Origin of the sequence: Rahnella sp. RcJ3, assembly GCF_009498575.1 — a bacterium.
Taxonomy (GTDB): Bacteria; Pseudomonadota; Gammaproteobacteria; order Enterobacterales; family Enterobacteriaceae; genus Rahnella; species Rahnella aceris.
In genome coordinates this window covers 48,660-106,330 of sequence record NZ_QSNX01000004.1, presented here as the reverse complement: position 1 = coordinate 106,330, position 57,671 = coordinate 48,660, and the positions used below count along the sequence as shown (strand labels likewise).

The following is a 57,671-nucleotide window of genomic DNA, read 5'->3' as shown; positions in this document are numbered from 1 at the left end:
GGCGGCGGGTATGGCGGTGATGTTATCGCCGGGCGCCAACGCGCTCGATACCGCCACGCTGGTGAAAAACACCATCAGCGAATACCAGCGCAGCATGCCGAAAGGTTATGACGTCGCCTATCCGAAAGACAGCACCGAATTTATTAAAGTGTCGGTGGAAGACGTCATTAAAACGCTGATCGAAGCCATCGTGCTGGTCATCGTGGTGATGTATCTGTTTATGCAGAATCTGCGCGCCACGCTGATCCCCGCGCTGGCGGTGCCGGTGGTACTGCTCGGCACGTTTGGCGTACTGGCGCTGTTCGGCTATTCCATTAACACCCTGACGCTGTTCGCGATGGTGCTGGCCATCGGCCTGCTGGTGGATGACGCTATCGTGGTGGTGGAAAACGTTGAGCGCATCATGCGTGATGAAGGGCTTCCCGCCCGCGAGGCCACCGAGAAGTCGATGGGAGAAATCTCCGGCGCGCTGGTGGCGATTGCGCTGGTGCTCTCTGCCGTGTTCCTGCCGATGGCGTTTTTCGGCGGCTCAACCGGCGTGATTTACCGCCAGTTCTCCGTCACCATTATTTCCGCCATGATACTTTCCGTGGTGGTGGCGCTGACCCTGACACCGGCGCTGTGCGGCGCTTTTCTGCGCCATAAACCACAGGCTACCCGTGGTTTCTTCGGTGGCTTCAACCGTTTGTATTCGCGTACTGAGCAACGCTACGAAAATGGCGTGACGCATGTGCAGCGCCGTCCGGTGGCGATGGCGCTGATTTACGGCGCCATGGCCGCACTGATGGGTGTGCTGATGTGGCAACTGCCGACCAGCTTCCTGCCGTCTGAAGATCAGGGCGAAGTCATGGTGCAATACACCCTGCCCGCCGGGGCGACAGCGAACCGTACCGAAGCCGTCAATTCCCGTGTTACAGAGTGGTTCCTCGGCAAAGAGAAAGCCAATACCAACGTCATATTCACCATCACCGGCTTTAACTTCAGCGGCAGCGGTCAGAATGCCGGGATGGCGTTTGTGTCACTGAAGAACTGGGATGAACGTCCGGGTGCCGTAAACACCGCGCAGGCGGTAGCCGGTCGCGCGATGCGGGATCTGGCGGTGATCCGCGACGCAAAAGTCATCGCCATGACGCCGCCTTCCGTGGACGGGCTCGGGCAAAGCAACGGTTTCACCTTTGAGCTGATGGCTACCGGCGGCACCAGCCGCGCGGACTTACTCAAACTGCGCACCGAACTGCTGGCCCTGGCCGCCAAAAGCCCGGAACTGCAATCGGTTCGCGCCAATGATTTGCCACAAATGCCACAGTTGCAGGTGGATATCGACAACAACAAAGCCGTGGCGCTCGGGCTGACACTCAGCGATGTCACTGCCACCCTGAGCAGCGCGTGGGGCGGCACTTACGTCAATGATTTCATTGACCGTGGCCGCGTCAAGGAAGTGTATATCCAGGGCGACAGTGAGTTTCGTTCCAAACCGGCGGATCTGAATAAATGGTTTGTGCGCAGCAGCGACGGTACCAGCATGACGCCGTTCTCCGCGTTCGCCACCACCCACTGGACCTATGGCCCGGAAAGTCTGGCGCGCTATAACGGATCAACTTCCTATGAGATCCAGGGCGAGAACACCGACGGCTACAGTTCCGGCGCGGCGATGGCAAAAATGGAAGCGCTGGCGGATAAATTACCCGCCGGTTCAACCTGGGCATGGAGCGGACTCTCTCTGCAGGAAAAGCTCGCCAGCGGTCAGGCGCTCAGTCTGTATGCCATCTCGATTCTGGTGGTATTCCTGTGTCTCGCCGCACTGTACGAAAGCTGGTCCGTGCCGTTCTCCGTGATCCTGGTGATCCCGCTCGGTCTGCTTGGCGCATCCCTTGCCGCCGAACTGCGTGTCCTGAATAACGACGTTTACTTCCAGGTGGCGCTGCTGACTACCATCGGCCTGTCGTCGAAAAACGCCATCCTGATAGTTGAGTTTGCCGAAGCAGCACTCAAACAAGGCAACACCCTGACCGCTGCCGCGCTCTCCGCTGCCCGCACCCGTTTACGCCCGATCCTGATGACGTCGCTGGCCTTTATCGCCGGGGTGATGCCGCTGGCAGTCGCGACCGGCGCAGGGGCTAACAGCCGCATCGCCATCGGTACCGGCATTATTGGCGGCACCGTGACCGCCACCTTACTGGCTATTTTCTTTGTTCCGCTGTTCTTCGTGCTGGTGAAAAAAGTCTTCACCGGTCACAAAGACGCGCAGGAGTCAGCATGATTTTTCGTCTGAGTATTATTTCGCTGGCCATGTTGCTGGCAGGCTGTATCTCGCTGGATCCCGATTATCAGCGCCCTGCCGCGCCGGTGCCTGCAGTCTGGCCTGCGCAGGGCGCACAGCCAGCGGCTACCACGGTGCTGAGCGACTGGCAGGGCATCATGGCCGATGCGCGCCTGAATGCCGTGGTGGCCAAAGCGCTGACCAGCAACCGCGATTTGCAGGAAGCGATTGCTGATATTGAAGCCGCCAAAGCGCTGTATGGCGAGCAACGCGCCAGCCTGTTCCCGACGCTGGATGCTGAGCTTTCACAAACCCGCAGCCGGACGCAGGATGCAGGCGTCAGCAGCAGCGCCACCGCCGACGGTGCGGTCAGCAGTTTTGAAATCGACCTGTTTGGCCGTAACCGCAGCCTGAGCACAGCGGCAAAAGAAACCTGGCTGGCGAGTGAATCGACCGCGCAGAACACCCGTCTGACGCTGATTTCAGAAACCAGCACCGCGTGGATCACACTGGCGGCGGACAACAGCAATCTGAAACTGGCGCAGGATACCCTGAAAAGCGCGGCGGATTCGCTGAGCATTACGCAACGGCGGCAACAGGAAGGCGTCGCCTCGGGGCCGGACGTCAGCTCTTCGATGGCGATTTATCAGCAGGCACGCGCCAGTGTCGCCAGCTACCAGACGCTGGTCGCGCAGGACATCAACGCCCTGAATCTGCTGGCAGGCGACACCGTGGCGCAAAATCTGTTGCCGGGTACGCTGGAAAGCCTGGCACCGCAGGCCATCAAACTGGTGCCCGCCGGGATTTCGTCGTCGGTATTACTGCGCCGCCCGGACGTGCTGGAAGCGGAACATAATCTGAAAAGTGCCAATGCGGATATCGGCGCAGCGCGGGCGAATTTCTTCCCGACGCTCTCGCTGACTGCCAGCGCAGGCGTCGGCAGCAGTTCGCTGTCGAACCTGTTCAGCCACGGCAGCAATGTGTGGTCGTTCGCGCCCAGCCTGAGCCTGCCTCTGTTTACCGGCGGCAGTAATACCGCGCAGTTGCGCTACGCTGAAGCGGAGAAAAAGGGGCTGATTGCCGCGTATGAAAAAGCCATCCAGAGCGCCTTTAAAGATGTGGCGGACGCCCTCGCCCGCCGTGCCACGCTCAGTGAACAGATGGATGCCCAGCAGCAATATGTTGCGGCCGCACAGCGCAGTTACGATTTGGCGCGCCGCAGTTATGAAACCGGTGCGGGCGATTATCTGACGGTGCTTACCGATCAGCGTTCACTGTGGTCGGCGCAGACCGACCTGATTGCCCTGCAACAGACTGATTTTGAAAACCGTATCACCCTGTGGCAGACGCTGGGCGGCGGCGTGAAATAGCACACTATGGCAGGAGGGCACTTGCAGCTTGATATGTCGCCCCAATATAGCGCTACACTATAAGGCTGCAATGTCACCTGCCAGGAGCAATGATAATGAACAGAGAACTGAATGATTTTGAACGTTTTGTCATCGAAAACAAAGGGACAGAGCGCCCGAATACCGGTGAGTATAACGACCACTTTTCACCGGGCCGTTACGTCTGTAAAAGATGTTCTGCGCCGCTGTATTCCTCAGAACACAAATTCGAATCCCATTGCGGCTGGCCCGCTTTTGACGATGAAATTCCGGGTGCGGTAGAACGTGTGCCGGATGCCGATGGCCGCAGAACAGAAATTGTGTGTGCCAACTGCAAGGCACATCTGGGGCATGTCTTTGAGGGGGAATATTTAACCGAGAAGAATCTGCGCCATTGTGTCAATTCCGTTTCAATGATTTTTGAAAGTGCCGATGCGCAAGGGAATTACCACAAAGCAGAATAATCGCTTATTTCTGCTGTGATAAACGAATAAAAAGAAGGGCCGCACAGGGGCAGCCCTTAAAAGGAAGAACTCCAACAATATTATAATGGCATGATGTTTTACCCTAAGGGTTGCTCAATAAACATCATGCCGGCATTATAATTGAATCAGATTTATTTTCTATTCTCATTGCGTCTGTAAAAAGTAATAACTTTGTAAGACAGCGTTATTATTACCACGTCTTACCGATATTAAACTGGAATTGCTCCGCACTGTCCCCTTCATATTTCACCAGCGGCTGCGCATAAGAGAACACCAGCGGGCCGAGCGGGGATTGCCATTGCAACGCAATACCACTGGAAACACGAATATGTGTCGGGTCACTGTAATCCGGAATACCCGCGGCTTCGGTCGCTGAGGTATTTTTCCATCTCGTATCCCACACCGTACCGGAGTCGACAAATAATGAGGTACGCACTGAACTGGCGTATTTCTCGCTGATGAACGGCGTCGGCACATACAGTTCCGCGCTGGCAATCGCCATCGCATTACCGCCCACCGCATCAGTCGATTTGGTCACCGGACAGGTGGAATACGAGCTGTCAGCGCTGCTGCATTTGTAATATGCCGCTTTCGGCCCGATGGTGTTGGAGGAGAAACCGCGAACCGAGCTGGAGCCACCTGCGTAGAAGTTGTCGTAGAACGGGACTTCGTTGCTGCCAATGCCTGCCGCGTAACCGGCTTTGGCGCGGCCCATTAATACCCAGTCCGATTTGTCGCTCAGCGGAATGTAATGGTTGGCATCAAAGGTGATTTTGTAATAGCTATCGTCCGAGCCAGGCGTGGTCACTTTTGCCGCCAGGCTGGCGCGCGTGCCGGATGACGGGAAGAAGCCACGGTTAAGATCGTTATACGCCCAGCCAACACTGGCGAAGAAGTCATTGGTGCTCAGTTGTGCATCGCTGTTGGTGGACGTCGTTACCAGCCCCGGATGTACGCCGCTGGCATTGAGATAGCGCCAGACCGCGACCTGCGGTTCCATATCACTCAGCGTACTGTGAACATAATCCAGCCCCAGATTCAGCGTATTGTTTTCGCTGACCGGCAGGCCAAGATTCACGCCTGTGCCGTAACTTTGCAGATTATACGCCGCCAGATCGTTATCTTCCGCGTCGTAATGGTTGTAGAACACTTTGCCGCCAAGGCTGATGCCATCAACGGTGTAATACGGGTTGGTGGCCGAGACTTCGACATAGGTCTGATAGGAGTTGCGCGTGCCGCTGAAACTGACCGTATTACCGCTGCCCAGCCAGTTGTCCTGCGTTACGCCCAACTGATAACTGATGCCGCTGTCGGTGCCATAACCCAGGCCCACGTTGAATGTGCCGGTGTTACGCTCTTTAACTTTATACACCACATCAACCTGATCCGCTGAACCGGGCACCGGCTGGGTATCCACATCAACCGACTCGAAATAGCCGGTACGGTTGAGGCGATCTTTGCCCTTCTGCACCAGATCATTGCCCAGCCACGCGCCCTCCATCTGGCGCATTTCGCGCCGCAGCACTTCATCTTTCGAGGTGTCATTGCCTTCAAAACGAATGCGGCGCACCGAATAACGGTTGCCGGTATCCACGCTGATATGCAGTTTCACGGTTTTATCCGTTTCATTAATGTCGCTTTGCGTCGTGACATGCGGATAGGCATAGCCGTAGCGGCCCAGCAGATTTTTGATGTCACCTTCCACTTTGGTGACTTTCGCGCCGTTATACAATTCACCGGCAGGAATGGTGGCGAGCGATTCAATTTCGGAAGAATGTCCGGCCATGTCGCCGGTCACCACTACGCCGGACACGGTATATTGCGCACCCTCAGTAATATTGACGGTAATATAAATCCCTTTCTTATCCGGCGTTAAACTGACCTGGGTGGAATCAATATTAAAACGGGCATAACCGCGGTCGAGATAAAAACTGCGAAGTGTTTCTAAATCACCTGACAGTTTTTGTTTTTCATATTTTTTATCGCCAATCACATTCCACCACGGCACCTCATCGCGTAGCTGGAAATGGGCGATTAAATCGTCACTGGTAAAAGCTTTATTGCCCACAATATTGATTTGTTGAATTTTTGCCGACACACCTTCGGTAAAGACCAGTTTCACGTCCACGCGGTTACGCGGCAACGGCGTCACCACCGCTTTTACACTCGCGCTGTATTTGCCGACGCTGTAATAAAAATCTTCCAGTCCCTTTTCAATCGACGAAATGGTGGTGCGATCCAGCGCGTCCCCGACGCGGATCCCTGAGGCTTCCAGGTTCTGCTGCAACATCTCGTCCTTTATGGCTTTGTTGCCCGAGAACGTAATGCTGGCAATCGTTGGCCGCTCTTTCACCTGAACAATCAGCGTGTTGCCATCTTCAAGCACCTTCACATCGTCAAAATTGCCGGTCGCAAACAAGGCACGGATCGTCTGGCTGATATCGTCATCGGATACCGTATCGCCCACGCGCACGGGGATGCTCAGCAAGGCTGCGCCGACGGTGACCCGCTGCAATCCTTCGACGTGAATGTCTTTTACGACAAACCCGCCGGCAGCAAAAACCGGGGCACTGCTGAACAGCAGCGACGCTAAGAGTAATTTTTTCATTGTCATGTGATCCGTGCTCGCCGTTTTTCAACTAACAAAAATTCCTGTTAACAAAATATTTTGCTATCAGAAGAAATAACCTCGCTAACAGACTGTGGGATATATAGGAGGTTCAGCGGCAAACATTTGATTTTCGTAAAACATGACGTTGGATTACAGATTACTTACATTATTTTCGTCGGGTGAACAGTTGCGGTCCGGGCAACATCGTCGGGCGCGGTTACCGCTGAGAGGAGAACGCTTTTAAGGTAACGCTGTCGGGTAATGCGGTCATTGCGCCTCTGGCGGTGGTGGCAAGAGCACCGCATGCCAGTGCCTGATGAATGATCTGTTGCCAGACACTCTCCGAGGTCAGCGGCCAGTGTTGCGCCAGCCCGGCCAGTAATCCGGCGACAAAAGCATCTCCGGCGCCGGTGGTATCCACCGCTTTCACTTCGGGGGCCGGATAGTGCTTCAGACTGGCATTATTTTTCCGGTAAACCGAAACCCCCAGTTTTCCCTGCGTGACCAGCAGCAGTTCGGGATTATAGCGGTCACACAGACGCAGCATCCCCTCCGACAGCAACGCTTCGCCCGTCAGAAATTCCAGCTCATCCTCTGAGACTTTAATCACATCAGCCAGCGACAAGGCGCGGGCAAGATTTTCACGCAGTTGTCCCTCATCAGACCACAAGTCATGCCTGATATTGGGATCAAAACAGACATAACCGCCTGCCGCTTTCATCTTCGCCATTGCCAGAAAGGCGGAGGAACGTGAAGGTTCCGCAGATAACGCGATTGAGCATAAATGTAAAAAATCCCCGGGATGGAAAGCCGGAATGTCGGTGGCCTGGAGGAATAAATCCGCGCCCGGACGCACCATAAACGTGAAAGAGCGTTCGCCGTCAGCATCGTTTTCCACCACCACGGTGGAGGTACGGTGATGAGGGTCAAGGTACATACAGTCAATATTCACCCCCTCATCCGCGAGGGTTTTCATCAGGAACTTCCCGAAAGGGTCATCGCCCACGCGTCCGATAAATGCGCTGTCTCCCCCGAGGCGGCGGATCCCGACGGCAACATTCGCCGGTGCCCCGCCCGGGCATTTTAATAAGCGGTCATCCTCTTCAGCGATCAGATCCACCACGGCGTCACCCAAAACCCAAATCCGGTTATTCATCTTCATTCCTTTTTTAAATCCTGATAAATCGTCTGTCGATAAAATAGAAGAACCGGTTTAGCTAATCAAGAGCAAATGAATTTTCAGGACGAGAGATGGAATTGCCAGCAAGATCACAAATCCAGCACAAGGCTGCCGAACTTCGTTGCGTAAATACATAACGGGTGTTTATTGTGCTCAGGAAAACCAGTTTAGCAATTTAGCAAAATGGTTTTCCCATAATAATTAAACTTCCTCTGAAGGGATAAAAATGATGATGAAACCTCGCTATCTTGCTGTTGCTATTGGACTTATTCTTTCTTCTGCGGCCCAGGGTGCCGATATCTCCGCCAGTGCGATTGAAGCGCGCTTTGCGGCGATGGAAAAACGACTACAACTCGCCGAAAGCCGCGCCGCTAAGGCCGAAGCCCGTGCTACGCAGGCAGAACAGCAGGTTAAGCAACTCGAAACTCGCACCGCCAGCAACGAACAGCAAACCCGTCAGGTGGCGAAGACGGCTGAAATCACCCAGCAGCAAACTGCCGATGTGGCTAAACGCACTGAAACGTTAGCCGCTGATAACAATAAAAACAGCAGTGATAACAGCGGGTTTAAATTCACGGGATATGCCCGTTCCGGCGTGATCATGAATGACTCGGCGACCTCCACGGAAAGCGGCCCGTACGTGACGCCTGCCGGACAAACAGGCGGTGCAGTCGGGCGTCTTGGCAATGAAAACAACACCTACGTCGAGCTGAATCTGGAGCATAACCAGACAATGGCCAGCGGTGCGACTTCCCGCTACAAAGTTATGCTGGCTGACGGTCAGCGCAGCTACAACGACTGGACCGGCGCGACCAGCGATTTAAACATCCGTCAGGCCTTTGTTGAACTCGGCTCGCTGCCGACGTTCACCGGTCCGTGGAAAGATTCCACGCTGTGGGCGGGTAAACGCTTTGACCGCGATAATTTCGACATTCACTGGCTCGATTCCGACATCATCTTCCTGGCGGGGACCGGCGGCGGGATCTATGACGTCAAATGGGGAGATAACCTGAAAAGTAACTTCTCGCTTTACGGAAGAAACTTTGACGATCTTGAAGACGATAACAACGATGATACCCGCATCGAAAATTACATTGTCACAGCCAACAACTATGCCGGGCCTTTCCAGTGGATGCTGAGCGGGTTGCGTGCCAAAAACAATCAGGATCGCGAAAATAGCGGCACAAATGGGATCACTAATGCGGCGGATACCGGCTTTCATACCATGCTGGCGTACCACGGCGACAGTTTCTATGGTCTGCGTGAAGGGTCATCCAAAACCGCGCTGCTTTACGGTCACGGACTGGGGGCGGAGGTGAAAGCACTGGGCTCTGACGGACATCTGACTGACGATGCCAGTACACTGCGTCTGGCAACCTACGGCATCACACCGATCAGCAAAAACTGGAGTATTGCTCCGGCTGTTCTGGCTCAGCAGAGCAAAGACCGTTATGTCTCCGGCGATGACTATAAATGGCTGACCTTCAACACCCGGCTGATTCAGCAAATTACCGAGAACTTCGAGCTGGCGTATGAAGGCAGCTATCAGTATATGGATCTCAATCCGCAGGGTTACAGCGATTACAACAAAGTGAAAGGCGGTTTCTACAAACTGACCTTCGCACCAACCTTCAAAGTGGGCGATATCAGCAACATGCTGAGCCGCCCTGAAATCCGCTTCTTTGCCACCTACATGGACTGGAGCAAAGAACTCGACAGTTATTCCTCCAGTGATTCATTTGGTACTGATGGCTTTACAGCGGGCGGACAGTGGAATTTCGGCATCCAGATGGAAACCTGGTTCTAAACGGCAGGGTTTGATTTAAAAAAAAAAGCACCCGGTCTGACCGGGTGTTAACGGTAATGACAAATTAAGGGATTCTATGAACATCAATGCAATCGCGACTGAGCTGCTTCCGCTGTTGGGTGGGAAGGACAATATTGCCAGCGCGGCACACTGCGCCACACGTCTGCGCCTGGTGCTGGCAGACGACAGTCTGATCAACAAAAGTGCTATCGAAAAAGTGGAAGGCGTAAAAGGCTGTTTCAGCAACGCCGGACAGATTCAGATCATTTTTGGTACGGGACTGGTGAACAAGGTGTACGCCGAGTTTATTAAAGTGGCCGGTATCAGCGAATCGAGCAAATCCGAAGCCGCCGATATTGCGGCGCGAAAACTCAATCCCTTCCAGCGACTCGCGCGCGTGCTGTCGAATATCTTTGTGCCGATTATTCCGGCGATTGTCGCATCCGGCCTGCTGATGGGGCTGCTCGGCATGGTGAAAACCTACGGCTGGGCCAACCCTGAGAGCGCGATTTTTATCATGCTCGATATGTTCAGCTCGGCGGCATTTATCATTCTGCCGATCCTGATTGGTTTCACTGCCGCGCGCGAATTTGGCGGTAATCCGTTCCTGGGTGCAACACTGGGCGGCATTCTGACTCACCCGGCACTGACTAACGCCTGGGGCGTTGCCAGTGGTTTCCATACCATGAATTTCTTTGGTATCGAAATTGCGATGATCGGTTATCAGGGCACGGTATTCCCGGTTTTGCTGGCGGTCTGGTTTATGAGCTTCATCGAAAAACGCCTGCGCAAAGTGATCCCTGATGCACTGGATCTGATCCTGACGCCTTTCCTGACGGTCATCATTTCCGGTTTTATCGCTTTCCTGATCATCGGCCCTGCGGGTCGTGCGCTCGGGGACGGTATCTCCTTTATTCTCAGCACGTTAATTACCCATGCCGGTTGGGTGGCAGGTCTGGTGTTTGGCGGATTGTATTCGGTTATCGTGATCACCGGTATTCACCACAGCTTCCATGCGATTGAGGCCGGTTTGCTGGGGAACCCGAATATCGGGGTGAATTTCCTGCTGCCTATCTGGTCGATGGCGAATGTTGCACAGGGAGGAGCCTGTCTTGCGGTCTATTTCAAAACGCGTGATGCGAAAATTAAAGCCATTGCCGTGCCTTCAGCATTCTCCGCGATGTTGGGCATAACGGAAGCGGCAATTTTTGGTATCAACCTGCGCTTCATGAAACCGTTTCTCGCTGCTCTGGTCGGCGGTGCGCTCGGCGGCGCCTGGGTGGTTGCGATGCACGTCAATATGACGGCGGTTGGCCTGACCGGTATTCCGGGGCTGGCCATCGTGCAGTCCAGTTCGATTCTCAGCTACCTGATTGGTCTGGTGATTGCCTTCGGCAGCGCATTCCTGTTGTCATTGCTGCTGAAATACAACACGGAGAGTGAAAAATGACAGAAGTCAGTTTGCTGAAAAAAGCGCTGCGCAGTGTGGTGGCCGGTCAGGTCAGAGCAGCGGCAGATCCGTACCGTCCCGGCTGGCATCTCGCGCCGCCGGTCGGGCTGCTCAATGACCCTAATGGCTTTATCCAGCATAACGGTCGATTCCATTTGTTCTATCAATGGAACCCGCTGGCCTGCGCGCACGGTGCCAAGTTCTGGGGGCACTGGAGTTCAGCAGATTTACTTCACTGGCAGCATGAACCACTGGCGCTGGCGCCGTCAGAAGAATACGAAACCCACGGCTGTTATTCCGGCTCAGCCGTAACAGACAACGGCCAACTGACGCTGATTTACACCGGCAACGTGAAATATCCCGATGGCAGCCGCACGGCGTTTCAGTGTCTGGCGCGCGAAAATGCTGAGGGTGAGTTTGATAAAACCGGGCCGGTATTCAACCTGCCGCAAGGCTATACCGGACATGTGCGTGATCCGAAAGTCTGGTGGCATGACAAACACTGGTACATGGTGCTGGGCGCTCAGGATCTCAGCCTTCAGGGCAAAGTGTTATTGCTGCGATCTGACGATTTATCCGCGTGGGATCTGCTCGGCGAAATTGCCGGTTCAGGTTTACACGGGCTGGGTGAGTTCGGTTACATGTGGGAGTGCCCGGACTTATTCCGGCTGGCCGAAAACGACATTCTGATTTGCTGCCCGCAAGGTTTAGCGGCGGAATCTGACCGTTATCTGAATACCTTCCAGTCGGGTTATTTTGTCGGACAACTGGATTACGCCAATGCCACGTTTACGCACGGCGATTTCGCTGAGCTGGATCTGGGGTTCGAATTTTATGCACCGCAAACCACGCAAACGGATGACGGGCGACGCCTGCTGATTGGGTGGATGGGGATCCCGGACGGCGATGAATTTTTCCAGCCAACGATACAAAACGGCTGGCTGCATACCCTGACCTGCCCGCGCGAACTGACACTGGTCGCGGGAAAAATCATCCAGAAACCGGCCCGTGAACTGCAACAACTTCGTCGTGACGAGCAGACATGGCAAGGGATTGCGGACTATTGCCTGCCTCTGGACATCACCCACGCCGAGACAGAGATTGTCACTGAGCACCCCTTCATCGCCGATTTTGGTGGTGATATGACCCTCAGCTTCGACGGAGAATGGCTGCGTTTAAGCCGTAAAAACCGACGTACGGGTGTGCCTGAATACCGTGTCTGGCAGGGGCAGTTACGTAAGCTGACGGTGTTAAGCGATGCATCGAGCCTTGAAATTTTCATTAATGACGGAGAAGCGGTGATGTCCGCACGCTATTTCCCTGTTTTACCAGCACAATTGAACTTGCAGGGTTCTCATCAGATTACGCTGCGCCACTGGTCGTTGGCGGAATGCGTGATAGAATAAATGTCTTTCCGGACAACAGAATATGGCGCAGTGAAAAAGACCAAACGCATCACTATCAGTGGCATAGCCGAACTGGCTGGCGTATCGAAATCGACTGCCAGCCAGGTACTCAACGGGCACAGCAAGAAGTTTCGTATCTCCGATCCTACCCGGGATCGGGTGCTCGCCGTGGCGGCTGAACATCATTATCAGCCGAGCATTCACGCCCGCTCGCTGAATGTCAGCCGCAGTTTCACCCTGGGACTGGTGGTGCCGGAAATGACCAACTACGGTTTTGCTGCCTGTTCTAACGAACTTGAAACACTGTGTCGTGAGAACGGCATGCAGCTGCTGATTGCCTGTACGGATGAAAATACCAGCCAGGAAACCATGGTGGTCAATAATCTCATCCAGCGTCAGGTCGATGGCCTGATTGTGGCGTCCAGCATGCTCAGCGATGCGGAATACGTAAAAATCAGCCAGCAAGTCCCCGTCGTTTTGTTTGACCGTCATATGCAGGACACGCAGCTCCCTATTGTTGTCTGTGAAGCCATCGAATCTTCAGCAGAACTGGTTTCGCGGATAGCGAAAATTCAGCGGGACGAGTTTTATTTTATCGGCGGCCAGCCGCGAATTTCTCCGACCCGCGATCGCCTCGCAGGCTATCAGCTTGGCCTGCAGCGGGCAGGTGTCAGTCTCGACCCCGACTGGATTGTGTACGGCAACTACCACCCGAGCTCCGGCTACGAAATGTTTGCGCAGCTGTGTGCCCGGCTTGGGCGTCCACCCAAAGCGCTTTTCGTGGCCTCCTGCGGTTTGATGGAAGGGGTTCTGCGCTATATGAGTCAGCATCAATTGCTTGAGAGTGATATCCATCTTTGCAGTTTTGACGATCACTATCTTTACGACTCGCTGTCCGTGAAAATTGATACCGTCGCTCAGGACTGCGGGGAGCTGGCCATGCACTGCTTCAGCATGATCAGTGATCTGATGAATGAACACCCCATCGCACAGCCACAATGCTTTTTAACCCCTAAATTGCACTGGCGTTCCCCGCACTTCTCGCAGATCAAATAGATATTCAATGTCGTCACATGAGGATGATGAGAGATGTTAATTCATCTCGCGTCATCTGATTGTTCCTGCCAGCTTTGCTTCATCATGTCCCGGCTACGACAGCGGCGAACTCATCATTTCGCTGCCTGAAAGGGTGCTGCACACAGTTGCACCGGCAAATAGCACAGAGAAAATTACAAAACCTTTTGCATTAAATTGACACATTTTGTTATGTTATCACATATCAAAACAGTCGCAGCGATGAACAGGTTTAGGGAATGACATACAACAGGACGCAAAATACTGAACCGGTTCTCGCGGTGGAAGGGCTGACAGTGCGGCTCGCAGGTGAAGAACGCGTCAGCGGAGTGAGTTTCAGCGTCAGTGCGGGCGAACGGGTTTGTCTGCTTGGTGCTTCCGGCTCCGGTAAATCACTGACTGCCAAAGCCATCACCGGCACATTGCCTGCGGGCGCGATACACGGCGGCAGCATTCGGGTGAATAGCGTCGAAGTGCGCGGCATACATCCGGTTTCACGTTGTGCTGCCAGCCGCGTCGCCACGGTTTTTCAGGATTCTTCCACCGCACTGAACCCGCTGATGACGCTCGGAAAACAGCTACGTCTCGCCCTGCCTGCCGCCCGCGAAGACGAACTCCGCACAATGCTGGATGCCGTCGGGCTGGGCGATATTGCGCAATTTTCCACCCGTTATCCGGCGGAACTTTCCGGCGGCCAGCGCCAGCGTTTGTGCCTGGCGCTGGCGATGCAATCCTCTTCTTCGCTGCTGGTGGCGGATGAACCGACCACCGCGCTCGACGTGCTGACCCAGCAACAGGTTTTACAGGTCATGCATAAGGCCTGCACCCGTCCGCAATCACCCCGGGCGCTGCTGTTTATCACCCATGATATTGCCGTCGCCGCGCAGCTATGCGAGCGCGCACTGGTGATGGAAAACGGCGTGCTGGTGGAATCTGCCGGTATGGCGCAGTTACTCCGTCATCCGCAACATCCTTATTCCAGAAAACTGGTTCACGCTGCAAGACAGGCCGCCGCGCTGCATCAGAATGCCGCGTCGCTGCGCGGGGTTGCCGTCTGATGGAATCTTCACTGCATCTGGCCACCGAACCGTTTCTGCATCTGCATAACGTCAGCCACCATCTCGCCCTGCCGCGGTCCGGCTGGCGCAGGCAGCACGCTGTGCTTTTTGAGCATCTGTCGCTGCGTATCGGCCCCCACGAAACGCTCGGGCTGGTCGGCGCGTCCGGCTGTGGAAAATCCTCCCTGCTGAAAATCTTGCTGGCGCTTGAATCTCCCGACAGCGGTGAAGTATATTGCGCCGGTGTTAAAATTCGCCCCGGCTCTGCGCGGTCTCTGCGCGCATACCGGCAGCGCGTGCAGTACATTCCGCAGGATCCGGCCGGTTCGCTGCCACCGGCTCAGACCGTTTATCAGATTATTGCCGAACCGCTGAAACGCCTCGGGTTTAGCGGCAATATCCGTCTGCGCGTGACTGACGTGATGGCGCAGGTCTGCCTGAACGAAACGTTGACAGGGCGGACGGCAGCCGGACTCTCCGGCGGGCAGGCGCAGCGGCTGGCGATTGCCCGTGCGCTGGCGATCCGCCCGCAATTTCTGGTGGCCGACGAGCCGGTGAGCGGGCTGGATCTTCCCCTGCGCGGGCAGATCAAACAACTGCTGCAACAGGTGACGCAGCAAAATGGCATGGGCCTGCTGATGGTCACGCACGATATCTCGATGGTGGCCGGGCTATGCGACCGGTTGCTGGTAATGCACGGCGGCAAAATTGTGGAAGACCGCGCCACACAGGATATTTTGCGCGCCCCGGACCATACGCATACCCGACAACTGCTGCAGGCCATTCCTCATTTACCTTTGACCGTTAACGGATAACCGGATGCTGACCCGTTCCATTGCCCGCGCTTCTGCGCCAAAACCACCGCTGCTGCTCGCCAGCAATCTGGTATTTAACATTGGCTTTTATGCCGTCGTGCCGTTCCTGGCGATTTTTCTGCGCGACGATTTATTGCTTTCCGGCTGGGCGATCGGGCTGGTGCTGGGTTTGCGAACATTCTCGCAACAGGGCATGTTTTTGCTCGGCGGGGCACTGTCTGACCGCTACGGCGCACGGGTCATCATTCTGCTGGGCTGCGTGGTGCGTATCACCGGTTTTCTGCTGCTCGGGCTTTCCGACACACTGGCACCGGTGATTCTCGGCGCCTGTCTGACCGGCATCGGCGGCGCATTGTTTTCCCCTTCGATCGAAGCGCTGCTGGCACAGGCAGGAACGCACAGCGAGAAAGCCGGAAAACGCAGCCGGGCAGAATGGTTCGCGCTCTCGGCGGTCTGCGCGGAACTGGGTGCGGTGCTGGGGCCATTGCTCGGATCGCTGCTGTCCGGTTACGGTTTTCAGCCGGTGGCGCTGGCCGGCTCCGGTCTGTTTCTGATTGCGCTGGTGGTGTTGTTTTTCACGCTGCCCGCCACGCCGGAACGTGCCGCTGAACTGAAAATTGTGCCGTGGTGGCAGACTTTCCGTCAGCCGCGTTTTGTGGCCTTTATTATTGCCTACAGCGCTTATCTGTTCAGCTACAACCAGTTGTATCTGGCGCTGCCGGTGGAGCTGCGCCGTTCGGGCGGCAGCGAGCAGGACCTCGGGCCGCTGTTCGTGCTGGCCTCGGTTCTGGTGATCGTTCTGCAAATGCCGCTGGCGCGTTTTTCCCGCCGGATAGGCGCGGCGCGGATTTTACCTGCGGGCTTCGGATTGCTGTCTTCCGCGTTTATCGCCGTGGCGCTTTTCGCCTGGACAATACCGCCGGAAGGCTGGCTGCGGCTGCTGCCTTCCGTATTACTGATTACCCTGCTGACTGTCGGCCAGATGCTGATTGTGCCGGTCGGGATGGATCTCATTCCGCGCTTTGCCGGGCAACATAATCTCGGTGCGCATTATGGTGCGCTGTCGTCGATGGGCGGCGCTGCGGTGCTCGCGGGCAATTTCCTGCTCGGCGGCCTGCTCGATAACGCCCTGACACCCTCTCCGGGCGCAGTGATTCCGTGGCTGGCGCTGGCCGCCGTTCCCTTTTTAAGCGCGCTGGCGATGTGGCGAATCTGCCGCCAGTTGCCCCCTCCTGCAATCTGACAAGGAACTTCTGATGTCTCTGTTACGTGTAAGCCCGCTGGCCGGGCTGCTTTCTGCTGCCCTTTTACTGACCGGTTGCTTCAGTGAAGCCGATAAAACCCCCGAAAAAAGCGCGGATCAACGCCTGCGGCTGGCGATGTTACAGCCGCCGCGTTCCGGCCTGACGCCGCTCAGCGACGATGCATTTAAACTCTCACGCTGGAGTACAGCAGAGACGCTGGTGACGCTCGATAAGCTCGGCGAAGCGCAACCGGCGCTGGCCATCCGCTGGCAGCAAATCGGTAATAACAGCTGGCGTTTCGCGCTGCGTGCCGGTGTGAAATTCCACGACGGCAGCCCGCTTGATGCCGCCACAGTGGTGAATGCACTGACCGTCGCCGCACATGCCGCGCCGAAACCGCGCATTCTGGATGGCGTGCAACTGACCGCCGTGGCTGACGGCGCACTGGCGGTGATTGTGACCACCGCACTGCCGGATCCGTTGCTGCCGCAGCGTCTGTCCAGCCCGCAACTGGCGATTCTTTCACAAAAAGCCTACAGCGCCAGCGGCGTGGTCGATCCACGCCATACCGGTTCCGGCCCGTTTGAACTGGTGCAGGTGAATGGCACCAGCAGCGCCCGGCTTGAACGTTTCGCCGGTTACTGGGGCGAAAAGGCCAAAGCCAGCGGCATTGATGTCAGTTTCGTGCCGGACGGCACCGCACGCGGCGCGGCATTACGCAGCGGCACGGCGGATATTGTCGAAGCCATTCCCGTGTCTCAGGCCCCGCTGCTCGATCAGAACTTAATCCACGAGGTGCCGATGCCGCGCACCAACACGCTGTATCTCAATACGCGCCTCGGCGTCATGCAGGATCCGGCGCTGCGTGCCGCCGTTCGCGAGGCGATTAACCGTCAGCAACTGGTGGATAATGTCTACGAAAAACGCGCAGATGTGGCGCAGGGTCTGCTCGGCCCGGCACTCCCCTGGGCAGCACAACTGCGCCAGCCGGTGAGCCATCCGGTAGCTGCCCGTAAACCGGCCGGTGAAACCATCACGTTAGCGACATTCAGTGACCGCGCTGAACTGCCGGAGGTGGCGGTGTATCTTGCGCAACAACTGAAGGCCGCCGGTTTTACCGTGAAACAGGTAGTGCGCGAATACTCACAAATCGAATCTGACGCGCTGGCAGGCAAGTTCGATGCCTTTATTTTATCCCGTGCGACGGTGCTGGATTCCGGCGACCCGGTGGCCTATATGTACAGCGATTTTGCCTGCAAAGGGTCGTTTAACATTGCGCAGCTTTGCCGCCCTGACATCGATCAGGCGCTGCAAAAGGCTGCCGTTATTCCGGCTGGCGCTGCACGCCGCCAGGCGATCATGCAGGCTGAAAACCTGATCCTCGCCACGGATGCCGCCATTCCAATGTTGCATGAACGGGTGATTCAGGGCGAAGCAGCGGATATTCGTGATGCAGTGCGCGACCCGCGTGAACGCACATTAATCAATGCCGCGACACAACGTGCGGTTCAGGCCGACTGATGAGTGAATCTCTGTATTGCCGCACCTGCATGGCCGTCAGCCGTGTTCGCATGAGCCAGACCGGCGGCGCGTGGATACCGCTGATTTCGCGCCTGCTGACGCTGGCCGCCATCGTGGTATTGATCGGCCTGTTGCCGTGGCTGTCGGGCAGTGATCCGGCACTGACCTTGCTGCGCGCAAAATCCGGTGAGCAGGAAGCCACGGCAGAAACGCTCAATGCGATCCGCCTTACTCTGGGGTTAGATCAGGGGCCGTGGCATGCACTGACCCACTGGCTGGCCGGTTTGTTGCGGGGTGACGCGGGAATTTCCTGGGTATCCGGCATGCCGGTTTTACCCGGCATGTTGCGGGCCACCGGCGTTTCACTGACGCTGATGGCGGTTTCCGCTGGTGTGGCATTTCTGATTGCACTGCTGTTATGCGCGGGCACGATGATTCGTGGCTTGCAGGGCGGCACGGCGCGCCCGGCCGGTTTTCTGGCCGCACTGCTGACCGCGCTGCCCGAGTTTTTACTGGCGTCGGTGCTGCTGATTACCGGCGCTGTCTGGCTGAAATTTTTCCCGCCTTATGGCTGGTCCGGCTGGTATTACGCTGTGCTGCCTGCACTGGCGCTGGGCATTCCGGCGGGTGGCTATCTCGGGCGGCTGTATTCCGATGCCCTCAGCGGTGTCTTTAATGAAAGCTGGCTGACCACCTGGAGCGTGCTGGGCATTTCGCGCCGCCATACCGCACTGGCCATTATCCGGCGCGCATTGCCCGGGGTAATGCCGTTAACCGGACTGGTGCTGGTGTCGCTGACCGGCGGTGCAATCGCGGTGGAAAAGGTCTTCGCCATCCCCGGCCTGGGGCGCGCTACGCTGGGCGCGGCGGCAGCGGGAGATTTACCGGCGTTACAAACCGGCGTGCTGATCCTGCTGCTGCTGGCCTCCGCCATCGGCATGCTGACGGGCGGCATGCGGCGGATATTACTGGGACGTGCGTTGTCATTGGGTGCGGTGCCGGTTCCGCAACCCGATGCCACGCCCGAGAAACAGCGGGCATGGCTGCCGTGGCTTTGTCTGAGCGTTCTGGTCGTTATGGTTCTCGCCGGTTTGCCGCGCGACCCGCTGACATCAGAGTATTTGCGCCTGCAATCCCCCTCTTTCGCTTTGCCGTTTGGCGCTGACGCGATGGGTCGTGACCTTCTCGCCCGCGTGGCGCGTGGCACATTCAGCACCTGTTTGCAGGCGCTGAGTGTTTCACTGATTTGCCTGCTCGCAGGCGTGATTACCGGTGCTTTTCCCCGTGCTATGACCGGCCCGATTGAAGTCACTAACGCACTGCCGCCGGTCATTGCCGGGCTGGTGATCGCTGCCATCAATGGCCCAACCGCCACCGGCGCGGCGATTGCCGTCACCGCCGTAAGCTGGGCGCCGCTGGCAGCACATACCGCCGCGCTGGTGGCCGAAATCCGCGCAAGGCCATACATGCAGATGCTTGCGGTCATTGGCGTGGGTGCATTGCGCCGTAATGTATTTTATGTGTTTCCTGCGCTGGCAGGTCCGCTGTTGCGCCACGCCCTGCTGCGTTTACCGGGCATCGCGCTGGCGCTGGCATCATTAGGTTTTCTCGGGCTTGGCGCATCCCCGCCCGCCCCGGAATGGGGACGCGTGCTGGCGGAAGGGATGCCGTATATTGAACGCGCCCCGTGGAGTGTGCTCGCGCCTGCCGGTGCGCTGGCGCTGCTGTCCGTGATGGCGGTGACGATGAGCAGTTTGCGCTGGAAAAAAACCGTCAGGGCTGGCTGAACTGTTACCTGAATCATTATTTTCGCGCCAATCTGACGGTACTGCCGCCCTGATGACCGGCCGGACTCAATTTCGCCTCATGACAATCTCCGGTCAGGCGTGTATTTTTTCGCTGTTCTGTTACGTGCTCAAAATCTTCTTTTTTCAGATGCATCGGGGTGATGGGCATGCCGTAGAAATCACGGGTGGGCCCGGTGATTTTTCCACCCAGCTCGCTGATGATCCTGACCGTGGAATCCCGCGCCTCCATTATCACGTTATCTGTTTCTTCAAGCATCTCCGTCAGGGAAACCCGCGCCAGTTGCCTGCCGATGCCCATCCCGCGATAACAAGGATTAACGGCAAACCTTCCCCAGTGCCATTCGTTATTTTCCTGCCAGCAGGCGACAGTGCCCAGAACATATTCTCCCGAGCGAACTATCCAGCATTTAGTTTTAAGCTCTGCGGGTAACAGAATAAGCGCCTGCGGAATATTCTGTTCCTGCGAAAAAGTCTCCATTAAGAGTTTTGTCACTTCGGGAAGGTAATTACTGCGCATAATTTCAATTTGTATTCTTTGCGGATGACGTGCGGCATTCCGCCGGAAAGTATTTATTCTCAACGCACGTAACCCATTAATTATTTCCTGCGCTTGCTGTAATTCCATTGCATTTTGAACAAATGAAAATTCATTATCCGCCGAAGCATCAGCCGCGGCTAAACACTGCGCACCTGCCGTCGTCAGCTGAAAACTTTTTTGCCGCTTGTCTCTCTCTCCGGTGACCGGTTCAACATAATTTTTTCCGGCCAGCACGTTCAGCGTACGGCTTAGCGAGGCCTTATCCATGCTCAGTTGCAGGCATAACTCAGCAAAAGACGTCACGCCGTTCTTTGAAAGATAGGTCAGCAGATGCGCCTGCGTAAGAGATAAACCCGAGCGAAAACAGTTTTTATCCAGCAACCCGAGCTCCCTGACAAGGTAACGCAGCTCGGTGCGAATCGAATGAATGGCCGTCATTTTTAACTCTGTTAGTTGATAGTATCAACGAAATTAAACAGCTTCCGCCATTCTGTCAACCCTGAACTACATCCCTCAATCCACTCATACACTACCGTTCAATTCTGAGCCGCTGCGCCTGCACTTATCTGGCATTACGTTAACGAGATGAATAACCTGAATTAATAAGAAGAAAATGATTATAAAAACCCGGCAATACAAATCATAGCCTTCAGGCATACTTGCCAGAGCCATTATTTTTAATTATTGAACATACATCACTTCTGTTTTTGGGATTTTTAAGTAGACTTGCGCGATCTTTAAATTTAACTTAAGTCAAATTATATTTTCATTCATGCCGCTAATGATTTAACACAATGGATTCATTTCATAACCAGTAAACAGGGTGTCGATTAACCAGCCACATGCTGCGTTGTGTCAAAGGGAATTAAAAAATGAGCATTCAGGAATATATTATTGCAGGCAGTAAATTACCGGTCCACAACCATTATCAGTTGCGTCTTAAAAGACTGGAATCCCAACAGCCCGGCGTCGATATTTCGGTGCTCAAATTCGGCGGCAGCGAGGCCATCAGCGATATTCTGCGCTATGAGATAGCGTTTACCAGCACGGTGAAAGATATTCCCGCCCGGCACATCATCAATTATTCCGCGCTGTTCCTGATGTACCCCGACGGCAAGCCGTGGGAATCGGTTAAGCCGCGCATCATCCCCGGTGTGATCACCCAGTTTCGCCAGTGCAGCACTTCTGCTGATGAAACCCGTTACGTCGCCACGCTGGAGCACCGCGTCACCCGCTTAAATCAGGGCAGCAATAACGCGATTTACCAGAACGACAGCATCATCAGCATGACCGAAAACACCTTCCTGCGTTACAACATGGACCGGCTGGATTTTCGGTTTGCGCTCAATGACCAGTACCCGCTGAAAAAATTCATGATGCAGTTCGGTGAAAGCGAATACGCCCATATTGCGCGACGCCTGGCAGACAGCGGCATCTCGTACTTCTTCGAATATGACGAAGAGAACAACTGCGACGTCATGGTCCTGGCCGACCATTCTTACGCCTGGCCGGAACCGGTTGAGATCCCGTTTCGCAACCCGGCGGGACTTTTTGACGGCGGCCTGGAATCAGTCTGGGAGATGTCGGTCAGCCGCAAGGCCATTCCGAAGTCAGTCACGGTTAACGACGACTATTACCCCGCTGCGCAAAGCGATATGACCGGCACGACGCAGACCAATCCCGATTATCCGGCGCTGGTCGCCGAAGATTACCGCTGGGGTGAGTACTATCCTGAGCCGGGCAAGGAATTCAGCAACGAGCCCGGACAGGGCATGTGGTACGCCAGACGCCGTCAGGAACGTTACCTCAGTGAGCAAATCACCTTTGAGGGCAAATCTAACTGCATGACGCTGCGTCCGGGGATGGTCATCACCACACCCGGCAAAGACTGGCCGGAAGCGCCGGACGGTCTCCTGATAGTTTCCACCAACTCTAAAAACGTCGCCCGCGATACGGCGTACTTCGTCACCTTCACCGCGGTTCCGCGTAATACTCAGCATCCGTACCGCCCTGCGTTGTTGCCGTGGCCGACCGTCACCGGCACGCTGCCTGCCCGCATCTCCAGCGCGCATCCGGACGAACCTTACGCCCACATCAACGCCGACGGTTTGTACCGCGCCCAGTTTGGTTTCGACCGTACCGAATGGCAGAAAGGCTTTGAGAGCTGCTGGCTGCGTCTGGCCAAACCGTATTCCGGTGATACCTGCGGCTTCCATATGCCGCTGCTGGATTCCACCGGCGTGGCGATTGCCTTCGAAAATGGCGACGTTGACCGGCCTTATATCGCCTGTGCGCTGCATGATTCAACGCACCCGGATCATGTGGCGTTACCGAATTATAAGCGGAACGTCATACGCACTCCTTCTGGAAATAAGTTAAGACTTGATGATTCACGAGGCAAAGAACACATCAAGCTTTCCACACCGGCCAGCGGCAAAAGCCAGCTGAACCTGGGGGCGCTGGTCGATGACAAGCGCAAAGACCGCGGTCACGGCGCCGAACTGCGCACCGACGACTGGGTGGCCGTTCGTGGCGGCAAAGGGGTGTTTATTACCGCCGACGTGCAGGCGTCAGCCGGAGGTCAGCAACTGGACATGCAACAGGCCAAAGCACTTCTTTCCAGTGCGATGGTAGAAATGCAGAGCCTGTCGGCCAGTGCTCAACAGGCCCAGGCATTAGCGGCGGATATCGACCGGCAACAGACGCTGTTACAGCAGAAACTCGACAAACTTCAGCAAGCCGTTTTGCTTTTAAGCGCACCAAAAGGCGTCGGTATTGTCAGCGGGGACAGTATGCAATTGTACGCGGAAGACAGCCTGACGCTGACCGCCGGTAAGCAGGTGGATATCGGCGCGACGAAGAAATTCACCGTCGCCGCCGGTGATCAGATCAGCCTCTACAGCCGTCAGGGAACCAAAATATTTGCCGCCAAAGGCGACATTGACGTTCAGGCGCAGGGCGGGAAATTCACCACCTGGTCAACGGACGATACGCATATTGCCAGTGGCAAAAAAATGACGGTGACAGCACAGGACGAGCTGGTTCTGATCTGCGGCGGTGCCTACATCAAACTGAAAGGCGGTAACGTTGAAATTGGCGGGCCGGGGAAACTGCTGGTTAAAAATGGCGGCATCGTCAAGCAAGGCTCGGCCAGCATGCAGAGTGCGATGAAATCGTTCGAGCCCGAACAGTTCAATGAAGGATTTGTCGTTACTCATCCGCTCAACGGCAAGCCACTGGCTTCCCAGAAATATAAAATCACACTGGATGATGGACAGATCATTGAAGGGCTGACTGATGAAAAAGGCATGACCTCTCTCACTAAATCACAAGCCGCGCAGGATATGGTCATTTCGTTACTGGATGGCGAATAAGGATTTCAAGGAAAGAATATGAAAAAAATAACTAAATTAATCATCAGCGCGCTCAGTCTTTCTGTTGTGATAAGTGTGACAGGTTGTGCTGTTGGCCCCTGGGGAGGCCTCATTATAGGTAACCCTTTTTCCGGAATAGCGGAAGCTCGTCAGGCTAGAGAATATAATGAAAGGCAAGCAGAATTAAAGAAAGAAGCACTACAGAAAGAGCTATTGGCCGAAAAAACTTATGGGCCGCCACAGGTGATATATCGTATTGATAAAAAACGCTATATCACGCTTGAAAAGTATACCCATTGCGACAATGGTCAGATATTTTTTCATAATGATGAAAAAAATATAAAATTACCACTAGCGGTCTCATCGCGAAGCGTAATGAATTACAAAGGAAAATTCATCTGGGCAGCGAAGAGCGACAACATGCTGGCTTTTCCTTTAGTGAGAGGCGGCAACGATCATTGTAGTGACACTCTCAAAAACTGTGCTTATAGCATTCTATCAGCCAGTAACGATGGGGGGGAGAAATTTAGTGATATTATATTCGGTGCAAGTAATAGCTCAAACTCTAAAGAGTACACGGTTGTCCTTACAGATGATGCTATCTTCACCAAAAGAGACAAATATCCTACTGATAAATTTTCTGTCGATACAGATGGTAAATTTTATAATGTAAGGCAAGTCTGGGTCCAGGATGAACTTTATAAAGGCTTGTTGAAGTTCGGGGTGCCAAAAGATGTTTTAGCAAATAACCGAGTAGGTTATATACCTTCTTGGCTAAAAGCATTACACGATTACTCTGATATTCAAATTCATGAAGTTGATGTAAAGGCTCATACGTTGTTAAACCGACTCAATAACTCACCGACTTTAGAGAAATTACCTGATGAAAAGATCGGTAAATCAATAAGTAGTGAATTTACTTGCAATGATGCTCTGATACCGACTCAGCCTAAAAATCAAGGATGACCATGAAGAATCTAACTTTACTCGCAGGTGCATTAATATTTTCACTGACCAGCCTGAATGGCTGCGCCGTGACACCGCCTCCGGTGCAGACATCAACGCAGCCAAAAAAGCTGGCAGTACAACCCATCCATAACCCACCACAGGTGATTTATCGTATCGATAAAAATCGCTATCTCACGCTGGAGGATTATTCGAACTGCGATGATGGTTCGATTTATTATCGCAATGACAGCAAGAAGATAAAAACTAAACTCTGGTTCCTCTCTAAGGGAACGATGAACTATAAGGGCAAGTTTATCTGGGCAGCGAAAAACGACGACATGCTGGCGATTCCATTGGTGAGCGGTGATAACGCACCTTGTGGTGACCCATTAAGAGGCTGTGCTTACAGCATACTATCAGCCAGTAATGATGGTGGAAAAACATTTAATGATATAAAATTTAGAGCAACTGATAGCTCAGCTTCTAAAGATTACACAATCGTTATTTCTGATAATGCCATATATATTAAAAGCATCAACTATAATGCTGATAAATATGTACGCAATAACGAAGGTGCTTTTATACAACCAAGAGAATTATCAATTAACAACATTTTCTACAAAAAACTTTTGGCAATGGGAATACCTGATGATGCTTTAGATAAAAAAAATCTTTTGGATGTAAATGGGAGTTTATTATCAACTAAATATTCATATACTAATGAACAGCTTTCTGACTTGGGTAATAAGGTTAGTGCTTTATATTATGATATAAGAGATAATACTCCCCAAGATACAATCCCTAAATTGATGCCATTCCCTCAAAGCGCAACTCAATTTACCTGCAACACCGCATTGCTCCCTACTCAGCCTAAAAATCAAGGATGACCCATGTCTGAAGCCTATCAACACGATCAGCCTACTCGTTTACTGAACAGCGAGACGACTCCTAATGGTATTCAACAAGCCAGAAGTACCATGAGCCCCCAAAATGTTTGTGTTCGAGGGGAGGTAAGAAAAGGTGCCCAACTTCCAGGCTTGGTTATCTTTGTTCATGGCGTAAATTCTGAAGGCGAATGGTACCTCAAAGCAGAAGAGCATCTCTGCAAGGGTCTTAATCAGCGTCTTGGACTGGAGGGCTCTCCATTTAGTTTAAAACCTAATGCATATAATGAAGATAATACGTTTCCAGTAAAATTAACTCAGAAAGGCAGATCTCCTGTCATCCGTTTCTACTGGGGATATAGAGCACAACCCGGCACAGAAAAAGATTTTGTCATCCCACTGAGAACTGCAAAAGGCGACAGTTATACCGACCTCAGTGATCAACAAATTAAGAATGGTAATAACCGGTTTTTCTGGGGTGGAGGTCCTTTCCAGAACGGCTGCACATCACTTTATTCGCTGTGGAGCAAATATGGCTTCAGTAAATGGGTCAATAAAATCCCTATCCCCTTCAGTACGCAGTTTATCAATGAAGAAACTGACCGCCTTTTGGCAAACGCACCACCGCGTGAATATTATTCTCACGCTGCTGAACGACTGGCAAATTTGGTGAGAAAGATCCGCGAACTCAGCCCGACTGATACCGTAACTGTTATATCTCACAGCCAGGGCACTATGATTGCTACTGCCGCAGCGGCAATGGAGGGTGCCGCACCCGATGCGCTCTTTGTGATGAATTCTCCGCTCTGTCTGGAAAGCAAAGGGATGGACTATCTCTCCTATCCATTAGCGGAATGTATTTCTGAAGCCGCGAGACGCATCACCTTTGCTGACATTGTTGCAAAAGTGGCTGAAAACAAGGACCGGCTTAAGAACGCCAACCCGAAGAAACTCGTCTGTGGTCTTGATGGTGCATGCGAGAACTGGCAACCGGATGGGGAAACCTCCAATCCGGATGTTCCTGAGCGGGACAATCACGGACGCACGTATATTTATTGCAGCCCACATGATCGGGTAATGGGGTCGTCACCCTTATTGAGTATTGGCTGGCAAGGGCTTCCTAATACGAAAGCCAGCAACTATACCCAGCCACACCCTGTCTTTGCGATGGTGCCGGAAAACTCACTTTTTGTGCGCATGCTCGCCCGTAATATGGCTTGTGGCGAAGCACCTAATCCGCAAACACCGTTCGGTACGTTGCCAGATATGAGCAGGGACTGGAAGCCGAATGGCGGTAAGACATTCTGGGACAGCAATGATTCTGTGTTTAGTCGCCAGGCATGGCCTAATCCTGACCCAAACCAAAAGCTGTTCATCAATGCCGAGCAGGTCCCTCTGCAAATAACAGCGGAGCAGTTGGCTGATTTCGATAAAGACCGTAAACATATTAAAGATTTGCCCGCCGATAAAGCAGCACATTCTATCTATTTGGCTGATAAAAATTATGACAGTTATGGTTATAGCTGGAGCACCAATGCCCCGGAAACAGGGAAGCCCAACGACAATACCTACAAATATTATATCAAGCTGTATGGCTTCAATGAGCGCAAAACCTTCCCTGTGCCACCAGGCTCAGGCTCTCCTTACGATAAACGGAATGTTGACAGGGAAAGCGTTGAACAGATGCGAACGCGCATAAGCCAGTATATTTCCCGGCCTGCCGATCACAGTGATTTACCCCAAAATCCGCTGTTCCTTCAGCAGGTAATGGCCTACGACTTGCCTATTGGATTCTGTAACATCGGACAAAACGAAACACAGATGCAGATGCTGCGCGATATGGCTGACTGGACACATATTGGATCCGATGATTACTACCAAACAGGCACTTTCACGCCACCTCCGCTGCCGCCCATTATCCGTAAAGACGTGGATGCCGATGCCCAGCAACGTTATGACGCGGCGGTGAAAAAGGCCGAGGCTGACAATATCGCGTTAGTCCGGGCACAGAAACCGCAGGGAGAACTCGCATGAAAAATGTCGTAGTTCTTGGAGATAAAACTTCCCACGGCGGCGCTGTGATTTCTGCTTCATCGACGTTTGAGATTGAGGGCAAAAATGCTGCACTGTTAAATGACAGCGTGAGCTGCCCTGAACACGGCCCGAACCGCATTATCGAATTCGAGCCGGGTTATGAGGAGCAGGGAAAAGGGATTGTGGTACATCTCTGCAAAACTGAATGTGGGTCGGTAGTATATGCCAGCTTCCCTGACGCAGGGTTCGAATAATGGGCTGGTCAGTTCCTCAGGCTGAACCTCAGCAAAAGCCACCTGCGTGGTCACCGTGGGTGTGCGTGTTTATTTTTCTGCTGGCTTTTGCACTGGCTTTAGTCTGGGTCGTGCTCGATACGCCATCAACCGGGTTGTATCCGTTGTCTTCAGGTCATTATCTGCCGCTGACCGGCTTCACATTGGTTGGGATCCTGTCTTGCCTGTCGCTTTATCTCCTGATATGGGAGGCCGGTGCGCTGATGTATTACAGCTGGATGCACTGGCAGGCAAATACATATGCGGCGTGGCAAAACTGGACCCATCAGCATCTGCATATCGTTGATAGCGTGAACTTCACCACCCGTCTGGATTTATACCCACAGGTCGCGGGCCTCTCCCGTCCAGAAGGCGATAACGAGGAACCTGCCGTGTTGCTGTTTCCTGAGGACGAGGCGCCGCCGGGTATTTATCGCTTTGAAATCATCTGCCGCCATATCCTGACATCGTTTGAAGACGCCATTAAAGCGCTGAATCTGCCAAAACAGGTAACGTTCAGACTCTTTGTGCAGACGCAGACGGAGGTGACCGAAACACACGTTCTCTACCTCGGAGAGCTCTGGCAAACGCTTTATCCCGGATACTCGTTACAGGTAAACCCTGTCCGCCCGCAGGCGTCTCTGGAAACTGTGGAAACCTGCTTAGACGCACACACGCCCTGTCTCGTTATTGCGATGCAGTATTACGACGGCGTGGAGGAAAAGCCTCTCAGCGAAATAGCGACTGGCCTGCTGCTCTCCCCCGCCGACTTGCTTAGACCAGATACCCTGCAAAATGCCCCGCAGCTCTTCAGAGCCATGCCGTTAAATCTGAAAAAACTGCCCGAAGATTTGCTGGAACTGCGAGACATGACGCAGCAGCCGACAGAGTCTCTTCGCCTGCTGCGGTTCTCCGGGCTGACCGACACCCTGCGTCAGAAGCTCAATACCGTCGTCCATGACGTGAAATTACCGCTGCGCAAAGAAGCCCCTATGGGCGGGCAGCTGGATTTCGACAAAGGCTGCGGGATGTATGGATCATTTTCAGGCTGGCTGATGATCGGCGCCGCCGCTGATATGATTAAGCGCGGTCAGGGCAGCCAGTGGGTATTGGCCGCCGCAGAAGAGTCAGCCTGGGCAGTCGTTGTCGGGAGTCAAGCGCCGGTTCAGGCTGACTATCACAGCCAGTTACCCCGCGATGTCTACCCTGCAGGATGCCTGGTCGCTTCACTACTGTTCAATCTGGTGTTGTTCTGGTCCCTCGGCAATGCCTTCCCGGACTGGCTGTTTTCTTTCTGGGGCGCGTTCACGCTGATCCTGACACTGGTTGTCACAATGATTGGCAGCGCCGTGGGCCTGCGGATCGTGTTAAATCGCCTGCTTGAGCCGCACTTTATCCGTTCTGCGCAGCAAGGAAGCTGATTGTGAAGAAATTCATTAAGCCACTGGGAATACTGTTCCTGCTGCTGGCCGTTGTAGTCGCGATTATCAGTATGTTCCGGCAATACGGCGTGTTTTCTTCGTCCTCAAAGGACTCCGGCATTTTAATGACCGTTCTGGTCATCACGCTGATTGTCGCGCTGATTGCCCTGTCATTTACCCTCGTCACCACATCGGCCAGCTGGCGGGTTCCTGTGCGCCCCAAATTCGCATCGAAGGGTACAGAATCAGAGCGGCCCCTTCAGGCGTCCATTGATGTTGGCCGGTTAAAATCTGCCCTCAGGCATCGCTACAGCCAGCACTGGAAACGCAAACTCCCCTGGCTGCTGGTGATGGGTGAAGTGACCGATGTTGAAGCGGTCGCGCCGGGACTGACTCAATCTGGCTGGATGACCGTCGGCAATACCCTGCTGTTATGGGGTGGCTCACTGACGGCGGGCGGTAACCTGGCAGACCTTCAGGCTTTACGTCGTCTGCGTACTCACGCCCCTGCTGATGCGCTGATCTGGGTCAGCCATGAGGCGCAATATACCAAGGCGGCGCAAGCTGATTCCGTGCTTCGTGGTTATGAAATTGTCCGCCACCGGCTGCGCTGGGAGCTGCCGGTGTATCTGCTGGACCGGCGCGAACTGACCTGGCCGCAACCCGAACGGCCGGTGCAGCTGGTCGGTGTGTTCGGGAACAAAAGGCTGACACCGGAGTCTTTATCGTCTTCTGTCGATTCACTGCTTCCCGAACTTCGCGCACAGGGCATGGCACAAATCAGCGGAAACCTGAGCCATGCGTTTTTGCTGCAACTGGCCGTGATTTAAAAGCCCGCCTGACCGGTTGGACGGATGCATTCAAACCGCTGCTCAGTGGCTATTTTCAGCTGCCGCTTTACGGCGTGGCGTTTTCACCGGCGCTGACGTTACGCGCCTACAGCCCGCATGAACGTGCGGATTCTCCGGTCTGGCGGGAATTGTCTGCCGGCATTCACCGCCGCGCCGGTCGTCCGGTTGGGGTAACGGCGCAAACAGTGGCGAAGTGGAGTGCCGCGACCGCGATGCTGGTATTGGCCATCGGTACAATCGTGTCCGGCATCAGCAATTACCGGCTGGTGACCGGCAGTGCGGAGCAGGTACAACAGGCGAAAACCTCGCCCTCGCCTGCGGTCTTGTCTTCGCTGCAACATAGGGTGCAAACCTTACTGGCTCAGCAGGAACAGGGCACGCCGCTGTATCGCCGGTTCGGTCTGGACATAACGGGTTCGCTGCTTCCTGCCCTCTGGCCGCAATACTCGGCGCTGGCCCATCGGCTTATCGTTCAACCGGCCGAAAAGCAGCTTAGTGCGGCGCTGATGTCACCCACGCCGTCCTACGATGCCCTGAAAACCTACCTGATGCTGGCCCAGCCCGACAAAACCACCGGCGCAGAGGCGCAGCGCTATTTAACGCAACAGCTGACGCCGTTGCTGAAAAACGTCGCGCCGCAGGATATCGCTTTTATGACCGCGCAGTTCGCCCGGCATCCTGACTGGAAAATCCAGCCTGACAGCGCGGCGGTCACGCAGGCGCGGGCGGCCTTGCTGAACGCCATGAGCGGCGCGGACGCAGAACAAAAACTTTATGGTTCCCTGATTGACCGCACCTCACGTAACTTCGCGAATTTGTCGCTGACGCAGTTGCTTGACGGTCAGGAGACCGGCGGAATGTTTACTCTCGACGCCGACGTACCAGGCAGCTTTACCCGCCAGGCGTACGAAGGCGCCATCGCGCCGGAGATTGCCGCACTGGTCACACAGCGTCAGGAACAGGTCGGGTGGGTACTGGCCGAGCCTGGGCATCAGGTGGAAGCGTCACTCTCCCCCGCCGCGCTGGGTGAACGGTTAACGGCGCGCTATTTTGCCGAGTACGGCACCGCGTGGCAGAAAACGCTTAACCAGCTGAAGCCGCATACGGCGGCGAATCCGGCAGAGCAGCTGGCACTGGCTTCTGACGTCAGCCGGTCGCCACAGATAGCGCTGATGAAACAGCTGGCCTGGCAGGGACTGGCGGGCAGCCCGAACGAACGACGCAGTGAGCTGATTCCTGCCCTGCAGCCGGTGTTTGGCGGCATCGTCTCGATGGCGACCGGTGCCAGTAAAGGGAACGGTATTACGCTGTCGGGCTGGCGGTCACAAACCGCAGGGCTGCGCGACAAGATGCGCAACCTGTCGGCGGCCACCGGCGGCACGGCGGCACTCTCGCAGTCGGTATTTCGCGGGACACAGATTGATAACGCGGTTTCTGAGTTGCCCGCCCGTCTGCGTGCCCAGCTGGGCAGCGGCTGGCAACCGATGGCACAGGCGCTGTTTTTGGCGCCGCTCAGCCAGACATGGAAAGGCGTGATGACCACCGGCGTAAAAGGGATGGATGCGCAGTGGCAGCAGGAGATTGTCGCGGTCTGGCACAAAGAATTCGATAACACCTTCCCGTTCACCGACAGTCCGAAAGACGCGTCGCTGGCGGCGCTGAACGATTTTATCAATCCGCAGACCGGCCTGATTGCCGGTTTCATCCGCGAGCGTCTGAACGGCGTGCTGGAGTACAAAGACAACCGCTGGCAGAAGGCCGACAAACTGCCTCCGGGACTGACGGTGAACGCCGCGTTTCTCAGTAAGCTAAACCAGCTCGACCGCCTGGGTCACGCGCTTAACGATACGGGCTGGGGATTTCGTTTCAGGCTGCAGGCGGGCACGGCCAGAGACGTGGTGCAGACCGAACTGAGCATCGACGGCCAGAAGCTGTTGTACTTCAATCAGATGCCGTTATGGCAGGACATTCAGTGGCCGGGCGACACTTACTATCCCGGTGCATCGCTGGTGTGGACCAGTGTCCATGCCGGTGCGCGGCTGTATTTTGATACGCCGGGCACCTGGGCATTTTACCGGCTGCTGAAGAAGGCCAAAATTACGCCGGTGGACAACACACATTATCTGGTGGTCTGGACCGCCGGAGACGGCCTGCCGCTCAATTACCGCCTGGCCTTTGTCGCAGGTAATAATCCGGTCAGCCTGCTGAAACTTGATGGTTTCAGATTACCTACCACGATTTTCCGATAACGCAGGCACCGACATGGAAGACGATTTCTTAAAATATTTTGACGGCGAAATGCGCTACCTGAAGGAAGCCGGGCTGGAGTTTGCGAAAGAGTTCCCGGAGCTGGGACGCGCGTTAGGTCTGGACGGCAGTCCGGTACCGCGCGATGACTCCGTCGAACGGCTGTTTCAGGGCTTTTCGCTGATGATGGCCAAGCTGCGTCAGAAGATAGATGACGATATTCCCGAGCTGACTGAGCCTCTGCTCTCGCACCTGCTGCCGGTGATCAACCGCACGCTGCCCTCCACGGCAGTGGTCGAACTGACACCGGTCGCGCCGGAGCTGCATGTGCGCGAAGAGGTGTTGCCCGCTGAAAGCGATTTGTTAACCCAGCCACTGGGCAACGACCGTCAGCGCTGCGTTTATCGCACCACCCGCGACCTGAAAGTCCATCCGTTTGCGCTTGATAACGTCTCGTTATTCACCCTGCCCGAAGGCCAGCAGGCGCTGAAACTGCGCTTCACCCTGCCCGCCCTCACTGAAATCCGCCGCGCCGACTGGCAAAACATCAGCCTGTATCTCAACGGCGACCGCGTGCTGCAGTCTGCGCTGTATCTGGCTCTCAGCCGTCAGGTAAAGCGGGTTAACGTGCGGTTCTGGCAGGAATCGACAGAGCTGACGCCTGTAGACGTGCAGTTTGTGCCGCGCTGGCAGGCAGAAAACGACGCCTCAATCTGGCCGGAGAGCGACAGCCCGGCCCTGTGCGGCGAGGTGCGCCCGTGGCTGGAATATTTCACTTCACCGGCGCGTTATTTCTTTATGCAGCTGCGCGGGCTGGAAACCCTGACCTTTCCGCCGGACACCACCTCGTTTGATATCGAGGTGACGCTCAGCGAACGCTGGCCATACGATCTGGCCGTGCCGCCGGACGCCATCCGCATGCACTGCGTGCCGGTGATCAACCTGTTCCGCCTGCTGGCCCAGCCGCTGTCCGTGACCGCCGCAGTCAGTGATTACCGCCTGCGACCGCACCGCCTCAGCGACGGCCACACTGAAATCTATGCGGTCAATGACGTCGCAGAAGTGACCGAGGACAACACAGAGTTCAGCTACGTGCCCTACAGCCAGTTCCGCCAGAAAGGCGGCATGCTCCAGTATAAGAAAAACTGGCCCGACCGTTATTACCACACCCGTATGTACCGGGGGACTTCCGGGCTGAACGAGACCATTTTAATGCTCGGAGGGCGTACTCACGAGGCGCAGAACGGCCTGAAGATGCGCCTGAACATGACCTGCACCAACGGCGCGTACCCGCGCATGGCGTTACAGGAGAGCGTATTCGACGGTGAGACCGCCCCGGGTAATCTTGAGCTGAAGTGTGCGACCCGCACGCGTCCCTCCATGCCGCATTACCCGCCGACCGCTGAACTTTACCAGTGGCAGGTGCTGTCACTGCTGCATCCGCAGGCCATCGCCGGTCTGATGGAAATCGACACGCTGCGTCACGCGCTCAGCCTTCTGGACTGGACGCATGACCCGGACAACGCGCGCCGCATTGCGGGCATTACACAGGTGAGCTATACGCCGTCGCACTACCCGGCAGAAGGCTGGCACGGCGTGGCTATCCGCGTAATGCTGGATGAACATCAGTTCTGCGGCCAGGGCGACGCCCTGCTGTTTTGCGAGGTTCTGGAGCAGTTCTACACCCAGTACGCCGATATCCGCCGGTTTATACAGCTGACGGTGACACTCAGTCAGTCCGGGACAAAATGGGCATGGCCGGAACGCCGCCTGACGCGGGTGTTGTTTTGATGACGCCGGATGATTTTGATGACCATGCAGAAAAGAAAGAGAACGCCCTGAAGGAATTCTGGCGGGACAAGGACGGGAACGACCGGGCGCACGCCTTTAACTTCTACCGTTTCTGCCAGTTGCTGGAGAAACAGCTCTCGGATAAGAAACCGTTAGGCAGCACCTTCTCGCCGAAAAACGACGCGGTGCGTTTTCGTCCGCATCCGGGGATGGGTTTTCCGGTCAGCGAGCTTAAAGCCGTCGAAACGAGCGAAGTACGCCCGGACGCGCCGCCGACGGTGCGCACCACCTTTATGGGGCTGTACGGCGTGGATTCGCCGCTGCCGACCGGCTACATCGATGACATCACCCAGCGGCGCGAAGGTCACGAGGCGCTGGAAGCCTTTTTAGACATCTTCAACCACCGGATGATGACGCAGTTTTACCGCATCTGGCGAAAGTACAATTATCCCGCCACCTTTGAAGACGGCGGTACCGACAAAACGTCGCGCAGCCTGATGGCCCTGACCGGCATCACCGACAGCGGCGACGTGCCCGCCTCGCGATTGCTGGCGTTATTGCAGCCGCTGGTCAGAACTACCCGCACGGCGGAAGGTATCACCAGCTTGATCCGCTCGCAGGCACCCAACACGCAGGTCACCGTAAAACCGCATAAGGTCACGCGGATACCCGCCGGCAAACGTGCTAGATTCTCTTTCTCAGCTCAGCAACGCCTGGGCGACCATCTGGTTCTCGGCAGTGAAACCTCGGATGCCAACTACTGCATTGGCGTGGAGATGTTTACCGAAGACCCAACTGAGGCCAACGGCTGGCTGCCCGGCGGTCAGTTGCGGGAAGACGTCTTTACCCTGCTGCGCGTCTATCTGGGGTGTGACTACGACACCAGCCTGACGCTGACTATTCCGATGAAGCTCGCACCGCTGCCGCTTCTGGGCGATCGCACTCTGTTCGCGGGTTACAACGTGGTGCTGGGATTGCGGGAAGATAATCTGGATAAAATGCCGGAGCAGGTGACGATGAAACTGGGCAGGATCAGGGATAAGAGGTAAAAAGGCCGCTGCATCACTGCCGCTACAGTGGCCTTTTCTCCTTCCTATAGCATCACTTTTGCCGCCATTTCCCGGCTGTAGTCACGGCTGGCATCGACCAGCACACGGGTGTAATCATCCCGGATATCGCCGCGCAGCAAGGCATCAGTGTCCAGCGTTTCGAGGATTTTGCCGTATTTCATTACTGCAACACGCTGGCAAAGATGGGCGATAACCCCCAGATCGTGTGTCACCATCAGATACGTCAACCCTTCCTCTTTTTGAAGATCGAACAGCAAATTAAGTATTTCCGCCTGCACGGAAACATCCAGCGCAGACGTGGGTTCATCGAGCAGCAGAACACGCGGTTTAAGGATCAGCGCCCGCGCAATCGCCACGCGCTGGCGCTGACCGCCGGAAAGCTGATGCGGATAGCGGCTGCGGAATGCGCGGTTCAGACCGACTTTTTCCAGAATGGTGTTAATCCGCTGCTCCCGCTGGTCGATACGGTGGATTTGCAACGGTTCTTCCAGAATATCGCCGATAGTATGGCGCGGATGAAGTGAACCATACGGATCCTGAAACACCATCTGCACCAGTCTGCAACGCTCGCGGCCAATGCGGTGCTCAAGCTGCTGGCCGTCGATTTCCAGCTCGCCCTTCCAGTGAGTAAACAATCCCGCCAGACATTTCAGCACCGTGGTTTTACCGGAACCGGATTCGCCCACCAGCCCGAAAATCTCACCTTCACGCACGGCAATATTCACATCGGTCAGCACCTGCGTGGTCTTCGCACCCTCACCGAAACTCAGGTTCAGGTTGCGCACGTCTATCATCGTTTTCTGTGGCATACGTGCTCCTTAATCGGTCAGCCAGCTGGCCTGACGCTGCATCACCGGCAGCGGATAACGGCGGTTATCCATGTCCGGCAGCGCGTTCAGCAGACCACGGGTGTACGGATGCTGCGCGTTATCCAGATCGGTTGCGGCAATGGATTCGACAATGCGCCCGGCGTACATCACCAGCACGCGGTCGCAGAAACTGCGCACCAGATTGATGTCGTGACTGATAAATATCAGCCCCAGACCGCGGGTTTTCACCAGGTCATCAAGCAGCGCCAGCACCTGCAAACGCACGGACACATCAAGCGCCGATGTCGGCTCATCGGCAATCACCATTTCCGGGTCAGTGATCAGCATCATCGCGATCATGATGCGCTGCCCCTGTCCGCCGGAAATCTCGTGCGGATACAGACCGTATACACGTTCAGGTTCGCGGATACGCACCACGTCGAGCATGTTCAGCACTTTGCTTTTGGCATCGTTATAGGAACATTTGTGGTGCGAACGCCACGCTTCGGCAATCTGATCGCCGACGCACAGCACCGGATTCAGCGAATATTTCGGGTCCTGCATAATCATTGAAATCCGCTTACCGCGCACCTGTCGCATCTGCGCCGGGCTGGCGTGCAGCAAATCCACATCGGCGAACTGCATTTTGCTGGCGGTGATACGCGCTTTCGACGGATGCAGATGCAGCAGCGCACGCCCCACGGTGGATTTACCCGATCCGGATTCACCGACTATCGCCAGTTTTTCGCGCCCGAGCTGGAAAGACACGCCGCGTACTGCCTGCGTGACCTGACGGCCATTCACAAAGCTGACGTGCAAATCCTGCACATCGAGTAACGCCGGAGCGTCAGTCATTTCGGGGATCGAGAATGTCACGAAGGCCATCTCCTAAGAAGTTGAACGCCAGGCTGTTAATCAGGATCGCCAGACCGGGAATAGTCGCCACCCACCAGCACTCCATCATGTAAGTACGGCCGCTTGATATCATTGCGCCCCACTCCGGATCCGGCGGCTGGGCGCCAAGCCCGAGGAAACCCAGACCGGCTGCGGTCAGGATAATCCCCGCCATATTCATGGTGATACGGATGATCACCGACGGCAGGCACAGCGGCACAATGTGACGCCACAACACCCGCAGCGGACTCGCGCCCTGCAAACGTACCGCTGAGATAAAGTCAGCCTGTCGCAGCGAGAGCGTTTCGGCCCGCGCCAGACGCGCAATCGGCGGCCAGGCGGTGAGCGTAATCGCGATCACCACATGTTCCAGCCCCGGCCCGAGTGCCGCGACAAATGCCAGCGCCAGCACCAGACTCGGAAAAGAGATGAAGATGTCAGTGACGCGCATCAGCACCATGTCGGTTTTCCCGCCGAAATAACCGGCGGTAACGCCAAGCAGCAAACCGAGCGGCCCGACGGTGACCGACACCAGCAACACGATGTACAGCGTGATACGCGAGCCATACACCAGACGGCTGAAGATATCGCGGCCAAACTCGTCAGTGCCGAACCAGTGCGCCGCCGACGGCGGGCTGAGCGCATTGTTTAAATCCTGCACCAGCGGGTGAAACGGTGCGATCCACGGCGCAAAAACCGCCACAATCATCAGCACCAGAACAATCGCGCCACCGATGGCGGTCAGCGGATTACACGCCATCTGCCACAGAAAATGGCCCGCCCGGCCAAACGCCCTTTTCACGCGCTGACGTTTTTCGTCGCCCGCGCTGAGCGTGACGGAATCAAGGGAAATCGTCATACTTTTGTCCTCGGGTCAAAGACCTGATACAGCAGGTCAGAGAGCAAATTCAGCACCACGAAAATCATACCCACCACCAGCACACAGCCCATCACCGCATTCATATCGCCCAGCATCAGGCTGCTGGTGAGATACGAACCGAAGCCCGGCCAGGAAAACACGGTTTCGATCAGCACCGCGCCTTCCAGCAGCGAGCCGTATGCCAGCGCCACTACAGTCAGCAACTGAACCAGAATGTTGCGGAACGCGTGATTCCACAGCACATGCCATTCGCTCAGCCCTTTCACGCGGGCGGTGATGATAAATTCCTGCGAAAGCTGCGCCAGCATAAAACTGCGGGTCATGCGGCTGATGTAGGCCAGCGAGTGAAAACCGAGCAGTGACGCGGGTAAAATCAGATGATTAAGCGCGTTGCGAAACACTTCCCAGTTGCCTGCGATCAGTGCGTCGATCAGCATAAAACCGCTGTGGCGGGTAACCTGTCCGTCGAGGCTGAAATCCAGCCGTCCGGCACCGCCGACCCAGCCCAGCCAGGCGTAAAACACCAGCAAGCCCATCATGCCGACCCAGAATATCGGGGTGGAATAACCCGCCAGGCTGATGATGCGCACCACATAATCCGCGATGCTGTTGCGTTTTGCCGCCGCCAGCACACCGAGCGGAATGCCGACGCCCGCACCGAGAATGATCGCCAGCGTCGCCAGTTCCATGGTGGCCGGGAACACGCGCAGAATGTCCTGCGTCACCGGTTTACCGGTCAGCAGCGCATTGCCCAAATCGCCATGCGCCAGCCCGGAAAGGTAAATACCGAACTGCGTCCACAGCGGTTTATCAAAGCCAAGCTGGTGGTAAACCTGCTCATAGGTGCTGTGGTCGGCGTCCGGTCCGACAATCGCCAGCACCGGATCCACCGGCATCACGCGGCCGATAAAAAACGTCAGCAGCAGCAGTCCGAACAGCGTGACCGCTACCTGCACCAGACGTTTGCCGATGCGCCCGGCAGGGAATGACATCCGCGCCGTTTGCTTTGAAGCAGGAGCCGGAATTTGCATGGTCATAACCCTTTACCTCCGGTTGGCTGCACGTCAGCAGGTTCGTCTTTCCAGACGTCACGCAGGAACGTGGTGGCAGAAGGATGCGGCAGGTAGTTTTTGACGTCCCTGCGCACCACAATGGAATCAACCATTTGCGAGAGCGGCACCAGCGCCGGGATCAGCGCGTCGTAGCGTTGCTGAATGGCGAAATACTCCTGTTTCTGTTTCTCGGGGTCACGTTCAAGCAGCGCCTGATCGATATCCGCATTCAGCTGTTTGTCATAGAAACCGGTGCGCCAGCCCTGAAAATTGGTCAGCCGTGCCGCGTCATTGTTATCCGGGTTGTAAACCAGCGCACGCAGGCTGGAATGCGGATGCGGTTCCACGCCGCTGCCGCCGCGCCCGACCAGCATGTCGAACTTGCGTTCACGCATCGCGCCGTAAATCTGGTTGCCGGTACCGGTAACGATTTTGGCGCGGATCCCCGCCTGCATCAGCGTGGACTGCACCGCAATCGCGATATTGAGGAAAGGCTGATCGGCCAGTACCCGCAGCGTAGTATCAAAACCGTCGGGATAACCGGCTTCCGCCAGCAAAGTTCTGGCACGCGGGATATCCAGCTTATAACCCGGATCCGGCAACGTGGCAGGCATACCGACCTGGATAGGACGCTGATGCACGATGCCATAACCGTCCATCAGCGCCTTGCCGATACCCTGGTAATCAATCAGATAGCGCACCGCTTCGCGTACTTTCGGGTTAGCGAAATGTGGCTCTTTCATGCTCATCGCCACGTAATAAATGGTGCCTTTTTTCACCTGATCGACCTGCATGGCCGGGTCGTGGCTCAGCGCTTTCACATCAGACACCGCCATGTTATTGGCAATATCCAGATCGCCTTTTTCAATCATCAGGCGCAGCGTCTGGGATTCCTGAAAATGACGGAATACCACGCGCGACAGTTTCGGTTCACCGCGCCAGTACTGCGGATTGCGACTCATGTTCAGCACATCTTTCGCCTGCCAGCTATCGAGACGAAATGGCCCGGAACCGGCTTCGTTGGTTGTCAGCCAGCGGTTACCCCAGTCGCCATTCACTTCATGGGCCTGCACGGTTTTGCTGTCCAGCGCCACCACGCTGCCGAGCGCGGCCAGCGAGTAGATCACCAGTTTCGGATCATTGGGTTTGGGTAACTGAATTTCGACGATACCGGGAGACGGCGAACGCACCATCTCATCGACATTCTTTTTGCTGAATCCGTAGGATTTCCACACCGAGGCCTGTGCCAGATTGAGATGCAGAATGCGGCGCATCGACCACACCACATCGTCAGCAGTCACCGGATTGCCGGAGTGGAATTTCACGCCTTCGCGCAGATGAAACGTGATGAGGTTGCGGGCGTCGTTGACCTCCCACGAGGTCGCCAGTGCGGGGCGCACGTTGGTGAGTTGTTGCGGATCAAGCTCAATCAGCGGGTCATAGAGATTGACCACGATGCCGACAATATCATTGCCGGTCATCGCTGCCGGATCGAGTGTTAACAGGTTATTCATGTTCATGCCGATGATCAGCTGGTCGGGCGGCGTTTTTGCCTGCGCCGTCCAGCCAGCCGTCATCAGCAGGAGCGCGAAAAGCCATGCGCCCCACGGTTTGCCAGAGTTCATGATGTACCTTCCGGGTAGAGTCAGAGGTTTATTATTTTTCTGCCCGCAGGTCAGTCGCGGCTGACGGTATGGGTTTCTATGTAATCAAAATTAATGTCCTCTCCGAGGCCGGGGCGGTCAGAAAGATGAACAAAGCCGTGTTCATCCATCGGGTCAACAATGCTGTTCAGGTATGCAGCAGGTTCGTCGTATTCCAGGAACGGATGCAGCAGACCGCGTTCGTACCAGCGACAGTTGCGGATTGCGCCGACCACCGCCAGACTCGCCGCGCCGTTGCCGTGCACTTCGCAGTCCATCCCAAAAGCTTCCGCCAGACTGGCGACTTTCATGCACGGCGAGATGCCGCCGACACCGTTGGCACCGGCGCGCAAAATGTCGCAGGCACCGGCCTTCACCCAGTCCGCACGGCTGTGGTGCTTGCCACCCAGACTTTCCGGCCCGATCACGTCGATAGACAGGTTTTCCGCCAGCCAGGCATAAGAAGCCATGCTCTCTTCTTCCATCGGTTCCTCGAACCAGGCGAAGTTGAGTTTTTCCAGCGCCTTACCGATGGTCAGCGCCTGACTGCGGCTGTACCAGTGATAGCCGTCGAGCATCAGTTCGATATCCGGCCCGACCGCTTCACGTACGGCGGCACAGGCTTTGATGTCCATTTTCGGATCCGGCGCAAATGCCACCGGCGGCATCCAGGTGTGCAGCTTGATAGCCTGATAACCGCGGGCCACCAGTTTTTCGGCAAACTGCCCGAATTCGTCCGGCGTCGACAGCCCGCCCTTCAGTTCGTCGCCACACATGGTGCTGCCGTAAGCCGGGACTTTTTCGCGAAAACCGCCCAGCAGTTTGTGCACCGGCATATTCAGTTTGCGGCCAATAAGATCCCACAATGCCTGCTCGACAAACGACAGTGCCCGCTCGGTCAGCTGATGCGCACTGCCACGTTGCCAGTGAACCAGATCCTGCCAGAGGCGTTCGCGGTCGAACGGGTTCTGGCCTATCAGCACTTTCCTGAAAAATGCGTTCACCACATGCGGACGCACCACTTCTGGGGGTGCGAACGAATACCCGCAATCACCTTCGTCAGTGGTGATCGTTAACATGGCCATTTTCGCCTGACTTTCTTCACCCGGATGAGAATGACCCGCGCTGTCAGAAACGCGACGGGTCGGATAAGTAAAAACAGAGACTTCAACAGAACTTATTTTCACAGCGATACCTGCCATTACTGAGAGAGTTAACGCCCTTCAGAGCGCTTCGTCATTGCGCGTCCATTCAGCAGTGTGAGCACACTCACACTTCTTTAAAACCGCAATCCAACAATAATAAAATAGCGTTTCATTATTGAACTTAGCCAGTTTGGTGACGCATTTCCACGGCTAAAAGCCGAAAATTTGCCGGTAGATTTGGGCATCTGCACGACGGAATGTGAGCATTTTCACGAAAGTGAGGGGAAGTGTGATCTGTACAGGAAATAGACGGATGGGATGTAGGGGGATATTGCGGCCTTTACTTTGTGATGAGAAAAGTGGGCACGAGGAAGTCAATCCGTTAGGCTAACGTTTTTAGAAGGTGTTTGCTGACCAGTCGGAGTGGAATATGTTGCGCGTTATTGATACGGAAACTTGTGGATTACAAGGCGGCGTGGTTGAAGTGGCTTCGGTCGACATTGAAGACGGGAAAATCGTCAACCCGATGAGTGATCTGGTGCGCCCCGACCGGCCGATAAGCCATCAGGCAATGGCCATCCACAAAATTACCGAGGCCATGGTGGCCGACAAACCGTGGATTGAAGAGATCATTCCGCGTTATCACGGCAGCCAATATTATGTGGCCCATAACGCCAGCTTTGACCAGCGCATGCTACCCGATATGCCGGGTGACTGGATTTGCACCGTGAAACTTTCCCGCCGTTTATGGCCGGGGATCAAATACAGCAACATGGCGCTCTACAAATCCCTCAAGCTGGACGTGGCAACGCCTGCGGATCTGCATCATCACCGCGCGCTGTTTGACTGCTACATCACCGCCGCGTTACTTATCCGCATCATGGATGAATCAGGCTGGACACCGGAAGAAATGGTGACCATTACCGGCCGCCCTGCGCTGGTGAGCACCATGATGTTTGGGAAATATCGCGGCAGAAAAATTGCTGAAATCGCCGAAGACGACCCGATGTACCTGCGCTGGATGCTGAATAACATCAAAGAATTAACGCCTGACCTGCGGATGACACTCAGGCATTATCTGGAGGTAGAGTAACGCGTTACAGCGGCACATTATCACGACACACACCCAATACCAGTTGCCGCAGCCAGCGGTGCGCAGGGTCAACTTCTGAACGCGGATGCCACATCTGGGAAATCGTGATTTCACGGGTCTCCAGCGGCAGTTCGAAAGCATATAACCGGTCTGGCTCAGCAATCATGAATGACGCGGGGATCAGCGCCACCAGATCGGAGTTTTGCGCAATCGCCAGGGCGGCGGAAAAACCCGGCACGACGGCGGCAATTTTCCTTTTCAGCCCGACTTCGGCCAGCGCGTCATCCACAGGTCCGTAAGTGTTGTTGCGACGTGAAACGACAACATGCCCGAACGACACGTATTCGTGCGCGGTAATCGTTTTCTTAAGCGCCAGCGGATGACCTTTTCTCACCACGCCCATAAACCTGTCGCGGAACAAAGTTTGCAAACGAATTTCCGGTCCCATTTCGCCTAAAACACCAATCTCAAGATCTACCCGCCCTTCCCGCAACGCATTGGAGGTTTTTTCCGGTTTTGGCATAAATCGCAGACATACGGACGGGGCCACCTGCGCAGCAGCGGCAATCATCGCCGCACCAAATGCCACCACAAAACCATCGTTGGAACGGATCAGGAAAGTACGCTCAAGTCTGGCTAAATTGAAATCTGCTGATGAAGGCCGCAACAGGGCGCGCGCCTCAAACGCCACATTCCGGGTGCGCTGGCGGATTTCTTCGGCATAAGGCGTCAGCACCATATTTCGTCCGGCGCGCACCAGCAGCGGATCGCCGGTGGTTTCGCGCAGGCGACCCAGTGTACGGCTCATGGCAGAGGCGCTTAATCCCAGACGTCGGGCAGCAGCGGCTACACTTGCTTCAGCCAGCAGCACATCAAGTGCAATAAGTAAGTTCAGATCGGGTTCAGTCATCTGAACAGAGTAACGCAACGGCAATAATGAGAGAAGGCGTTTGGTGCAGGTATTAAGTGCAGATGCTGCGTCTTCCGCACTATATTACCTGCCGGTATAGTTACCTGACTCAATATCAATAAGGCGAATGCGTTATGGAATTATTTTCCGACAAACCAGGCGATGAAGGATTACCCGGCCGTGAACGGGGATTTGCCATGGCCGCCGTGATGATCATGGCAACGATGGCGGTATTCGACGGTTCGATGGTCAACATCGCACTGCCACAGATTGCACATGCACTGGATATCTCGGCAGGTGCAGCGGTCTGGGTGTCGAACGGTTATCTGCTGTCGGCGTCCATGACACTGGCAATCTTCGCCGCGCTGGCCAGCCGCATCGGTTTCCGTCCGCTGTTTGCCGCCGGACTGACGGTGTTCACCCTTGCCTCTTTGGGTTGTGCGCTGTCATCATCGCTCGACATGTTGATTATCATGCGGGTGCTTCAGGGAATTGGCGCAGCAGCCACGCTGAGTATTGGCCCGGCGATATTGCGCTCCGTTTTCCCCAACCGCCTTCTCGGACGAATACTGGGGCTGAATGCTCTGATGATCGCCACCAGCACCGCTGTCGCGCCGGTGCTGGGCGGGACAATATTATCGGCGATGAGCTGGCAGTGGCTGTTCGCGATCAATATTCCGCTCGGCATTATTGCGGTCATTCTTACGCTGCGCGTGGTGCCATCAAACCCCGCCAGTACGCGCCAGCCGTTTGATACTGCCGGGGCGATTTTATCGGCAGTCGCACTGGGCGCGCTGATTATGGCGGCAGAATCCTTTGCGCATCCGGGAAATGACAAACTTGCCACCGCCTTAACCTATGGTCTGACGGCGATAATTGCAGGCGTGGCCTTTGTCTGGCGTCAGCGTCGGGCGCCAAAACCGCTGCTGCCGCTCGGCATGTTTGCCTCCACGCGGTTCACGCTGGCGGCCTTCACCTCGCTGGCCTCATTCGTCAGCCAGGGCATCACCTTTGTCGCGCTGCCGTTCCTGTTTCAGAGCGTTTACGGTTACAGCGCCTTTGTTTCCGCATTACTTTTCACGCCCTGGCCGCTGGGGATTATTCTGGCGGCACCGCATGCAGGACGCCTTGCCGACCGTTATCCGGCCGCCATTATTTCTACTGTGGGTCTGGCGGTATTTGCGGTGGGATTACTGTTACTCGCGCAACTTCCCGCGCAACCCCAGGTCTGGGATATCGGCCTGAGAAGCTTTATCTGCGGACTGGGCTTCGGCTGTTTCCAGAGCCCGAACAACCGTGAAATGCTCTCCAACGCTTCACGGGAAAACAGCGGTTATGCCTCCGGCGTACTGGCCATTATGCGCACCTTCGGCCAGTGTCTCGGTGCCGCGTGCGTCGGGGTCATCCTGACAATTTATTCTGCCAGTAGTGTGGTGCAGGAGGCCCGGGCAGTGCAGGTCAGTTTATGGGTGGCGGTGATGGCCACGGTGCTGGCGAGTGTGATAAGCCTCAGCCGCCTGCGAGGTCAGCGCGGTCACTTGCAGGCGGAGAAATAATGGAAATAATAGATAACCGATACCTAAGAGAGTAACACCGTGTCCCGTTCCCAGCGTTTGCTTGATTTAATTCAGATCCTCCGCCGCCACCGGTTTCCGGTGACCGGGTTAACGCTGGCTGCGGAACTCAATATCAGCGTCAGAACGCTCTACCGGGATATCGCAACATTGCAGGAGCAGGGAGCCGATATTCAGGGCGAACCGGGGCTTGGATATATTTTGCGCCCCGGTTTCATGCTTCCTCCTCTGATGTTTTCTGAGGATGAAATCCAGGCACTGGTGTTGGGTTCCCGCTGGGTATCCAGACGTAGCGACGGGCAACTGAGCGCGGCAGCAAAAAACGCGCTTGCCAAAATTGCAGCGGTGCTGCCCGAAGATCTGCGCATGTCTTTGGAATCGACAACCTTACTCATCGGCCCAGCAGACAATTCTGGCGCAGACGCAGCCTTATTACCGCAAATCCGTCAGGCAATTAAAGACGAACGTAAAATTGAAATTGTTTATCGCAGCCTGAAAAATGAAAGTTCCTCCCGGGTGATCTGGCCATTTGCCCTCGGTTATTTCGATCAGGTTCAGATACTGATCGCATGGTGCGAGTCGCGTCAGAGCTTTCGTCATTTCCGCACCGACTGCATTATGTCTCTCAAACGAACGGATGAGCGCTACCCAAGGCGGCGTCAGAGATTGCTGAAAGAGTGGCAGGATAAGGAACAAATCTCACCTCAGTAACCCGAATCACTCCTGACAGAAACTGGCAGTGGTGGCCACTAAGATACTCAGTAACAGACATCAAACCGGATGTCTTTTCATTCCTGAGGGGCCACTAATGATTGATTCAAACTTCGTTATTTTGTACGTCAACAATCCGCAGGTCAGCGCCAGATTCTATGAAGACCTTCTGGAAAAACAACCCGTTGAGGCTTCAGCCACTTTCGCCATGTTTGTTCTACCCTCAGGGATGAGGCTGGGCCTTTGGTCAAAGCATACTGTCGAACCCGCCGCTGAAGGTTATGCCGGAAATGGTGAGATCGTCTTTTCTGCTGACAGCAATGAACAGGTCGATGCTCTCTGCTCTCTCTGGCGCGATAAGGGACTTGAGATAATGCAGGAACCTGTTGAGATGGATTTCGGCTATACCTTTCTCGCGTTGGATCCTGACGGGTATCGCCTGCGGGTTTACCGGTTGTCGATAGAGTAAACAGCTCAACCCGGAGCGCCCTCACAGGCGCTCTGCTTAAATCAACGGGTTCTGATACGCATTCCAGCGATTGCCGCAGATGTTTCGTTATTCCGGTCAGTCCTTGCGCCGGATCTTTCCCAAACACCTGTTTCAGGATATGTTTATGACGAAACAGACCGGCGAACGTCTGATGGTTATCCCTGAAGTCATACTGTTGAAGGATAAATTCTATGCTGGAACTGAGACCCAACTGCGAGTGTTGCAATACCGATCTCCCCCCTGCTGCTGATGCCAGAATTTGCTCGTTTGAATGCACATTCTGTGTAACCTGTGCCGAAGACAAACTTCACGGGATATGCCCCAACTGTGGCGGAGAACTCGTTGCCCGTCCGCGCAGACCGACCAATAAACTGGCCAATAATCCGGCGTCCATAACACGGGTATTTAAGCCAGAGGGCTGTGCTTCTTAGTTCCGCGCAGTGTCACGCCAGAGTTTCAGCCGCTGGCGTGCCTTCATCCAAAACAACGGTCATCTGTCTTCTCCTTACTTCAGGACATATAAACGCTTCTGTTTCCTGAAACTGAACTAAAGTTATCCTTCTCCTGCCACTCCCGCTGCATAAAGGGAGTCAAAGAATTCTATAACATTATTATTAAAAAGGATTTTTATGCCCCGCATCACTTCTCTGGTTTCTTCATCTGCACTGATCGGTTCGGTTTTTCTGCTCACCGGGTGTCCGCCCCCGCCTGATTTAACGCAGTGGCAGCGCCCTGGCAGCACCATAGATGACGCGCGTGTTGCGATGGGGCAATGCGGCGTCCCGCTTCCGGGGCCGGAACCTTCTTTTACCGACAATGAAACGGTGCTGTATTACCAGTGCATGGAGGGGAAAGGATTTACCTATAAGGGTGATTTCCATATTTGCGATTACTACAAAAACACCCCTGCCTGCATTGAGAAACAACAGGGACATCCGCTGAGTCAGCGGCAGCTCGACGACGTACTGCCCTTTATAGCCGACAATGGCTTTTACCCGATTAAACGAGCTTAATTCACGAAGAGAGCATATAATTTTATTTTTTATACGCCGGTAATATTTTTTATTATCCTGACTGAGTTTATGTTATTTATTTTATGTTAAAATGATTATCATCTTTACAATAGCCCGTTTATTGTCACTCTGAAAATATTCAGGCTGATTGAAAGAGGAAATTCACATGAGCGATTCGCTTAATAGTTTGCAAGCTGCCACAAAGGGTAGTTTTCTTGATCCTAAGACCTGGGGGATGGAAGGCAATATAAATGACATTTACCTTGAGCATTTAGCAGGAAAAGAAGCCTACTTCGTATTTAGAAAAACAGGAACCCCCTCCAAACTTAATTGGTATTATCCGACATCTGCAAAAGATAATAGTTATTTTTTATTTGCCGGGTTTCATTCTGGGACATTGGCAGACCCTAAGGTATGGGACGAATATGGCAAAGTCGGATCTATTTATTATGAAGAGAATTACGGTTATTATCGCTTGAAGGTTGAAGGTAACCCTTTAACTGGTCTCTGGTATTTTCCAGCAAGTGGACTTTCAAATGATAAATGGGAGTTTATAGGTAAGGAAAGAGTAGGCAGTTTCAGAAAACCTAAAAACTGGGGTGATGCAGGTACAAAAGGTGATATCTACTGTACATCTACGAACAATCGAGAATATTATTATAAGTTGGAGAAAACGGGGCAACCTTCGGCTCATGGTTGGTGGTTCCCAGATAAAAATCAAAGTAACGAGAATTGGTCATTTTCAGGATATAATTCTGGCACTAAAGATAGACCAAAAACATGGAGTGAGTATGGTGATAAGGGATGCTACTATTTAAGTACTGATGGCTATTATAAGCTTAAAACAACGGGCAATCCGGCAGAACACGGCTGGTACTACCCAACCGATAAAAAATCTAATGATAGATGGGAATTCCATGGTTTCAGGCTGGGAACCAAAAGGTTTCCAAAAGACTTTACAGATGATGGTAGCACCGGTGATATCTATATTGGTTATTCTAAAGCCAGCATATACCGGTTAAAAGATACAGGTAGCCCAAATACTTCAGGCTGGTTTTTCCCTGATACTCCTTCTAGTGAGCAGGCACCTGCTCCTGCTGTGTTAGTGAATCATTGGGATAGCGAGGTAGCTGCGTACAATAGCGAAAAACCGACCAAATGGATGTCTTATTTCCACGATGATACCCCTCTTAATCAAATCTCAATTCCGGGGACCCATGATTCCAGCACATTTGGAATCAGTGGCCCAGCACTTGTAGTCACACAAAATCATGTAAATAATATAAACAAGCAATTAACCGATGGTATAAGATTTATTGATGCCCGTTGTAGGCACATTGAGAATGTTTTCGCCATGCATCACGACCGTTATTATCTCAATCATATGTTCGGTGATGTTTTGAATGCCTGTTATTCATTTTTGGCTGCAAACCCAAGCGAATGCATTATTATAAGTGTTAAACCTGAATATGATGAGTCTAAATGTTCCCGGGGTTTTGCCGAGACATTTGAAAAATCATACTATAATAAAGATCATTGGTATGTAGGAAATCAAGTTCCTAAACTCGGAGAGATACGTGGGAAAATAGTTCTGATAAGCCGATTCGCTGGCAGTAGTATGGGGATTCATACTTCGGGTTGGAAGGACAATGGTGTATCAGACATTGCTGGTTTTCTGCATATCCAAGATAAATATAACGAACACAATGAGGTTTATAAGTGGCATGCTATCAGAGATGCATGGAACTTTTCCGCTAGTAATAACAGGCTAGGTTGGTTAACACTTAACTTTACAAGCATTGCAGGTAAAGTAGGAACAAGCCCTTACGAATACGCAGTTGATAAAAACCCAGAACTCGCGAATTATATAATACCGCGTAAAGAAGCAGGCGGGATTGTCATTTCTGATTATTATTATGAAGGCAGGATCACACAAAAAGTGATTAAAACTAATTTCAGGGACATTTAGTTTTTGAGAAAAAATGAACCATGTGAGAGAAGAAGAAAACGCTGAGTCTGCTATGAAGAACGTTAAAATCATTCCACAAGGAGCCACCGTAGCGCTGAGGGACCCTAAGCATTACGGTGGCCTTTCAGATTTCAGAGCTTATGACAGCTAATTATTTAGCGTCAGCGTCTGGCAGTGCGTAAGCGATGATGTAATCGCCCAGTTTGGTGCCGAACGAACCGTGACCGCCTGCTGCGATAACAACGTACTGCTTGCCATTCACAGAGTAAGTCATTGGGGTCGCCTGGCCACCTGCTGGCAGACGAGCTTCCCACAGTTTGTCACCGTTGCTCATATCAAATGCACGCAGGTAGTTATCTGCGGTCGCTGCGATGAAGAACACATTACCGGCGGTAGAAATCGGTGCGCCCAACATTGGCATACCCATTTTGAACGGCAGCGGTAATGGTGAGCTGTCACGCACGGTACCGATACGTTTTTTCCACACGATATCGTTGGTTTTCAGGTCAACGCCGGAGATGTAACCCCATGAAGGCTGTTTACAAGGGAAGCCCAGCGGAGACAGGAACGGGTTCAGCGTCACGCCAAATGGCACGCCGTACTGTGGCTGAATGCCAGTCTCAGTACCGGAACCACCTTTATCGTTCTCATCTGGCTCCATAGGGTTGCCAGGACCACGTGGGATCAGTTTAGACACGAACGGCAGTGCGATCGGGTTCGCGATAGCCACCTGACGGTCGGTATCCACAGAAATACCGCCCCACTCGAACATACCGAGGTTACCCGGGAACACCAGCGTGCCCTGCTCGGATGGCGGTGTGAAGGTGCCTTCATAACGCAGTTTGTGGAAGATCACACGACACATCAGCTGGTCATAGATCGTTGCGCCCCACATGTCTTTACCGGTCAGTTTGGCTTCCGGACGGAAAGTCAGTTCGGAGAACGGCTGAGTCGGAGAAACGTGGTCGCCTTTCGCTGCGCCTTGCGGAACAGGTTTTTCAGGTGCGTCAACAATCAGCTTACCGTCACGGCGATCCAGCACGAAGATGTTACCGGTTTTGGTCGGTACATAAATCGCAGGAACTTTGTTGCCGCTCTTGTCAGTGATATCAGCCAGCGTTGGCTGCGCCGGAACGTCCATATCCCACAGGTCGTGATGAACGGTCTGATAGAACCAGGCCAGTTTACCGGTGGTCGCATTCAGCGCCAGCAGGCCGCTCGCATAACGTTCCATTTCCGGAGTACGGTTGCCGCCCCAGATATCTGGTGTCGCTACGCCGATTGGCAGGTAGACCAGATCCAGCTTGTCATCATAAGCCGCAGGCGCCCATGAGTTCGGGGAGTTTGGCGTGAAGTGCTGACCATCTTCAGGGATTTTGTTCGGTTCAGCCGCACCCGGATCGAAGGCCCACAGCAGTTTACCGGTTTCCACATCAAAGCCACGGATCACGCCGGAAGGCTCGCGGTTTGAGTAGTTATCGGTAACCGCACCCGCCACGATGATCACAGATTTAGTGATGATTGGCGGTGACGTTGGCTCGTAGTGGCCTGGCGTTGCGTAAGGCATGTTGCCTTGCAGGTTCAGCTCACCGTTGTTACCGAATGCCGGGCAACGTGCGCCGGTTTCAGCGTCCAGCGCAAACAGACGGCCATCGTTGACCGGCAGAATGATACGACGTGAACAGACAGCAGGCGCTGCGCCATTAGCCGCATCACCTTGTGCAGCAGGTGTGGTCTCATGATAAGACACACCGCGACAGGTCACGTGCTGGAAGGTCGGGTTAGAATTGAGCTGCGGATCGAACTTCCACTTCTCTTTACCGGTCGCGGCATCCAGAGCAAACAGCTTCTGGTGCGGCGTACACAGGTAAAGCATGTCGCCGATTTTGATTGGCGTCACTTCGTCAGTGATTTCGCCCGGATCGTTCGGGGTCTTCAGGTCACCGGTACGGAAAGTCCAGGCCACGTCGAGCTTGCTGACGTTTTTATCGTTGATCTGGTTCAGTGGCGAGTAACGGGTACCGCCCTGAGTACGGCCATAGGCCGGCCAGTCACTGGCAGGAACGCCGGAATCGGTTGCCGCCGGTGCAGCATCGGCAGCTTTAAGGGTGCCGTTGATTTCCTGCGGATCGTTGAAGACGGAGTACGCCAGCACAATCACGGTGAACAGCAGGGAAACGGCCAGAGCGCCGCGTGCGAAAGCGTTTTTCGCCAGCATCTGGTTATACACAACCGGCAGCAGGATCCACAGGCCCAGGAAGAAGGTGACGTCTAAACGCGGCGTCAGTGCCCAGAAGTCTGTGCCTACTTCCCACACCGCCCACACCGTGGTGCCGAACAGGAAGATTGCGTACAGCAGTAATGCAGAAGAGCGACGGCGATACAGCAACCACGCGGTAACCAGCGAGATAACACCGGCAATAATGTAATAAAGAGAACCACCTAATTTTGCCAGCCAGATACCGCCGACAAGAAGATAAATCCCGCTTAACGCGGCGAACAAAGCGGTAATTATGACGACGATGCGTGATAACGAGGCTTTCGTTTCCATAGTTGATGACCTTACTGATTTTTTATAATCGTCGATTCAGGCATAGCCCGAATCTTCAAGAACATCCGGTTCTCACCGGGTGTCATTCCTTGCATGTGCTGCCCCGCTTCAAAAAGTGCAGGTAACGGGCAGCACCGCGTGGTTCATTGTTCTGCTGACTGAACGTACTGACTAAAAGTTATTCGAAACTATAAGAAAGCGTAGCGCCGCCACCGTAGTTTCTGCCAGGTGCCGGTTCGAAATAACGGCCATTGCCTTCATTAACAATCACAGAACCGACATAATTTCTGTCGAACAGGTTGTCGACGCGGGTAAACAAATCGAGCGTCACTTTGTTCCAGTTGAAGCGGTAACCCGCATTCACGCTGGCCACGGTATAAGCGGGGGCCTGTTCACTGTTTTCGTCGTTTACTTCAATGTCGCTCATGTATCGCACATCGGCGCCCGCGTGCCAGCCGTCAACCGGTGCCCACTCAAGAGAAGCGTAGCCCATGTTGCGCGCAATACCCGGCAGTCGGTTGCCTGCTGGTGTGCAATCACCCGCGCCACAGGTCTCGTTGCGGAAAGTAGCATCGAGCAGCGTCCAGGCCATTTTCACGCGCCAGTTTTCTTCAATCTGCTGATCTAACGACAGTTCCAGACCGCGACGGCGTGTCTTACCGGCGTTGGTGTAGCTTGACCGCCCGCCGACACTTTGTGCCACAATCAGCTCGTCATCGGTATCGGTCTGGAAGACGGCAGCGGTCACTAAACCGTTGCCCACGCGCCATTTGCTGCCCAGTTCCACGGTGTTACTGGTGGAAGGTTCCAGTCCCAGATTCAGGCCAGATTTACCGTCGGTGCGGTAAGAAAGCTCGTTAATGGTCGGCGTTTCGAAACCGCGCCCGGCCGAAATATAAGTGTTCAGTGCAGGCGTCACGGCATAGTTCAGGGACGCCATCGGCAGCAGTTTGTGATAACGGCGCGAACCGCTGTCATCAGGGTTGCTGCCGGTAATGTAATAATCCTGCGAGTCGAAACTCACGGTGCTGTAACGCGCACCGGCATCCAGCGTCCAGCGCGATGTCAGGTTCCACGTGGTTTGCAGATAGGGATCGAGGTTCCACATCACGTTCTTTTCGTTACGGCGTTCGTCGCCTTTCACGCCCAGATCGCCTTCATCATTGAAGTTTTCATAACCGAAACGACGCTCGGTCATGGTTTCATAATCCAGCCCGCCGGTGACGGAAAACGGTACGGAACCTATCTGATCGTCATGTTTCCAGCGGGTATCCACACCGGAATACTTACGTTCCAGAACAATCACCCCGCCCGCGTTCAGCGGATTTTTCTGCGATGCCGCCGGAATGGTCTGGTACTGCGTCGTGTGGCGTTCGCCGTGATAAGTCATCAGGCTGAACTCGTCGTTTTCGCCCATCTGACGCTGATAGCGTAACCCGACTTGTGTCTGATCCAGACTCTTACGGGCGTTGTACTGATCGGCGCGTTTGGCCTGCTTCGGGTCATCATGCCATTCAGATTCTGTCAGGCCACCCGGATCGTTGGCATCCACGGACACGCTGTTAAACATCAGCGTCAGGGTACTGTCATCATCAATACGCACGCCCAGTTTGCCGTTGCCGAGATTTTTCTGCGTACCGCTATGGTCACGGTAGCCGTCAGTGGTGAAACGGGAACCGGAAATCAGGTAATTCACATCACCGGCATGGGTGCCGTCGCCGGTTGCGCCGCTGGCTTTGGCGCTGTTACGAAACGAACCGTAGCTGCCGAAATAAGTGCCCGCTTCCAGTTTGGCAGGCTGTGAACCGGTTTGGGTATCGACGTTCACCACGCCGCCGGAGGCGTTGCCGTACAGCGCTGAGAACGGCCCGCGGAGCACTTCAACACGCTCTACCGAGTTCAGATCGATATTGGAGGTCTGTCCCTGCCCGTCCGGCATGGTGGCCGGAATACCATCAACGTAAATACGCACACCACGCACGCCATACATGGAACGGCTGCCGAATCCGCGAACGGAAAGTTGCAGATCCTGCGCATAGTTCTGGCGGTTCTGAACCTGTAAACCGGGGACGCTGCCAAGGCTTTCAGACAGATTGACCTGCGCTTTGCTGTTTCTGAAATCCCCGCCATCAATCACGCTGACTGCCGCCGGGGTATCGAGTTCGGATAATTTACCGGTGCTTTCACGCTTGATGACCATCATTGTTGATGAGCCGGCGGTGTCACCCGCATCATCTTTCGGCGACGCTGTCGAAGACTGGGCGTAACTGACTGATACCGGGTTAAAAAATGACAAAAACGTGATGATAAAAGCAGAGGTTTTGGCGTTCACTTTATGAGTTCTTTTGTTTTACGTTAAAAGGTTGAGTCAAAAAATACGACGCATCTCTCAATTTTGGACATAAGAAGTAGACATAAATTGACCAATCTGATTGAGAGCCGTGAAGGGGCTCACTATAGATTTTTTCTTCCTGTTAGTACATACGCAACTTTACAAATATAACTTTTTAACAAAATACCGCACGCAGTGTACATCTGAGGCCATTTTCAAATTCTATCTCCGCGCAAAATACAGGGTTTTATTCGTCTGATAGCGTTTATATTCCGATACAAAATAAACATCCGCTTTCATTCGAAAAATCATCCAACGATCTCCCGGTATTTATCTGCGCCTGAGTGGTAACGATTACACAATATACAACCTGCTGATAATTAGGTGATTTACCGGAAAACAAAAATGCACCTGATGCGTATTTATCAGAGAATATTTTCAGCTGGCTAATTCCTTTTTATCTTTCGAAATCCAGACGAACGCGCAGACCTCAGAATAAATATAGACCACTATTTCAAGACAGCGGCATATTCATCGCTGTTTTTTCAGACGATAAGTTCCGTGTAATGAAACCGTGGCGTCTTTACAAAAGATATAAAAAGGAGAATTCTCACGGCGCTTAAAATACCCGCAAATAAAGCCGGGGAAACGTTTTCACCGCATCCTGCGGGTCAGCGGCTTTATGACTTTTTTGTCATCCGCAGGTCACTCCTCTGTCAGAGCGCCACACGCAAAGTGGCATCACACACTGAGTTTCATTTCTGATCACAGTAAAAGAGGTCGTGCCATGCGTTTACGTGTAATTTCAACATTGTTGTTTGCCGCCACTGCGGCGTTCGGTTCCCAGGCAGCCACCGCTGCGCCAGTGAAAAATATCGTGCTGGTTCACGGCGCATTTGTTGGCGGCTCTGGCTGGCGTCCGGTGTATGACATTCTGACCCGCGATGGCTATAAAGTGACACTGGTACAGGAACCACTGACGTCGTTTGCCGATGACGTTGCAGCCACTAAACGTATTCTGGACAGGCAAAACGGCCCTGCCATTTTGGTCGGCCACAGTTATGGCGGCGCGATTATTACTGAAGCAGGCAACGATCCGCACGTAGCGGGGCTGGTGTATATCGCGGCGCATGCGCTGGACAACGGGGAAACCGAAGCAATTAACGGTAAGAAATACCCGAACTCCGCGCATCCGTTTGTGAAAACGCCGGACGGTTTCCTGTACATCAATCCGGCCAATTTCCCGTCTGATTTCGCCGCAGACCTGCCACGTAAACAGGCTGAATTTGAAGCGCAGGCCCAGATGCTGACATCCGCCAGCGTATTTACTGCGAACATTCCTGATCCGGCCTGGAAAGTGAAACCGAGCTGGTACATGGTGGCGAAGGCCGACAAGATCATTAACCCTGATTTAGAACGCATGTACGCCAAACGCGCACACAGCCACACCGTGGAAATCGCAGGCGCCAGCCATTCCGTTTATGAATCACATCCAAAAGAAGTGGCCGCACTGATTGAGCAGGCGGCAATGGGGGCAGTGAAGTAAAATTATTGACGGCGGACTAAGGCGAACACTTTGATCAGCCGTATAATTCTTCCGGTAATCCTTTTGGGAAAAAACCTTCTGGCGGCACATCGATAAATTCGCCTTCAACCCGGCGGATAAGGGTCCAGCCGGTTTCGGTCCACTCAGTTTCTTCCCAACCGTAATCTTTTTCACCTGTGTCTGGGTCTGACCAGTTACTGCGCCTGATGCCCTGAGATGCAGGGACTGGTTGCCCAAAGTCCTCGGGAATAAACCGGGCTGGTGCAAACTTAATATCCGGAAGATAGAATCCTGTTTGTTCGGGATTTTGTCCTATTTCTATTCTTACGGAAGGATCAAGTTCATAACAAGGTATTTTTGCTGGGAGTTCAATGTTTGAATATAAGCTTCCGCAGCCGGTATAGGTCAAATCCCCGTCGTCCCAATTGCCGCGCAAAGTATATGACAGTCTATTGTCTAATGCTGATGCTTTATATTCTAATTCAGAGATATTTAAAATATCCTCCTCCTTCATCCAGCCATTCCAAAACTCGACAATACCTTTGTTAATATTGCTCATAGCATGACCGATATCGAATGCTTTGATATCGTTATGAGTTCGTAGGATATAAGCTTTCATGTATCGTTCTTTCATTGGCCTGATATTAGGCATCACCCGAGACTCCCATACCACATCGGCCTGTTGCCACTGTGGGAGCTTTCTGGCGTTAAGCGGCATTTCACGTTTATATCTTGCCAGTGCTTCCTCATGTGCATCGATATAAGCAATAATGGCATCACGGGTTTCGGCATAATGTTCTGCTGAGATAAATTTTTCTAAAAAGTAACATTCCTGCGGATGTAAAATACCCATTATTCTTTTCCTTTTGGTTCATACCAGTTGTTTTTATTCTCTAGCTTCGGTAGCCCCAGATAAGGGCTGACAGGGTCACCGGCCACATCACCATAGCCCCAGCCGGTTTTACGCCGCTCACCGGTAAACTCTTTTCTAAGCTGCGACGGGTCCAGTACGATTTGTACCGCTCCACCTTCCAGCGAATATTCTTTGGCATTCTCATTAACTTGTGTTGCAGCGCGACCTTCCCAGACTTTAAGCGGTTGCCCCGGCGGAACGGTGTAAACGACATATTCCCCGTTTTCATTCCAGCTTTTCCATACGGCAAAGTTTTTACGCCAGTCACTTTTCGATGTCAGTTTTTCAAACTCTGCCTTACGCATCCAGCAGATGCTGTTGTCTGAAGAGTTTGGGTCAATGACCCGATAGATAATTTCACCCGGGGGAATTTCAACGCCTGTCATGGAATTATCGAAAGTATTAAATTTCCCATTCAAAGGTGTTTTGCGGTGAGGCATGTTTTTAATGTCTGGCCAGCCTTGGTCAATTTGGACGATTTGTGGTTTGGATAGTTTTTTAATCGGCTTATATTTCTCCACGGATACCCCAACATCCACCCAATCCGGTTTTTCCTGCTTAAACATCTCCACTTCTTTAGCCGCCCGTTCGCCGCCGTAGAGGTGTACG

At 54.1% G+C, this 57,671-nt stretch carries 42 protein-coding genes and 2 pseudogenes (1 of these 44 only partly in view); 30 read left to right on the top strand and 14 right to left on the bottom strand.

Annotated elements, in window-relative coordinates; genetic code table 11:
* The 3 genes from DXU84_RS06930 to DXU84_RS06920 all read left to right on the top strand — a co-directional run.
* Positions 1-2,260 carry the 3' portion of an efflux RND transporter permease subunit gene (locus tag DXU84_RS06930; protein ID WP_153375208.1) on the top strand. 857 nt of this gene lie to the left of the window's left edge, so 2,260 of the gene's 3,117 nt are visible here — the last part of the coding sequence; its start codon lies beyond the left edge, outside the window; its stop codon occupies positions 2,258-2,260.
* Complete coding sequence (locus tag DXU84_RS06925; protein WP_119262443.1) at positions 2,260-3,630, top strand: efflux transporter outer membrane subunit; 1,371 nt, start codon at positions 2,260-2,262, stop codon at positions 3,628-3,630. The genes DXU84_RS06930 and DXU84_RS06925 overlap by 1 nt, the downstream gene beginning before the upstream one ends.
* Before the next feature lie 95 nt (positions 3,631-3,725).
* Entirely contained in the window at positions 3,726-4,112 is a 387-nt protein-coding gene (locus DXU84_RS06920; protein ID WP_013578081.1) for a methionine-R-sulfoxide reductase, read from the top strand.
* A gap of 211 nt (positions 4,113-4,323) precedes the next feature.
* Here DXU84_RS06920 and bamA read toward each other — a convergent pair whose 3' ends face one another.
* Both bamA and DXU84_RS06910 read right to left on the bottom strand, forming a co-directional pair.
* Entirely contained in the window at positions 4,324-6,747 is a 2,424-nt protein-coding gene (bamA, locus tag DXU84_RS06915) for an outer membrane protein assembly factor BamA (RefSeq protein ID WP_119262342.1), read from the bottom strand.
* 214 nt (positions 6,748-6,961) lie between these two features.
* Positions 6,962-7,900 (bottom strand): aminoimidazole riboside kinase, encoded by a 939-nt coding sequence (locus tag DXU84_RS06910; RefSeq protein WP_153375205.1) that lies wholly within the window; start codon positions 7,898-7,900, stop codon positions 6,962-6,964.
* Between the two features lie 250 nt (positions 7,901-8,150).
* Between DXU84_RS06910 and DXU84_RS06905 the strand changes: the two genes are divergently transcribed.
* The 9 genes from DXU84_RS06905 (at position 8,151) to DXU84_RS06865 (ending at position 20,086) form a co-directional block, all read left to right on the top strand.
* The gene (locus tag DXU84_RS06905; RefSeq protein ID WP_119262343.1) at positions 8,151-9,731 is read left to right on the top strand and encodes a carbohydrate porin; all 1,581 of its coding nucleotides are present in this window, start codon (positions 8,151-8,153) and stop codon (positions 9,729-9,731) included.
* A gap of 76 nt (positions 9,732-9,807) precedes the next feature.
* Positions 9,808-11,181 (top strand): sucrose-specific PTS transporter subunit IIBC, encoded by a 1,374-nt coding sequence (locus DXU84_RS06900; RefSeq protein WP_013578077.1) that lies wholly within the window; start codon positions 9,808-9,810, stop codon positions 11,179-11,181.
* The gene (locus DXU84_RS06895) at positions 11,178-12,587 is read left to right on the top strand and encodes a sucrose-6-phosphate hydrolase (RefSeq protein WP_153375203.1); all 1,410 of its coding nucleotides are present in this window, start codon (positions 11,178-11,180) and stop codon (positions 12,585-12,587) included. Before DXU84_RS06900 ends, DXU84_RS06895 begins: the two co-directional genes overlap by 4 nt.
* Positions 12,588-13,643, top strand: coding sequence for a LacI family DNA-binding transcriptional regulator (locus DXU84_RS06890; protein ID WP_013578075.1), 1,056 nt, complete (start codon positions 12,588-12,590; stop codon positions 13,641-13,643).
* Positions 13,644-13,900: 257 nt separating this feature from the next.
* A complete protein-coding gene (locus tag DXU84_RS06885; RefSeq protein ID WP_153375201.1) occupies positions 13,901-14,719 on the top strand; it encodes an ABC transporter ATP-binding protein in 819 nt (272 codons plus the stop codon).
* Positions 14,719-15,534, top strand: coding sequence for an ABC transporter ATP-binding protein (locus DXU84_RS06880; protein WP_153375199.1), 816 nt, complete (start codon positions 14,719-14,721; stop codon positions 15,532-15,534). The genes DXU84_RS06885 and DXU84_RS06880 overlap by 1 nt, the downstream gene beginning before the upstream one ends.
* 4 nt (positions 15,535-15,538) lie before the next feature.
* Positions 15,539-16,777, top strand: a complete 1,239-nt coding sequence (locus DXU84_RS06875) for an MFS transporter (RefSeq protein WP_013578072.1) — start codon at positions 15,539-15,541, stop codon at positions 16,775-16,777.
* A 13-nt stretch (positions 16,778-16,790) separates the two neighbouring features.
* Positions 16,791-18,299 carry an ABC transporter substrate-binding protein gene (locus DXU84_RS06870; RefSeq protein ID WP_153375197.1) on the top strand — a complete coding sequence of 503 codons (1,509 nt, stop codon included), beginning with the start codon at positions 16,791-16,793 and terminating at the stop codon, positions 18,297-18,299.
* A complete protein-coding gene (locus DXU84_RS06865; RefSeq protein ID WP_131637415.1) occupies positions 18,299-20,086 on the top strand; it encodes an ABC transporter permease subunit in 1,788 nt (595 codons plus the stop codon). The genes DXU84_RS06870 and DXU84_RS06865 overlap by 1 nt, the downstream gene beginning before the upstream one ends.
* A 16-nt stretch (positions 20,087-20,102) precedes the next feature.
* Here the strand turns inward: DXU84_RS06865 and DXU84_RS06860 are convergent, their stop codons facing one another.
* Entirely contained in the window at positions 20,103-21,083 is a 981-nt protein-coding gene (locus tag DXU84_RS06860; protein ID WP_153375195.1) for a bifunctional helix-turn-helix transcriptional regulator/GNAT family N-acetyltransferase, read from the bottom strand.
* A gap of 434 nt (positions 21,084-21,517) precedes the next feature.
* Here DXU84_RS06860 and DXU84_RS06855 point away from each other — a divergent pair, with 434 nt between their 5' ends.
* The 10 genes from DXU84_RS06855 (at position 21,518) to tssG (ending at position 35,516) form a co-directional block, all read left to right on the top strand.
* The gene (locus DXU84_RS06855; RefSeq protein ID WP_153375193.1) at positions 21,518-24,019 is read left to right on the top strand and encodes a type VI secretion system Vgr family protein; all 2,502 of its coding nucleotides are present in this window, start codon (positions 21,518-21,520) and stop codon (positions 24,017-24,019) included.
* An 18-nt stretch (positions 24,020-24,037) separates the two neighbouring features.
* A complete protein-coding gene (locus DXU84_RS06850; protein ID WP_153375191.1) occupies positions 24,038-24,985 on the top strand; it encodes a hypothetical protein in 948 nt (315 codons plus the stop codon).
* A gap of 2 nt (positions 24,986-24,987) precedes the next feature.
* On the top strand, positions 24,988-25,854 hold the full coding sequence (locus DXU84_RS06845; RefSeq protein ID WP_153375189.1) for a hypothetical protein: 867 nt from the start codon (positions 24,988-24,990) through the stop codon (positions 25,852-25,854).
* Positions 25,855-25,857: 3 nt separating this feature from the next.
* Positions 25,858-27,885, top strand: coding sequence for a hypothetical protein (locus DXU84_RS06840; protein ID WP_153375188.1), 2,028 nt, complete (start codon positions 25,858-25,860; stop codon positions 27,883-27,885).
* On the top strand, positions 27,882-28,139 hold the full coding sequence (locus DXU84_RS06835; protein ID WP_153375186.1) for a PAAR domain-containing protein: 258 nt from the start codon (positions 27,882-27,884) through the stop codon (positions 28,137-28,139). The genes DXU84_RS06840 and DXU84_RS06835 overlap by 4 nt, the downstream gene beginning before the upstream one ends.
* Positions 28,139-29,578 carry a hypothetical protein gene (locus DXU84_RS06830; protein WP_153375184.1) on the top strand — a complete coding sequence of 480 codons (1,440 nt, stop codon included), beginning with the start codon at positions 28,139-28,141 and terminating at the stop codon, positions 29,576-29,578. The genes DXU84_RS06835 and DXU84_RS06830 overlap by 1 nt, the downstream gene beginning before the upstream one ends.
* Positions 29,579-29,580: 2 nt before the next feature.
* The gene (locus tag DXU84_RS06825) at positions 29,581-30,408 is read left to right on the top strand and encodes a hypothetical protein (protein WP_153375182.1); all 828 of its coding nucleotides are present in this window, start codon (positions 29,581-29,583) and stop codon (positions 30,406-30,408) included.
* A gap of 74 nt (positions 30,409-30,482) precedes the next feature.
* Positions 30,483-32,678 (top strand): ImcF-related family protein, encoded by a 2,196-nt coding sequence (locus DXU84_RS06820; protein ID WP_153375180.1) that lies wholly within the window; start codon positions 30,483-30,485, stop codon positions 32,676-32,678.
* A 13-nt stretch (positions 32,679-32,691) separates the two neighbouring features.
* Positions 32,692-34,467 carry a type VI secretion system baseplate subunit TssF gene (gene tssF / locus DXU84_RS06815; RefSeq protein ID WP_153375178.1) on the top strand — a complete coding sequence of 592 codons (1,776 nt, stop codon included), beginning with the start codon at positions 32,692-32,694 and terminating at the stop codon, positions 34,465-34,467.
* Positions 34,431-35,516: a type VI secretion system baseplate subunit TssG gene (gene tssG / locus DXU84_RS06810; protein WP_153375176.1), complete on the top strand. Its 1,086-nt coding sequence runs from the start codon at positions 34,431-34,433 to the stop codon at positions 35,514-35,516. The genes tssF and tssG overlap by 37 nt, the downstream gene beginning before the upstream one ends.
* 44 nt (positions 35,517-35,560) lie before the next feature.
* Here tssG and DXU84_RS06805 read toward each other — a convergent pair whose 3' ends face one another.
* Genes DXU84_RS06805 through DXU84_RS06780 form a run of 6 tightly spaced genes read right to left on the bottom strand, consistent with a single transcriptional unit; the run spans position 35,561 to position 42,002 of the window.
* The gene (locus DXU84_RS06805; RefSeq protein WP_037033214.1) at positions 35,561-36,331 is read right to left on the bottom strand and encodes an ABC transporter ATP-binding protein; all 771 of its coding nucleotides are present in this window, start codon (positions 36,329-36,331) and stop codon (positions 35,561-35,563) included.
* 24 nt (positions 36,332-36,355) lie between these two features.
* Complete coding sequence (locus tag DXU84_RS06800) at positions 36,356-37,222, bottom strand: ABC transporter ATP-binding protein (RefSeq protein WP_112151589.1); 867 nt, start codon at positions 37,220-37,222, stop codon at positions 36,356-36,358.
* Positions 37,194-38,099, bottom strand: a complete 906-nt coding sequence (locus DXU84_RS06795) for an ABC transporter permease (protein WP_013578055.1) — start codon at positions 38,097-38,099, stop codon at positions 37,194-37,196. Before DXU84_RS06795 ends, DXU84_RS06800 begins: the two co-directional genes overlap by 29 nt.
* A complete protein-coding gene (locus tag DXU84_RS06790) occupies positions 38,096-39,112 on the bottom strand; it encodes an ABC transporter permease (protein ID WP_049804371.1) in 1,017 nt (338 codons plus the stop codon). The genes DXU84_RS06795 and DXU84_RS06790 overlap by 4 nt, the downstream gene beginning before the upstream one ends.
* A gap of 41 nt (positions 39,113-39,153) precedes the next feature.
* A complete protein-coding gene (locus DXU84_RS06785; protein ID WP_370461740.1) occupies positions 39,154-40,797 on the bottom strand; it encodes an ABC transporter substrate-binding protein in 1,644 nt (547 codons plus the stop codon).
* 50 nt (positions 40,798-40,847) lie between these two features.
* On the bottom strand, positions 40,848-42,002 hold the full coding sequence (locus DXU84_RS06780) for a mandelate racemase family protein (protein WP_037033211.1): 1,155 nt from the start codon (positions 42,000-42,002) through the stop codon (positions 40,848-40,850).
* A 388-nt stretch (positions 42,003-42,390) separates the two neighbouring features.
* Between DXU84_RS06780 and exoX the strand changes: the two genes are divergently transcribed.
* Entirely contained in the window at positions 42,391-43,053 is a 663-nt protein-coding gene (gene exoX / locus DXU84_RS06775; RefSeq protein WP_013578051.1) for an exodeoxyribonuclease X, read from the top strand.
* Positions 43,054-43,057: 4 nt separating this feature from the next.
* Here exoX and DXU84_RS06770 read toward each other — a convergent pair whose 3' ends face one another.
* Positions 43,058-43,963, bottom strand: a complete 906-nt coding sequence (locus DXU84_RS06770; RefSeq protein WP_153375170.1) for a LysR family transcriptional regulator — start codon at positions 43,961-43,963, stop codon at positions 43,058-43,060.
* Between the two features lie 134 nt (positions 43,964-44,097).
* Between DXU84_RS06770 and DXU84_RS06765 the strand changes: the two genes are divergently transcribed.
* From DXU84_RS06765 to DXU84_RS25085, 6 genes and pseudogenes are all read left to right on the top strand, one after another.
* Entirely contained in the window at positions 44,098-45,519 is a 1,422-nt protein-coding gene (locus DXU84_RS06765) for an MFS transporter (RefSeq protein WP_153375168.1), read from the top strand.
* A 39-nt stretch (positions 45,520-45,558) separates the two neighbouring features.
* Positions 45,559-46,248, top strand: a complete 690-nt coding sequence (locus DXU84_RS06760) for a YafY family protein (protein WP_013578048.1) — start codon at positions 45,559-45,561, stop codon at positions 46,246-46,248.
* A 97-nt stretch (positions 46,249-46,345) separates the two neighbouring features.
* The gene (locus DXU84_RS06755) at positions 46,346-46,717 is read left to right on the top strand and encodes a VOC family protein (protein WP_013578047.1); all 372 of its coding nucleotides are present in this window, start codon (positions 46,346-46,348) and stop codon (positions 46,715-46,717) included.
* Between the two features lie 212 nt (positions 46,718-46,929).
* Positions 46,930-47,169: a DUF1272 domain-containing protein gene (locus DXU84_RS06750; RefSeq protein WP_153375166.1), complete on the top strand. Its 240-nt coding sequence runs from the start codon at positions 46,930-46,932 to the stop codon at positions 47,167-47,169.
* 198 nt (positions 47,170-47,367) lie between these two features.
* Positions 47,368-47,742, top strand: a pseudogene (locus tag DXU84_RS06745) (hypothetical protein); the annotation flags it as partial.
* A 175-nt stretch (positions 47,743-47,917) separates the two neighbouring features.
* Positions 47,918-49,720, top strand: a complete 1,803-nt coding sequence (locus DXU84_RS25085) for a phosphatidylinositol-specific phospholipase C (RefSeq protein WP_228388961.1) — start codon at positions 47,918-47,920, stop codon at positions 49,718-49,720.
* 151 nt (positions 49,721-49,871) lie between these two features.
* Here the strand turns inward: DXU84_RS25085 and DXU84_RS06735 are convergent, their stop codons facing one another.
* Together DXU84_RS06735 and pqqU are read right to left on the bottom strand one after the other, a co-directional pair.
* Positions 49,872-52,271, bottom strand: a complete 2,400-nt coding sequence (locus DXU84_RS06735) for a glucose/quinate/shikimate family membrane-bound PQQ-dependent dehydrogenase (protein WP_013578038.1) — start codon at positions 52,269-52,271, stop codon at positions 49,872-49,874.
* A 178-nt stretch (positions 52,272-52,449) separates the two neighbouring features.
* Entirely contained in the window at positions 52,450-54,603 is a 2,154-nt protein-coding gene (pqqU, locus tag DXU84_RS06730; RefSeq protein ID WP_370461738.1) for a TonB-dependent receptor PqqU, read from the bottom strand.
* 787 nt (positions 54,604-55,390) lie between these two features.
* Here pqqU and DXU84_RS06725 point away from each other — a divergent pair.
* The gene (locus DXU84_RS06725; RefSeq protein ID WP_153375164.1) at positions 55,391-56,149 is read left to right on the top strand and encodes an alpha/beta fold hydrolase; all 759 of its coding nucleotides are present in this window, start codon (positions 55,391-55,393) and stop codon (positions 56,147-56,149) included.
* 34 nt (positions 56,150-56,183) lie between these two features.
* Here the strand turns inward: DXU84_RS06725 and DXU84_RS06720 are convergent, their stop codons facing one another.
* Both DXU84_RS06720 and DXU84_RS25080 read right to left on the bottom strand, forming a co-directional pair.
* On the bottom strand, positions 56,184-57,002 hold the full coding sequence (locus DXU84_RS06720) for a hypothetical protein (RefSeq protein WP_013578035.1): 819 nt from the start codon (positions 57,000-57,002) through the stop codon (positions 56,184-56,186).
* A pseudogene (locus tag DXU84_RS25080) lies at positions 57,002-57,671 on the bottom strand (hypothetical protein); the annotation flags it as partial. The gene DXU84_RS06720 and the pseudogene DXU84_RS25080, both read right to left, overlap by 1 nt.

Excerpts from the sequence above, each read along its gene's own strand:
- DXU84_RS06735 (WP_013578038.1), bottom strand. The coding sequence starts at position 52,271 with ATGGAAACGAAAGCCTCGTTATCACGCATCGTCGTCATAATTACCGCT.
- DXU84_RS06895 (WP_153375203.1), top strand. The coding sequence starts at position 11,178 with ATGACAGAAGTCAGTTTGCTGAAAAAAGCGCTGCGCAGTGTGGTGGCC.
- DXU84_RS06860 (WP_153375195.1), bottom strand. The coding sequence starts at position 21,083 with ATGACGGCCATTCATTCGATTCGCACCGAGCTGCGTTACCTTGTCAGG.
- DXU84_RS06905 (WP_119262343.1), top strand. The coding sequence starts at position 8,151 with ATGATGATGAAACCTCGCTATCTTGCTGTTGCTATTGGACTTATTCTT.
- DXU84_RS06805 (WP_037033214.1), bottom strand. The coding sequence starts at position 36,331 with ATGATAGACGTGCGCAACCTGAACCTGAGTTTCGGTGAGGGTGCGAAG.
- DXU84_RS06900 (WP_013578077.1), top strand. The coding sequence starts at position 9,808 with ATGAACATCAATGCAATCGCGACTGAGCTGCTTCCGCTGTTGGGTGGG.
- DXU84_RS06885 (WP_153375201.1), top strand. The coding sequence starts at position 13,901 with ATGACATACAACAGGACGCAAAATACTGAACCGGTTCTCGCGGTGGAA.
- DXU84_RS06840 (WP_153375188.1), top strand. The coding sequence starts at position 25,858 with ATGTCTGAAGCCTATCAACACGATCAGCCTACTCGTTTACTGAACAGC.
- DXU84_RS06910 (WP_153375205.1), bottom strand. The coding sequence starts at position 7,900 with ATGAATAACCGGATTTGGGTTTTGGGTGACGCCGTGGTGGATCTGATC.
- DXU84_RS06875 (WP_013578072.1), top strand. The coding sequence starts at position 15,539 with ATGCTGACCCGTTCCATTGCCCGCGCTTCTGCGCCAAAACCACCGCTG.
- DXU84_RS06865 (WP_131637415.1), top strand. The coding sequence starts at position 18,299 with ATGAGTGAATCTCTGTATTGCCGCACCTGCATGGCCGTCAGCCGTGTT.
- tssG (WP_153375176.1), top strand. The coding sequence starts at position 34,431 with ATGGCCGGAACGCCGCCTGACGCGGGTGTTGTTTTGATGACGCCGGAT.
- DXU84_RS06770 (WP_153375170.1), bottom strand. The coding sequence starts at position 43,963 with ATGACTGAACCCGATCTGAACTTACTTATTGCACTTGATGTGCTGCTG.
- DXU84_RS06720 (WP_013578035.1), bottom strand. The coding sequence starts at position 57,002 with ATGGGTATTTTACATCCGCAGGAATGTTACTTTTTAGAAAAATTTATC.
- DXU84_RS06785 (WP_370461740.1), bottom strand. The coding sequence starts at position 40,797 with ATGAACTCTGGCAAACCGTGGGGCGCATGGCTTTTCGCGCTCCTGCTG.
- DXU84_RS06795 (WP_013578055.1), bottom strand. The coding sequence starts at position 38,099 with ATGACGATTTCCCTTGATTCCGTCACGCTCAGCGCGGGCGACGAAAAA.
- tssF (WP_153375178.1), top strand. The coding sequence starts at position 32,692 with ATGGAAGACGATTTCTTAAAATATTTTGACGGCGAAATGCGCTACCTG.
- DXU84_RS06920 (WP_013578081.1), top strand. The coding sequence starts at position 3,726 with ATGAACAGAGAACTGAATGATTTTGAACGTTTTGTCATCGAAAACAAA.
- DXU84_RS06765 (WP_153375168.1), top strand. The coding sequence starts at position 44,098 with ATGGAATTATTTTCCGACAAACCAGGCGATGAAGGATTACCCGGCCGT.
- DXU84_RS06725 (WP_153375164.1), top strand. The coding sequence starts at position 55,391 with ATGCGTTTACGTGTAATTTCAACATTGTTGTTTGCCGCCACTGCGGCG.
- DXU84_RS06850 (WP_153375191.1), top strand. The coding sequence starts at position 24,038 with ATGAAAAAAATAACTAAATTAATCATCAGCGCGCTCAGTCTTTCTGTT.
- bamA (WP_119262342.1), bottom strand. The coding sequence starts at position 6,747 with ATGACAATGAAAAAATTACTCTTAGCGTCGCTGCTGTTCAGCAGTGCC.
- DXU84_RS06855 (WP_153375193.1), top strand. The coding sequence starts at position 21,518 with ATGAGCATTCAGGAATATATTATTGCAGGCAGTAAATTACCGGTCCAC.
- DXU84_RS25085 (WP_228388961.1), top strand. The coding sequence starts at position 47,918 with ATGAGCGATTCGCTTAATAGTTTGCAAGCTGCCACAAAGGGTAGTTTT.
- DXU84_RS06830 (WP_153375184.1), top strand. The coding sequence starts at position 28,139 with ATGGGCTGGTCAGTTCCTCAGGCTGAACCTCAGCAAAAGCCACCTGCG.
- DXU84_RS06835 (WP_153375186.1), top strand. The coding sequence starts at position 27,882 with ATGAAAAATGTCGTAGTTCTTGGAGATAAAACTTCCCACGGCGGCGCT.
- DXU84_RS06890 (WP_013578075.1), top strand. The coding sequence starts at position 12,588 with ATGTCTTTCCGGACAACAGAATATGGCGCAGTGAAAAAGACCAAACGC.
- exoX (WP_013578051.1), top strand. The coding sequence starts at position 42,391 with ATGTTGCGCGTTATTGATACGGAAACTTGTGGATTACAAGGCGGCGTG.
- DXU84_RS06755 (WP_013578047.1), top strand. The coding sequence starts at position 46,346 with ATGATTGATTCAAACTTCGTTATTTTGTACGTCAACAATCCGCAGGTC.
- DXU84_RS06750 (WP_153375166.1), top strand. The coding sequence starts at position 46,930 with ATGCTGGAACTGAGACCCAACTGCGAGTGTTGCAATACCGATCTCCCC.
- DXU84_RS06880 (WP_153375199.1), top strand. The coding sequence starts at position 14,719 with ATGGAATCTTCACTGCATCTGGCCACCGAACCGTTTCTGCATCTGCAT.
- DXU84_RS06845 (WP_153375189.1), top strand. The coding sequence starts at position 24,988 with ATGAAGAATCTAACTTTACTCGCAGGTGCATTAATATTTTCACTGACC.
- DXU84_RS06870 (WP_153375197.1), top strand. The coding sequence starts at position 16,791 with ATGTCTCTGTTACGTGTAAGCCCGCTGGCCGGGCTGCTTTCTGCTGCC.
- DXU84_RS06790 (WP_049804371.1), bottom strand. The coding sequence starts at position 39,112 with ATGTCATTCCCTGCCGGGCGCATCGGCAAACGTCTGGTGCAGGTAGCG.